General features: G+C 70.9%; 56 protein-coding genes (2 of these 56 running past the window's edge). 34 read left to right on the forward strand and 22 right to left on the reverse strand.

The window, feature by feature from the left end; genetic code table 11:
• A protein-coding gene (locus tag VF584_03960) for a DUF3320 domain-containing protein (GenBank protein ID HEX8209321.1) crosses the window boundary here: on the reverse strand, nucleotides 1-1306 show its start. 3479 nt of this gene lie to the left of the window's left edge; only the first 1306 of its 4785 coding nucleotides appear in the window; it begins with the start codon at nucleotides 1304-1306; the stop codon falls past the left edge of the window.
• Between the two features lie 544 nt (nucleotides 1307-1850).
• Here VF584_03960 and VF584_03965 point away from each other — a divergent pair.
• The 4 genes from VF584_03965 to VF584_03980 are packed head-to-tail and all read left to right on the forward strand — an operon-like array spanning nucleotide 1851 to nucleotide 5357.
• A complete protein-coding gene (locus VF584_03965; protein HEX8209322.1) occupies nucleotides 1851-3377 on the forward strand; it encodes an Ig-like domain-containing protein in 1527 nt (508 codons plus the stop codon).
• Between the two features lie 35 nt (nucleotides 3378-3412).
• A complete protein-coding gene (locus VF584_03970) occupies nucleotides 3413-3826 on the forward strand; it encodes a plastocyanin/azurin family copper-binding protein (GenBank protein HEX8209323.1) in 414 nt (137 codons plus the stop codon).
• A 59-nt stretch (nucleotides 3827-3885) separates the two neighbouring features.
• On the forward strand, nucleotides 3886-4965 hold the full coding sequence (locus tag VF584_03975; GenBank protein ID HEX8209324.1) for a cupredoxin family copper-binding protein: 1080 nt from the start codon (nucleotides 3886-3888) through the stop codon (nucleotides 4963-4965).
• Nucleotides 4962-5357 carry a cupredoxin family copper-binding protein gene (locus tag VF584_03980; protein HEX8209325.1) on the forward strand — a complete coding sequence of 132 codons (396 nt, stop codon included), beginning with the start codon at nucleotides 4962-4964 and terminating at the stop codon, nucleotides 5355-5357. The genes VF584_03975 and VF584_03980 overlap by 4 nt, the downstream gene beginning before the upstream one ends.
• 252 nt (nucleotides 5358-5609) lie before the next feature.
• Here the strand turns inward: VF584_03980 and VF584_03985 are convergent, their stop codons facing one another.
• Nucleotides 5610-6980: a sigma-54 dependent transcriptional regulator gene (locus VF584_03985; protein HEX8209326.1), complete on the reverse strand. Its 1371-nt coding sequence runs from the start codon at nucleotides 6978-6980 to the stop codon at nucleotides 5610-5612.
• A 44-nt stretch (nucleotides 6981-7024) separates the two neighbouring features.
• Nucleotides 7025-8881, reverse strand: coding sequence for an ATP-binding protein (locus tag VF584_03990; protein HEX8209327.1), 1857 nt, complete (start codon nucleotides 8879-8881; stop codon nucleotides 7025-7027).
• A gap of 196 nt (nucleotides 8882-9077) precedes the next feature.
• Here VF584_03990 and VF584_03995 point away from each other — a divergent pair, with 196 nt between their 5' ends.
• The 4 genes from VF584_03995 (at nucleotide 9078) to VF584_04010 (ending at nucleotide 10454) form a co-directional block, all read left to right on the forward strand.
• Complete coding sequence (locus VF584_03995; GenBank protein HEX8209328.1) at nucleotides 9078-9374, forward strand: hypothetical protein; 297 nt, start codon at nucleotides 9078-9080, stop codon at nucleotides 9372-9374.
• Between the two features lie 69 nt (nucleotides 9375-9443).
• Entirely contained in the window at nucleotides 9444-9725 is a 282-nt protein-coding gene (locus VF584_04000) for a hypothetical protein (protein ID HEX8209329.1), read from the forward strand.
• A 74-nt stretch (nucleotides 9726-9799) separates the two neighbouring features.
• Nucleotides 9800-10093 (forward strand): hypothetical protein, encoded by a 294-nt coding sequence (locus tag VF584_04005; GenBank protein HEX8209330.1) that lies wholly within the window; start codon nucleotides 9800-9802, stop codon nucleotides 10091-10093.
• 79 nt (nucleotides 10094-10172) lie between these two features.
• On the forward strand, nucleotides 10173-10454 hold the full coding sequence (locus VF584_04010) for a hypothetical protein (protein HEX8209331.1): 282 nt from the start codon (nucleotides 10173-10175) through the stop codon (nucleotides 10452-10454).
• A 169-nt stretch (nucleotides 10455-10623) separates the two neighbouring features.
• On the opposite strand, the gene VF584_04015 is transcribed toward VF584_04010, so the two are convergent.
• From VF584_04015 to VF584_04060, 10 genes are all read right to left on the reverse strand, one after another.
• A complete protein-coding gene (locus VF584_04015) occupies nucleotides 10624-12258 on the reverse strand; it encodes a S8 family peptidase (protein HEX8209332.1) in 1635 nt (544 codons plus the stop codon).
• 84 nt (nucleotides 12259-12342) lie between these two features.
• Nucleotides 12343-12768 carry a hypothetical protein gene (locus VF584_04020; GenBank protein HEX8209333.1) on the reverse strand — a complete coding sequence of 142 codons (426 nt, stop codon included), beginning with the start codon at nucleotides 12766-12768 and terminating at the stop codon, nucleotides 12343-12345.
• A 155-nt stretch (nucleotides 12769-12923) separates the two neighbouring features.
• Nucleotides 12924-13550 (reverse strand): hypothetical protein, encoded by a 627-nt coding sequence (locus tag VF584_04025; protein ID HEX8209334.1) that lies wholly within the window; start codon nucleotides 13548-13550, stop codon nucleotides 12924-12926.
• 4 nt (nucleotides 13551-13554) lie between these two features.
• Nucleotides 13555-15201 (reverse strand): M1 family metallopeptidase, encoded by a 1647-nt coding sequence (locus VF584_04030; protein ID HEX8209335.1) that lies wholly within the window; start codon nucleotides 15199-15201, stop codon nucleotides 13555-13557.
• Between the two features lie 210 nt (nucleotides 15202-15411).
• Nucleotides 15412-16098, reverse strand: coding sequence for a restriction endonuclease (locus VF584_04035; protein HEX8209336.1), 687 nt, complete (start codon nucleotides 16096-16098; stop codon nucleotides 15412-15414).
• A gap of 317 nt (nucleotides 16099-16415) precedes the next feature.
• On the reverse strand, nucleotides 16416-16811 hold the full coding sequence (locus tag VF584_04040; protein ID HEX8209337.1) for a type II toxin-antitoxin system VapC family toxin: 396 nt from the start codon (nucleotides 16809-16811) through the stop codon (nucleotides 16416-16418).
• Complete coding sequence (locus tag VF584_04045; GenBank protein HEX8209338.1) at nucleotides 16808-16996, reverse strand: hypothetical protein; 189 nt, start codon at nucleotides 16994-16996, stop codon at nucleotides 16808-16810. The genes VF584_04040 and VF584_04045 overlap by 4 nt, the downstream gene beginning before the upstream one ends.
• Nucleotides 16997-17128: 132 nt before the next feature.
• Entirely contained in the window at nucleotides 17129-18265 is a 1137-nt protein-coding gene (locus VF584_04050; protein HEX8209339.1) for a pyridoxal phosphate-dependent aminotransferase, read from the reverse strand.
• Entirely contained in the window at nucleotides 18262-19368 is a 1107-nt protein-coding gene (dapE, locus tag VF584_04055) for a succinyl-diaminopimelate desuccinylase (protein HEX8209340.1), read from the reverse strand. Before dapE ends, VF584_04050 begins: the two co-directional genes overlap by 4 nt.
• Nucleotides 19369-19513: 145 nt before the next feature.
• Nucleotides 19514-20335 (reverse strand): 2,3,4,5-tetrahydropyridine-2,6-dicarboxylate N-succinyltransferase, encoded by an 822-nt coding sequence (locus VF584_04060; protein ID HEX8209341.1) that lies wholly within the window; start codon nucleotides 20333-20335, stop codon nucleotides 19514-19516.
• Nucleotides 20336-20509: 174 nt separating this feature from the next.
• Between VF584_04060 and VF584_04065 the strand changes: the two genes are divergently transcribed.
• Together VF584_04065 and VF584_04070 are read left to right on the forward strand one after the other, a co-directional pair.
• On the forward strand, nucleotides 20510-21154 hold the full coding sequence (locus VF584_04065; protein HEX8209342.1) for an SCO family protein: 645 nt from the start codon (nucleotides 20510-20512) through the stop codon (nucleotides 21152-21154).
• Nucleotides 21151-21870: a hypothetical protein gene (locus tag VF584_04070; protein ID HEX8209343.1), complete on the forward strand. Its 720-nt coding sequence runs from the start codon at nucleotides 21151-21153 to the stop codon at nucleotides 21868-21870. Before VF584_04065 ends, VF584_04070 begins: the two co-directional genes overlap by 4 nt.
• A gap of 103 nt (nucleotides 21871-21973) precedes the next feature.
• Here the strand turns inward: VF584_04070 and VF584_04075 are convergent, their stop codons facing one another.
• On the reverse strand, nucleotides 21974-22318 hold the full coding sequence (locus VF584_04075; protein HEX8209344.1) for a hypothetical protein: 345 nt from the start codon (nucleotides 22316-22318) through the stop codon (nucleotides 21974-21976).
• Between the two features lie 143 nt (nucleotides 22319-22461).
• On the opposite strand from VF584_04075, the gene VF584_04080 reads away from it, so the two are divergent.
• The 8 genes from VF584_04080 (at nucleotide 22462) to VF584_04115 (ending at nucleotide 29596) form a co-directional block, all read left to right on the forward strand.
• On the forward strand, nucleotides 22462-22737 hold the full coding sequence (locus tag VF584_04080) for a hypothetical protein (GenBank protein ID HEX8209345.1): 276 nt from the start codon (nucleotides 22462-22464) through the stop codon (nucleotides 22735-22737).
• A 187-nt stretch (nucleotides 22738-22924) separates the two neighbouring features.
• A complete protein-coding gene (locus VF584_04085; protein HEX8209346.1) occupies nucleotides 22925-24283 on the forward strand; it encodes an outer membrane protein transport protein in 1359 nt (452 codons plus the stop codon).
• A 67-nt stretch (nucleotides 24284-24350) separates the two neighbouring features.
• On the forward strand, nucleotides 24351-25670 hold the full coding sequence (locus VF584_04090; protein HEX8209347.1) for an SGNH/GDSL hydrolase family protein: 1320 nt from the start codon (nucleotides 24351-24353) through the stop codon (nucleotides 25668-25670).
• A 315-nt stretch (nucleotides 25671-25985) separates the two neighbouring features.
• A complete protein-coding gene (locus VF584_04095) occupies nucleotides 25986-26441 on the forward strand; it encodes a SufE family protein (protein HEX8209348.1) in 456 nt (151 codons plus the stop codon).
• Between the two features lie 92 nt (nucleotides 26442-26533).
• The gene (locus VF584_04100; GenBank protein HEX8209349.1) at nucleotides 26534-27067 is read left to right on the forward strand and encodes a cytochrome c; all 534 of its coding nucleotides are present in this window, start codon (nucleotides 26534-26536) and stop codon (nucleotides 27065-27067) included.
• Nucleotides 27064-27432: a hypothetical protein gene (locus tag VF584_04105; protein ID HEX8209350.1), complete on the forward strand. Its 369-nt coding sequence runs from the start codon at nucleotides 27064-27066 to the stop codon at nucleotides 27430-27432. The genes VF584_04100 and VF584_04105 overlap by 4 nt, the downstream gene beginning before the upstream one ends.
• A 210-nt stretch (nucleotides 27433-27642) precedes the next feature.
• Nucleotides 27643-27903 carry a hypothetical protein gene (locus tag VF584_04110; protein HEX8209351.1) on the forward strand — a complete coding sequence of 87 codons (261 nt, stop codon included), beginning with the start codon at nucleotides 27643-27645 and terminating at the stop codon, nucleotides 27901-27903.
• Nucleotides 27904-28000: 97 nt separating this feature from the next.
• A complete protein-coding gene (locus VF584_04115; GenBank protein ID HEX8209352.1) occupies nucleotides 28001-29596 on the forward strand; it encodes an HD domain-containing phosphohydrolase in 1596 nt (531 codons plus the stop codon).
• Between the two features lie 44 nt (nucleotides 29597-29640).
• On the opposite strand, the gene VF584_04120 is transcribed toward VF584_04115, so the two are convergent.
• Nucleotides 29641-30894 (reverse strand): 4-hydroxy-3-methylbut-2-enyl diphosphate reductase, encoded by a 1254-nt coding sequence (locus VF584_04120; GenBank protein HEX8209353.1) that lies wholly within the window; start codon nucleotides 30892-30894, stop codon nucleotides 29641-29643.
• Between the two features lie 271 nt (nucleotides 30895-31165).
• On the opposite strand from VF584_04120, the gene VF584_04125 reads away from it, so the two are divergent.
• Nucleotides 31166-32047 (forward strand): transglycosylase domain-containing protein, encoded by an 882-nt coding sequence (locus tag VF584_04125; GenBank protein ID HEX8209354.1) that lies wholly within the window; start codon nucleotides 31166-31168, stop codon nucleotides 32045-32047.
• On the opposite strand, the gene VF584_04130 is transcribed toward VF584_04125, so the two are convergent.
• Nucleotides 31977-32546 carry a nuclear transport factor 2 family protein gene (locus VF584_04130; GenBank protein ID HEX8209355.1) on the reverse strand — a complete coding sequence of 190 codons (570 nt, stop codon included), beginning with the start codon at nucleotides 32544-32546 and terminating at the stop codon, nucleotides 31977-31979. The genes VF584_04125 and VF584_04130 overlap by 71 nt on opposite strands.
• A gap of 184 nt (nucleotides 32547-32730) precedes the next feature.
• Between VF584_04130 and VF584_04135 the strand changes: the two genes are divergently transcribed.
• Nucleotides 32731-33438: a hypothetical protein gene (locus tag VF584_04135; GenBank protein ID HEX8209356.1), complete on the forward strand. Its 708-nt coding sequence runs from the start codon at nucleotides 32731-32733 to the stop codon at nucleotides 33436-33438.
• 393 nt (nucleotides 33439-33831) lie between these two features.
• Here VF584_04135 and VF584_04140 read toward each other — a convergent pair whose 3' ends face one another.
• From VF584_04140 to gyrA, 3 genes are all read right to left on the reverse strand, one after another.
• Nucleotides 33832-34080 (reverse strand): hypothetical protein, encoded by a 249-nt coding sequence (locus tag VF584_04140; GenBank protein HEX8209357.1) that lies wholly within the window; start codon nucleotides 34078-34080, stop codon nucleotides 33832-33834.
• A 193-nt stretch (nucleotides 34081-34273) separates the two neighbouring features.
• Nucleotides 34274-35719 (reverse strand): pyridoxal-dependent decarboxylase, encoded by a 1446-nt coding sequence (locus tag VF584_04145; protein HEX8209358.1) that lies wholly within the window; start codon nucleotides 35717-35719, stop codon nucleotides 34274-34276.
• Nucleotides 35720-35939: 220 nt separating this feature from the next.
• The gene (gyrA, locus tag VF584_04150; protein HEX8209359.1) at nucleotides 35940-38558 is read right to left on the reverse strand and encodes a DNA gyrase subunit A; all 2619 of its coding nucleotides are present in this window, start codon (nucleotides 38556-38558) and stop codon (nucleotides 35940-35942) included.
• A gap of 231 nt (nucleotides 38559-38789) precedes the next feature.
• On the opposite strand from gyrA, the gene VF584_04155 reads away from it, so the two are divergent.
• The gene (locus VF584_04155) at nucleotides 38790-39359 is read left to right on the forward strand and encodes a shikimate kinase (GenBank protein ID HEX8209360.1); all 570 of its coding nucleotides are present in this window, start codon (nucleotides 38790-38792) and stop codon (nucleotides 39357-39359) included.
• A 50-nt stretch (nucleotides 39360-39409) separates the two neighbouring features.
• Nucleotides 39410-39775: a four helix bundle protein gene (locus tag VF584_04160; protein HEX8209361.1), complete on the forward strand. Its 366-nt coding sequence runs from the start codon at nucleotides 39410-39412 to the stop codon at nucleotides 39773-39775.
• Between the two features lie 54 nt (nucleotides 39776-39829).
• Here the strand turns inward: VF584_04160 and VF584_04165 are convergent, their stop codons facing one another.
• Together VF584_04165 and VF584_04170 are read right to left on the reverse strand one after the other, a co-directional pair.
• The gene (locus VF584_04165; protein HEX8209362.1) at nucleotides 39830-40150 is read right to left on the reverse strand and encodes a tetratricopeptide repeat protein; all 321 of its coding nucleotides are present in this window, start codon (nucleotides 40148-40150) and stop codon (nucleotides 39830-39832) included.
• Entirely contained in the window at nucleotides 40150-40623 is a 474-nt protein-coding gene (locus tag VF584_04170; protein HEX8209363.1) for a hypothetical protein, read from the reverse strand. Before VF584_04170 ends, VF584_04165 begins: the two co-directional genes overlap by 1 nt.
• Before the next feature lie 193 nt (nucleotides 40624-40816).
• Between VF584_04170 and VF584_04175 the strand changes: the two genes are divergently transcribed.
• From VF584_04175 to VF584_04195, 5 genes are all read left to right on the forward strand, one after another.
• Nucleotides 40817-42046 (forward strand): MFS transporter, encoded by a 1230-nt coding sequence (locus VF584_04175; protein ID HEX8209364.1) that lies wholly within the window; start codon nucleotides 40817-40819, stop codon nucleotides 42044-42046.
• Nucleotides 42043-42966 carry an LD-carboxypeptidase gene (locus VF584_04180; GenBank protein HEX8209365.1) on the forward strand — a complete coding sequence of 308 codons (924 nt, stop codon included), beginning with the start codon at nucleotides 42043-42045 and terminating at the stop codon, nucleotides 42964-42966. The genes VF584_04175 and VF584_04180 overlap by 4 nt, the downstream gene beginning before the upstream one ends.
• 238 nt (nucleotides 42967-43204) lie before the next feature.
• The gene (locus VF584_04185) at nucleotides 43205-43900 is read left to right on the forward strand and encodes a type II toxin-antitoxin system HicB family antitoxin (GenBank protein ID HEX8209366.1); all 696 of its coding nucleotides are present in this window, start codon (nucleotides 43205-43207) and stop codon (nucleotides 43898-43900) included.
• Nucleotides 43897-44466 carry a cob(I)yrinic acid a,c-diamide adenosyltransferase gene (locus VF584_04190; GenBank protein ID HEX8209367.1) on the forward strand — a complete coding sequence of 190 codons (570 nt, stop codon included), beginning with the start codon at nucleotides 43897-43899 and terminating at the stop codon, nucleotides 44464-44466. The genes VF584_04185 and VF584_04190 overlap by 4 nt, the downstream gene beginning before the upstream one ends.
• Before the next feature lie 128 nt (nucleotides 44467-44594).
• The gene (locus tag VF584_04195) at nucleotides 44595-45011 is read left to right on the forward strand and encodes a BrxA/BrxB family bacilliredoxin (protein HEX8209368.1); all 417 of its coding nucleotides are present in this window, start codon (nucleotides 44595-44597) and stop codon (nucleotides 45009-45011) included.
• A 112-nt stretch (nucleotides 45012-45123) separates the two neighbouring features.
• Here the strand turns inward: VF584_04195 and VF584_04200 are convergent, their stop codons facing one another.
• Nucleotides 45124-45531 (reverse strand): DUF3568 family protein, encoded by a 408-nt coding sequence (locus tag VF584_04200; protein HEX8209369.1) that lies wholly within the window; start codon nucleotides 45529-45531, stop codon nucleotides 45124-45126.
• A gap of 173 nt (nucleotides 45532-45704) precedes the next feature.
• On the opposite strand from VF584_04200, the gene polA reads away from it, so the two are divergent.
• The 7 genes from polA to VF584_04235 all read left to right on the forward strand — a co-directional run.
• Nucleotides 45705-48476, forward strand: a complete 2772-nt coding sequence (gene polA, locus VF584_04205; protein ID HEX8209370.1) for a DNA polymerase I — start codon at nucleotides 45705-45707, stop codon at nucleotides 48474-48476.
• A gap of 219 nt (nucleotides 48477-48695) precedes the next feature.
• Nucleotides 48696-49616 carry a hypothetical protein gene (locus VF584_04210; protein HEX8209371.1) on the forward strand — a complete coding sequence of 307 codons (921 nt, stop codon included), beginning with the start codon at nucleotides 48696-48698 and terminating at the stop codon, nucleotides 49614-49616.
• Between the two features lie 226 nt (nucleotides 49617-49842).
• Nucleotides 49843-50409, forward strand: a complete 567-nt coding sequence (locus VF584_04215) for a zinc ribbon domain-containing protein (protein ID HEX8209372.1) — start codon at nucleotides 49843-49845, stop codon at nucleotides 50407-50409.
• A 26-nt stretch (nucleotides 50410-50435) separates the two neighbouring features.
• Nucleotides 50436-50831 (forward strand): hypothetical protein, encoded by a 396-nt coding sequence (locus tag VF584_04220; protein ID HEX8209373.1) that lies wholly within the window; start codon nucleotides 50436-50438, stop codon nucleotides 50829-50831.
• A 633-nt stretch (nucleotides 50832-51464) separates the two neighbouring features.
• A complete protein-coding gene (locus tag VF584_04225; GenBank protein ID HEX8209374.1) occupies nucleotides 51465-51950 on the forward strand; it encodes a hypothetical protein in 486 nt (161 codons plus the stop codon).
• Nucleotides 51951-52040: 90 nt separating this feature from the next.
• Nucleotides 52041-52862 carry a hypothetical protein gene (locus VF584_04230; GenBank protein HEX8209375.1) on the forward strand — a complete coding sequence of 274 codons (822 nt, stop codon included), beginning with the start codon at nucleotides 52041-52043 and terminating at the stop codon, nucleotides 52860-52862.
• Nucleotides 52863-52866: 4 nt separating this feature from the next.
• Nucleotides 52867-55492, forward strand: the 5' portion of a protein-coding gene (locus VF584_04235) for a hypothetical protein (GenBank protein HEX8209376.1). 467 nt of this gene lie beyond the right edge of the window; only the first 2626 of its 3093 coding nucleotides appear in the window; it begins with the start codon at nucleotides 52867-52869; the stop codon falls past the right edge of the window.

Consider the following 55492-nt stretch of genomic DNA (forward strand, 5'->3'; position numbering starts at 1 on the left):
GCGCCGCCGCACCTTCGGGCGGGCGCGGGCGCTGGAGCGATGCGTCGACGGCGCGCGCGATCTCCTTCACCACGGCGCGCTTGTTGGTCTTGCCGGAGTGCAGCTCCAGGCAGAGCTCGCCCAGCCCCGCGCGCACCATCCGCTCGTGCACCACGGAGAGGGCGGCCATCTTCTCGGCCACGAACAGCACCGACCGCCCATCCGCCAGCGCCTGCGCGATCAGGTTGGTGATGGTCTGCGACTTCCCCGTCCCCGGCGGCCCCTCCAGCACCAGGTCGTGCCCGCGCGCCACGGCGGCGATCGCGCGAAGCTGGCTCCCGTCCGCGTCCACCACCTGCGCGGTGCGCTCGGGCGGAAAGTCGGCGTCGAGCTGCATCGTGCGCACGTCCTCAGGCAGCTGCGACAGGTCGCCGCCCTTGCGCGTGACGAGCTGCCGCACGAGCCGGTGCGTGCCGAACGCGAGGCCGTTCGCCTCCAGGTCCTTGTACATCACGAACTTCTGGAAGGCAAAGAGGCCCAGGTACACCTCCGTCGTCACCTGCCACCCCACCTGCCCCTTCACTGCCTCCGTGACCGCCTGAAAGAACGCCTGCAGGTCGTAGTCGTCCGCGATGGTGGCGGGGTCCGGAAGCTCGGGGAGCACCACGCCGAAGCCGCGGCGCAGGTGCTCGGCGAGGGCGGGGTTGACGATGGGATCGTCATCCGTGGCCGTCACCGTGTACCCGGCGGCCGCTGAGGCGCGCTTCAAAGCGACCGGCAGCAGGACGAGCGGCGCGCGCAGCGTCTGGTCCGAATCGGCGGACTCGCGGTAGTGCAGCATCCCGAGCGCCATGAAGAGCGTGTTGACCCCCTGCTCTTCCTGGGTCTCGATGGCCTGCGCGTCGATGCGGCGGAGGGAGTGGTCCAGCTTGTCCGCGGGCGAGCTGGTCTGGAGGGTGTCGTCGCGGTGCTTCTCGTGGAGCGCCGCGGCCTCGTACGGCGCGTACCCCGCCGCCTGCGGCATCGCCTCGTCATCCGTCTCCACCCCAGCCTCCGTCACGGCAGGCTCGGCTGGGATTGCCGGCTCGGACGCGGCGGCTGCGGTCTCCGGCTCCGGCACGGCGGCGCGGAAGCGCATGGGCTTCTCGGCCAGGTAGAGGCGGTGGAAGACCTCGGCCGGCCGCTCGTCCACCACGGCGATGGTGGAGACGCGCGTCATCCTGAAGTTGAGCGCGCGGTTGCGCTTGCTCAGGTCCAGCAGCTTGCGCTTCCAGTGATCGATCGAAGCGGCGACGCGGGCGTCGTCGGCGGCGGTGTCGGGGAGCATGGCGGAGCGGCTTGGGGGAGAGGACCGGCGGGCCCGCGGGGCTGGTGATGATGCTGATGTGTAGCGCGGCGGGGGGCGCGGGACAAGAGGCCCTCACCCCCGCTCGTTCCTCGCTGCCGGCTGTGGTAGGGGCGCGATTCATCGCGCCCACCCTCCGCCCCGCCTCGACCACCGCTGGCAACACCAATATCCGTAGGGGCAGACCTGCGTGTCTGCCCTCCCCCACCCCCGTCTCGACCCACCGTCACGACGTAGGGCCGCCCCAACGTGGTTGCCCGTGCCCGCCCCCGCGCCACACCGCGCGCGCCTCACCAACGCGGGCCTGTCCCCCCGCACGACACGGTGTATCGCTGCGATACACACCGAACCCGCCGCACTGCATCCCTCCGCCCGCGCACCGCACACCCAACCCCCAGCATTCACAACGGCTTGCAGCGCTCCCCGCATGCGTCGCGGGACCGGTCCCCGTGTTGCCTTTGCAGAGGACACGAAACAAACGACTCCCGGGACAACGGGAGACCCTCGCAGCGGAAGGGACCCCCCGATGTACAAGCCCTTGATCACCGCGCTGGTCCTCGCCGCGCTGGCCGCATGCGGCGGCGGCGGGGCGGCCACGACGCCGACGGAGAACGGGACCGGCAATGGAGGCGAGATCACCGCCCCCGCCGGACTCACGCTGAGCCACACCACCGCCAGCGTCGCCGCCGGCGGCACCCTGCAGCTATCCGCCACACCCGTGAACGCCTCGGGGACCGCCATGAGCGGGCTCCCGGCGCCCACGTGGACCACCAGCGACGCCGCCGTGGCCACGGTCAGCGGCAGCGGCGTCGTCACCGGCGTGGGAGCCGGAACGGCCACCATCACCGCCAGCCTCACCGCCGCCGGGGCCACGCGCACCGCCGGCGTGCAGGTGACAGTGACGCGGCCCGCGGGCGCCACCTTCGCCTCGCTTGCCCTGTCGCCCGCATCGGGCGCGGTGGCGGCGGGGTCGACGCTGCCCCTCGCCGCCACCCCGCGCGACGGGAGCGGCCAGGCGATGTCGGGTCTGCCGGCCGCCGCCTTCACCACCAGCAACGCGTCGGTGGCCACCGTGAGCCCCGCGGGCCTGGTCACCGGCGTGGCTGCGGGAACGGCGACGATCACGGCATCGCTCACCTCGGGCGGCGTCACGCACACGGCGACGGCCACGATCACCGTCACCGCGAGCGCGCCACCCCCGGGCGGCGGCGGAAGCAGCAGCGCGACGGTTCAGGGGCTGGAGCACGCGTTCTCGCCCGCCAGCGTCACCATCACCCCGGGCGGCACGGTGACGTGGACGATGGTGGACGACGAGCACGACGTCACCTGGACGGGCGCGGCGCCTCCGGGGGGCAACATCCCCAAGATGGACGAGGGCAGGTCCGTCTCGCGCACCTTCCCCACGGCGGGCACCTACACGTACCGCTGCGCGCGACACGAGAACCACAACGAGACGGGCACCGTCATCGTACAGGGCGGGACCTCATCGGCGGTGTTCACCTCGGTGTCGGTGGTGCCGGGCGCGCCAGGCGTCGCCGTGGGATCCACCGCGCAGCTCCTGGCGACGCCGCTCGACCAGAACGGCCAGCCGATGTCCGGTCTGCCCGCCGCCACCTGGACCACCAGCGACGCAACCCGCGCCACCGTCAGCGGCACGGGCGTCGTCACGGGCGTGGCGGCGGGGAGCGCGACGATCACCGCCTCCATCACCTCCGGTGGCGTCACGCGCACGGGATCGGCGACGGTCAGCGTGACCGCGGGCGGGGGCACGACTCCGCCTCCTCCGCCGCCGCCGGGCAACTCGTCCGCAACGGTCACCACGCCGGGCGAAACGTTCGCGCCGCAGGCGGTCACCATCGCGGCGGGCGGCACGGTGACGTGGCAGATCAGCGGGGCCACGCACAACGTCACCTTCAACGGCGCGGCGCCCGCGGGCGGCAACATCCCGGACACCCGCAGCGGCAACATCGCGCGCCAGTTCACCACCGCGGGAAGCTACGACTACCAGTGCACGCGGCACTCGGGCATGACGGGGCGCGTCGTCGTCCAGTGACGCGCCCGACCATCCATCACCAACGGAGCCATACCATGCGCAAAACGACCATCCTCGCGGCACTCGCCCTGGCCATCGCCCCCTTCGCCGTCCGTGCGTCGGCGGACACGCCTCCCACCACGCACGAGGTGAAGATGGTGATGGTGGGGAGCGCCGCCCGCTTCGAGCCGGCGAGCCTCACCATCAAGGCGGGCGACCGCGTGCGCTTCGTCAACGCCAGCGGCGGCCCGCACAACGTCTCCTTCGATCCGGCGAAGGTGCCGGACGACGCCGAGCGCGCCCTTTCGGCCGGGATGCCGGCGCAGATCCAGGCGCTCTGGGGCCCGCTGGTGACCCAGGCGAACGGCGTCTACACCATCAGCTTCGCCGGGGTGAAGCCGGGCCGCTACGAGTTCTTTTGCATGCCGCACATGGCGATGGGGATGAAGGGAGTCCTCACCGTCCAGTAGACGCGAACGGGCGGCGTGCATCCGCGCGCCGCCCGCCGCCCACCGCACCGGAGCCGACCGTGCCGAAGCCCATCCCAGCCGCCGCCCTCATCCTCCTCGCGCTGAGCGCCCCCGCGGCGCACGCCCAGTCGCTGCTGGACCGTTCGCCCAACGTGACGGGCGGGTGGGTGGGGAACAGCGGGCAGCTGTACTTCAACTTCATGCACCGCTTCACCGCCAGCTCGGCGCCGGAGCGCAAGGTGATCAACGTCCCCACCTTTACGGTGGCGGCGGGGCTCCCGAAGCGCACGCTGGTGGGCGCCCACTACGCCACCAACTCGCAGCTCGCGCCGCGCTACCCCAACGAATGGGAGCTATGGGCCCGCCACGCCTTCTTTGCGCAGGATGGCGGCGCGCCCGCCGACGTGGCCGCGCAGGTCGCCTACAACCTCGCCGCCGCCGGCGTGGACGGCGAGGTGACGCTGGCCCGGCGCCAGGGCCCGGTGCGCCTGATGGCCGCCGCGCGCGTCCTCTCCGATCCGCTGGTGGCCGGCCAGACGCGCTTCGCTGTGGCGGGCGGGGGCACGCTGCGCATCTCGCGCTACCTGGCGCTCGCCGGCGACGTGGCGACGCTCATGGACCGCACGCCGGAGGAGCGGATGGCGTGGAGCGCGGGGCTGCACGTAGCCCTTCCCCACACGCCGCACTCGCTCTCGCTGCAGGCGGCCAACACCAACGCGTACACGCTGCAGGGCTCGTCGCGCGGTGAGAAGGAGATCCGCTACGGCTTCGAGTTCACCATCCCTGTGACGCTGGCCCGCTGGTTCGGCGGCGGCGGCGCGCAGCCGGCCGCCCCAGCGCACACCGCCCCCGCCGCCGCTCCGTCCACCCCGTCTGCGCCAGCGACGGGCCCGGTGGTGAAAGCCGGGATACGCAACCTGGCCTTCATCCCCGCGCGCATCGAGATCGCGGCGGGGACGACGGTGGAATGGACGAACACGGACGCGCTGGCGCACACGGTGACGGCGGTGGACCGCTCCTTCGACTCGGGGCTGATCGAGCCGGGGCGGGTGTGGCGGCACACCTTCACCGCGCCTGGCACCTACGACTTCCAGTGCACCCCGCACCCCTTCATGAAGGGAGTGGTGATCGTCAAATGACCATCAAATCGATTTACAGCTTCGGCTGCGCGGCCTTTGCCACGACGGTCGTGGCGGCATCGCTGGGCGGGTGCTTCTCCGAGCGTGTGGCGGGGAGCACAGGCGGGAGCGCGGCCGAGCTCTGCGGCGGCACGCAGCCCAACGTGGTGCGCATCCGCGACTTCGCCTTCGGCCCCGGCGAGCTGCGCGTGCGCCCTGGCACGCGCGTCATCTTCGCCAACTGCGACGCCGTCCAGCACTCCTCCACCTCCGACGCCGAGGGTGCCGGGAGCTGGGACTCGGGCCTGATCTCCCCCAACACCACCTTTGAGCACACCTTCACCCAGGCCGGCCGCTTCCCCTACCACTGCGAGCCGCACCCGTCGATGAAGGGGACGATCGTGGTGGAGTAGGCCAGACCCTGCCCTGGCGAGTAAACTCGCGGCAACAAAAGCACAAAGTCCGCCTCCGCGGACTCCGGGTCCAATGCCGCGTTTCTCGAGCCGGCTTCAGCCGCCTTCCCGTGGTTCCAGCCGGGGGCTTCAGCCCCCGGTTCGCCGCCGGACCGATGCTGGGGCCCCGCACCAACCCTGCCCCCAAACCTGCGAAGGCAGGTTTCCCGCGGTTGTTGCAGCGGTTTCGACCGCCGGTGTTATGGGAATTCCCTACAGCCCGTACTCCTTGAGCTTCTGCCAGAGCGTCGTGCGCCCCATCCCCAGCGCGGCGGCGGCCTTGGTGCGGTTGCCGTTCGCTTCCTCGAGGGCGGAGCGGATCGCCTCGCGCTCGGCGTCGGAGTCGGGGGCCTGGTAGCGGCGGCCGCTCTCGGGGCGTGAATCCACGGCGCCCGGTTTGCGGCCGTCGCCAGTGGCGAACGTCCCGGCGCCCTCGCGGATCTCCTCGGGCAGGTGGCAGGGGAGGATGCGGCCGCCCTCGCACACGATGCACGAGTACTCCGCCGCCGCCATCAGCTCGCGCACGTTGCCCGGCCAGTCGTAGGCCGTCAGGAGCTCCATCGCCTCGTCGGAGATGCCGGCCACGCGGCGGGAGGCTTCGCTGCGCTCGTTCCAGCGGGCGAGCGCGGCGGCCACCAGCGCGGGGATGTCGTCCGGGTGGTCGCGCAGCGGCGGCACGCGGATCTGGAAGACCTTGAGGCGGAAGTAGAGGTCCTTTCGGAAGCGCCCCTCCTCCACCATCGCCTCCAGGTCCTGGTGCGTGGCCGCCACCACTCGCACGTCCACCGAGACGGGGCGCGAGGTCCCCACCCGCACCACCTCGCGCTCCTGCAGCACGCGCAGGAGCTTGGCCTGCATGGCCGGCGAAACGTCGCCGATCTCGTCGAGGAAGAGCGTCCCGGCGTTGGCCTCCTCGAAGAGGCCCTTGCGGTCGGTGACGGCGCCGGTGAAGGCGCCGCGCGCGTGGCCGAACAGCTCGCTTTCCAGCAGCCCCTCCGCCAGCGACGAGCAGTTGACCGCCACGAAAGCCCGCGCCCGCCGCGGGCTTTCCTCGTGCAGGGCCCGGGCTATGACCTCCTTTCCCGAACCCGTCTCGCCGCGCAGCAGCACGGTGCTCTCCGTGGGGGCGACGCGGGAGATGGCGCGGAGCACCTCGCGCATCTTGGTGGTGGTCGCCACCAGCCGGCGAGCTCCGGCGCCCAGCACCGGCTCGCGCCGGGCGAGCACGGTGCGGATCTTCTGGCGAAGCACCTGGTTGTCGCAGGGCTTGGTCAGGTAGTCGTCCGCGCCCAGCTTGAGCGCCTGCACCGCACTGTCCACCGTGGCGTAGCCGGTCAGCATAAGCACGGGCACGTCGTTGCCGGAGACGCGCAGCTCCTGGAGCACGGAAAGCCCGGTGCGGCCCTCCATCTTCAGGTCCAGCAGCACCATGTCGTAGTGGTCGCTGCGCAGCCTCTCCAGCCCCTCGTCGCCGCCGGGCGCCGCATCCACGGCGTACCCTTCGTCGGCCAGGAGCGCGCCGGTCCCCACGCGGAACGCGCGGTCGTCGTCGATGATGAGGATGCGTGGTGTATCGGTCGTCAACGGTAATCCTGGGAAAGGCAGTGCGTTAGTGCGTGAGTGCGTGTTCAGACCGCGGCGCCGGCCGTGGCGGCCTCGGCGGGGGCTTCGGCGAGCGTCTCGTCCAGCGTTTCGCGGGGGAGGCGGACGGTGAAGCGGCTGCCGCGGCCCACAGTGCTCTCCACCGAAAGACGGCCGCGGTGGCCGCGCACGATACCCTCGGAGACGAAGAGGCCGAGGCCGATCCCCGCGATACCCGGTTTGGTGGTGTAGAACGCCTCGAAGATGTGCGGCAGGTCGTGCTCGGCGATGCCGGTCCCGGTGTCCTCCACGATCACCTCCACGGCGTCGTCGGCCACGCGCGTCACCACGCGCAGGGTGCCGCCGCCGGACATGGCGTCGCCCGCGTTGTAGACGAGGTTCGCGAGCACCTGCTGGATCGCCTCCGGGTGCACCGTCACGCGCGGAAGGGTCGGGTCCAGCGCCGTCTCCACCTCCACGCCGCGCGTCTCCATCTCCGCACCCGCCAGCGTCAGGACGCGCCGCACCACCGCGTTCAGGTCCGTGGGCGCCACCGCGTCGGAGAGGGGGCGGCTCTGGTCCAGGAGGCGGCGCGTGAGGCCGGCCATGCGCAGCAGCTCCTCCTGCGCCAGCGTGAGGAACTCGCGGTTGGGATCGAGGGGGTCGCCGCGGCGCTCCAGCGCCTCCAGGCAGTTCTGGATGTTGTAGATGGGGTTGTTGATCTCGTGCGAGAGCTGCGCTACGAGGCGCCCCATCGCCGCCAGCTTCTCGCGGTGGATCATCTCCGCCTGCGCGGACCTCAGCCGCTGCTCGCGCGCGAAGATCGCCTCGCGCATGTCGCCGAACGCCCGCGCCAGCTGCCCGATCTCGTCGTCCGACGGGCGCGGGAGGGGGGCCGCGTAGTCGCCGCGCGCCAGCCGCACGGAGGCCTCGGCAAGCACCTGCGTGGGACGCGCCACGATGCGCGACACCACCGCGGCCAGAAGGAGCGCCAGGAGAAGCGCCGCCAGCCCGATCGCCCACAACGACTGCGTGATGGCGCGCGCGATCCCCAGCTCGTCCGTCACCGGGCGAAAGAGGATCACCGTGGCCGCCAGCCCCCGCGTGGGGAGGCTGGACACCGTCGTGAGGTACGGCTGTCCACCCAGGAGCACCCGCTTCGGACCGGAGCGGAGCTCGCCGAGGTTCAGGGCGCGCACCTCCGGCACCAGTGTGGTGTCTGGCAGCGTCACCCCCAGCAGCGAGTCGCCCACGATCAGCGCCACGTCGGTACCGGTGGACTGCAGGTCCTTGCTCAGCCCCGTGGCGGTGAGCTGCGACCCCACGGCCACCGTACCCAGCCGCACCGTGTCCGCCTCCATCAGCGAATCGGACCAGGTGACCCGCTCCATCGGCGACGACGCCAGACGCAGAGGCACCCCGCCGCGCGGCCCCGGCGCCAGCACGATCCGCGTCCCCCGCCGCGCCGTGTCCGCCGCCAGAACCCGGAGCGTCTCCTCGTCCAGGCTGTGCCCGGCCAGCCTGCGCCCGGCGCTGTCCACCGCGATCACCTCCAGCTTCTGGACGTTCTCGCGGATGCGCTGCCGGAGCGCCGCCGGGTTGCTCCAGACGTCGGCCACGCGGGGGTCCACCGTGATCGTGGCCACGCTCTGGGCCAGATTGTCGTCGCGGTCGATCCAATCCTCCCGCAGCTCCTCAAGCGCGTCGCTCAGCTGGCCCGTGGCCCGCGCGTACACCTCGCGCTCCACCGCGTCGGCGATCAGCAGGAGCGCCGGCACCAGCATCAGCAGCGCGGCGCCCGCGAAAAGGACGAAAACCTTGGCGCGCAGCGACAGGCGCCGCACCGTCGCGGCGGGGCGGGCATGGAACCGCGTTCGTTCACTGAACGGCCGGACAGTGTTCACTGAACACCTCCGGCGGGTGCAAACAGGGGCACCGGACACGCTCCTGGAAGAGACTCACGGGGGGAAAGTTAAGCAGCGGCGCGGGTTTTGGCTACACGACGGCAGCCGGGGCGCATGGGGCACACCCGTTGCCTATAACGTGCCCAACTGGAGCGCGATCGCCGCCGGACCCCGGAACGAGCAGGAGCACCGCCCGATGAAGCTTCGCACCCTCCCCGCCTTCGCACTGGTCCTTGCGGCCGCGTGCGCCAACGAGGCGGCCAAGGGGGACAGGAACACCGGCACCGCGCTGGAAGGCGGCACGCCCGCGGGGGTCACCTCCGCGCCGGCGCCGGCGGTCACCATCGACACGGCGGCGGTCACGGGCCCGGCATCGACGACTACCGACTCGGCGATCGCGCGCACCACCGCGGCGCCGGAAGCGGTGGACAGCGCGGCGAGAGAGCAAGGCCAGACGCAGCAAGACAGCGCGGCGCCCGCGGCACATCCGTAGCGGCGCCACACCCCGGGCACGGCCGATCCCAGGACCGGCCCGAACACCCCCAGATCCGAGGAAACGACCATGAAGGCACGCATCTTCTCCGCGTTCGCGATGGCTGCCCTGGTTGCCACCGCCGCGTGCGGCGGCGGCGAGGGCGAGGAAGGCGGGACCTCCGAGAACGCCACCACCACGGCGGACACCACGGTCGTTTCGGGGCAGGACACCGTGAGCCAGCCGGCGGTCGTTCCGACGCAGGACACGGCGGTGACCACCACCACCACCACGACCTCGACGGACACCACGCAGGGCCAGGGACAGGCGGGTGGCGCCACCACGACCGACACCGCCGCGAAGCAGCACTGAGCAGGTGGCACACCGGGCCCGCGCAACTCTGCGCGGGCCTGGCTTTTTCGTAACTTAGGACCGAGGGTATACCAATGAAGGCACGTTTCCTTGCAGTGGCGGCTGTGGCCGTGATCACTTCCGCGGCGTGCGGCGGCGAGGGCGGCGAGGGCGGCGAGGGCGCGGCGACGGACAGCACCGCGACCACCACCACGACCACCACCGACACCGCTGGCATGGGCGCGGCGACCACCGCCCCGATGCCGATGGACTCGGCCGCGATGGGCGGCACCACGGGCATGCCGGCCGACACGACGGCCGCCGGCGCCGCGGGCACCACCACCACGACGGGCACCACCACCACCGACTCGGCCGCTCCGAAGCAGTAATCGGACGCTCGGCGGTACCCTGGCCCGCGCTTCCCTCCGGGGAGCGCGGGCTTTTCTTCGCAACAGGAAGGAGGAACGCATGAAGGCACGTACCCTTACCCTGGCGGCGCTCTGCGCCCTGGCCGCGGCCTGCGGCGGCGGCGAGCAGGAGCCCAAGGCCGGCGACAGCCTGGACCCGGGCCCCACCGGCACCATCGAGAGCACTGGCCCGCAGACCGGCACCGGCACGCCCGCCGACACGGCGACGGCCACCGACGCGAGCACCGCGGGCGGCGCCACGGCGACCCCGAGCACCGCGACCAACGCCCCACCGGCCATGACCTCCGGCGCCACCGAGGGCGACACCACCAAGAGCCACTGAACAGCCTCACACAGAGACGCAGAGGGAACCACAAGCAAGGAAGAGGGCTCGGTATGTTCCTCCGTGCCCTTTCCGTTTCCTCCGTGTCTCTGTGTGAAACGGCAGTTCGTGGATCTGAAAACGGGTCCGGAGCCTGGCTCCGGACCCGTTCTTTCGTCCGACGCCGTGCTCAGCGCCGCGCGCCGCTCATACGCTCGGCCATCTGGAATGCGGCGTACACGTTCACGATCCCGCCCGTGGTGGACAGGTCGGCGAAGCGCACGCGCTCGTTCTCGGTACCGGGGCGCACCACCATCTGGGTCGGGTACTTGGTGGAGGAGTCCAGGATGATCTGCTTGACCTGCACCGCCGTGAGGTTCGGGAAGTACGACATCAGCAGCGCCGCCACGCCGCTCACCACCGGCGCGGCCATGCTCGTCCCCGAGTTGCGCTCGTAGCCGCCGCCGGGGATCGTGGAGAGGATCTGCGCCCCCGGCGCGAAGACGTCCACCTGCCCCTTCCCCCAGTTGGAAAAGGGCGCCGCGAGACGATCCGGCCCCTCCCACGACGACGCGCCCACCTCGATCCAGCTCCGCGCCTCGCCGCCGCCCTCGAAGCGGGGGGTGGGGAAGTTCTTCTTCTCGTTCAGGTTCTCGCCGTCGTTGCCGGCGGCGTGCACCAGGAGCACGCCCCTGGACTCGGCGTAGCGCACCGCGTCGTCCACCGCGCGCTTCTGCGGCGAGTACCCCTTTCCGAAGCTCATGTTGATGACGTTCGCGCCGTTGTCCGCCGCGTAGCGGATGGCGTTCGCCACGTCCTTGTCGCGCTCGTCGCCGTTGGGGACGGTGCGCAGGATCATCAGGCGCGTCCCCGCGGGCGCCACGCCGTCGATACCCACGCCGTTCCCCCGCTCCGCCGCCACGATCCCGGCCACGTGCGTCCCGTGGTCGCCAAAGGGGCCCTTGACGTCGCGGTTCCCGTACACCCGCTCGGAGACGTTGGCGTAGTTGTCGCCCACGATGGTGGTGCGCGGGTCGAAGTCGGGGTTCAGCGCGTACAGCACCCGCTCCTCCAGGTCCTTGCGCTGCTCGATCACCTGCCGGGGCGAGTACCCCTGCTGCGCGAGCCCCAGGTAGAGCTGCTTCGCCGCCCCCACGTCCTGCCGGATCGACTGGATGCGCGAGACGTTCTCCACCGTCAGCGAGTCGGCGCCTACCTGCGTGCGCAGGATGGCCAGGGCGCGGTTCAGCGCCTTTTCGTACTCGCGGATCTGGGCGAGCGACTGCTGCGCGCCCGTCCGCTGCCGCTCCACCTGCGGCTTGACCTCGCGGAAGAGGTCGTACTCGCGCCGGGCCTCGCCGCGCAGCGTGTCCGGGTTTGCGCCCTCGTAGCGGCGGAGCTGGCCGTAGATGCGGATCACCTCGTAGGTGTCCACGCTCACGTTCCGCCCGTCGCGCCCGCCGATGAAGTTCCAGCCGTGGACGTCGTCCGCGTAGCCGTTGCCGTCGTCGTCGCGACCGTTCCCCGCCACCTCGCGCGGGTTGGTCCACAGGCTCCCGTCCAGGTCGGGGTGCCCCACGTCGGTGCCGGAGTCGATGATGGCGACCACGACGGAGCGCGCGGGCCGGCGGTTCGCCAGCACCTCGCGGTACAGCCGCTCCGCGCCGATCCCCGGGTAGCGCCCTTCCTGGTGCCACCAGTTGGCTGGCGAGGTATCCTGCTGCGCCAGCGCGGAGGCGTGGGCCACCGACGCGCCCTGGGCCTGCGCCGGAATGCAGACGCCGAGCGAAAGCGCCACGGCGCCGAGCAGACGAACGAAATTCATAGCGTTCCTCGAACTGGGTGAATCCGCGCAAAGCACGGCTGAGGCGCCGTTAGACCCCGCCGCCGCCCTGGCGTTCCGCCGCGCCTACTCGGCGGCGGACGGAAACGCGGCGATGCGGCGGGTGAGCTCCTCGTGCGCGCCCCACACGATCCCCTCGCGGCGCCGCAGCTCGTCCAGCCGGTCCGCGGCGGGCGGTGCGGGTGCCAGCAGCGCGACCACCTGCCGCACGTACGCGCGGGCGTTCTCCTCCGGGATCGGCTCGCGTGTGGCGAACGCCTCGTCCATCTGCACGATCAGCTCGGAGTAGGGCCGCAGCCACGCGAACGCCTCGTGCTGAATCAGCATCTGGAGGAAGTGCCCGCTGGACATGGGCCCGCTGCGCCGCTCGATCTCCCCGCGCTCGGCGTCGATCAGCGCCTTGTGGAGCCGCAGCAGCCCGAGCCTCACGTCCTTGAGGCGGTCGCGGATCGGGTCGGGCGGAAGCTCGGGACGGGGGATGCGGGACGCCATCGGTTTGCCTCGCGTTTCGGGTTCATTTGCGAGGCCCAGACGAAAGAAGCGCGCCGCCAGACAAAAGGAAAAAGCCTCACACAGAGACCACAGAGGGAACTGCAAGCCACAGAGAACCCCGTTCTGCTTTTTCTCTGTGTCTCTGTGTGAGCCAATTACGATCGCTGCTCCGCCGCCGCATCCCGCAGCGCACGCCCCAGCGCCTCCACCTCCGCGTACGACCATCCACGGGACAGGTGGCGGACGGCCATCACGCGCATGCTCCCCCACGGCGCCGGCACGGGATCGAAGCGCTCGGAGGGAAGCTGACCGGCCCCCAGCAAGCGTCGCAGGTGGTCCGCCGCTTCCTTGCCGTGGGCGAGCAGGGCCGCGGGGCGCACCGCGTCCAGCACGAAGTCGAACACGTCCGTGCGGCGCAGGTCGGCGGCGAGGTCGCGCTCGGCGGGCGTGGGAGTGGAGAAGACGTTGGTGTCCAGGCAGCGGACCGGCGCGGCTTCCTTCATGATCCGCCCCAGCATCCGCCGCGTGGGCGTGATCTCCGCCTTCCCCGCCGCCCGCCGCTGCGCGCGCGACGCCTCCGCCCAGATCGTGCGGTGGAAGCCGTACCCGCGCTCCCAGAAGCTCCAGTAGTCCAGCTCCAGCGCCGTCGCCGGGTTGGAGCCGACGATGAACGCGCGGCACTCCAGCGGCGATCCCTCGCACACGAAAGGGCGCACGAACGCGGGAGAGCCGATGCGCGCCCGCAGCCCGCGCTCGAACTCGTCCAGCGCCGTCACGTCCACCGCCCTACCGGGCCGCCTGGCGCGACTCCACGTAGAAATTCTCGTCCACCCGCAGCCGCAAGTCGCCGCGCGAGGGGAGAGCGAGCGTCTGCCAGCGCTCCGTGGGGCGCAGCGTCCGCATCGCCCCTCCCTGCACCGACACGCGCACCGGCATCGCGAAGCCGGGCACGACGTTGGCCCAGCGGTAGCCGAGCTGTCCGTTGCGCACCCGGTACTCCAGCACGGGAATCTTGGTGGTGGTCAGGTACTGCTGGAAGACGCGCGACAGGTCGATGCCGGCCTGCTGGCTCATGTAGCGCTGCACCTGCGCGCCGGTGACGGTCTGGTGGCGAAAGGTGGAGTTCAGGCCGCGAAGGATGCCGCGCCACTTGTCGTCATTCCCGATCACCTGACGGATGGTGTGGAGCATGTTGTGGCCCTTGTAGTACATGTCGCCCGACCCTTCCTCGTTGATGCCGTAGCGGCCGACGATGGGACGGTCGTTCTCGACGTTCTTGCGCAGCCCCACGGTGTAGCGGGCGCCCGCCTCCTTGCCGCGCAGGCACTCCACGTAGAGCGATTCCGAATAGCTCGTGAACCCCTCGTGCACCCACATGTCCGCGATGTCGCGGGTGGTGATGTTGTTGCCGAACCACTCGTGCCCGCTCTCGTGCACGATGATGAAGTCCCAGTCCAGCCCCTCCCCCGTCTGCGACAGGTCGCGGCCGCGGTAGCCGTTCTGGTAGTGGTTGCCGTACGCGATCGCGCTCTGGTGCTCCATCCCCAGGTGCGGCGTCTCCACCAGCTTGAAGCCGTCCTCATACCAGGGGAACGGGCCGAACCATCGCTCGAAGCAGGCGAGCATCGGCTTCACCTGCGCGAACTGGCGACGCGCGGCGGCCTCGTGGTACGCCAGCGGCCAGAAGTCCAGCGTCAGCGGTCCCCGCTCCCCCTGGTACGTGTCGCTGAAGTGCGTGTAGTTCCCCGCGTTGACCGCCACGTCGTAATTGTTGATCGGCTTCGATACGAACCACTCGTACGTCGTGGTTCCGTCGCCGTTCTTGCGGGTGCCGCGCAGGCGGCCGTTGGAGACGTTCACCATCGGATCGGGCACGGTGATGGCGACGCGCTGGCTGTCCGGCTCGTCGGCCTGCGTGTCCTTGTTGGGCCACCACGCGCTGGCGCCCAGCCCCTGCACCGCCGTCGCCACCCAGGGCGCGCCCGTGCTGTCCTGCCCCCACACGAATCCGCCGTCCCACGGCGCGTTGCGGGCGGCGCGCGGCTTCCCGCGGTAGTGCACGGCGATCGTCTTCCGCTCCCCCACCCGCTGCGCCGACTGGAGCGTCACGAAGAAGGCGTTCCCCTCGCGGCGGTACGACAGCCTGCGCCCGTCCTGCAGAATGCTGTCCACCTCCAGCGGCATCTGCAGGTCGATCTGCATCTCCCTGGCGGGCTGCAGCACGCGGTACGTGGTCGCCGTGCGCCCACTTATGCTCTGCGCCGCCGGGTCTATGCGCACGTCCAGGTCGTAGAACGAGACGTCCCACCACGCCCGCTGCGGGGTAATGGAGCCGCGCAGGGTGTCGGCGCGGGTGGGGCGCGCGGTCTCCTGCGCCTGCACGGCGCCGGGGAGCGCGAGAAAACCAACCAGCAGTGCGGCTGCGATGCGCATTGGCGGAGCGGGGTCGAAGACGGTTCACGGCACGGAAAAGCCCGGCCTCCCAAGCTCGGGGGCGCCGGGCTCACTGCGCAAGGGGCTGCCGTTCGATCGTGTTCCTGCTGCCCCCTTCGGAGCGGCAGCACAACCCTGCGGTACAGTGGGTCGCACGCAGAGACTCAGAGATACCGCGATGAGGTTCCTCCGTGCTTTTGTGTGTCTCTCCTACGTTAAACGGGGCGAATGGAACCTGCGATCGAATGGCCTCGGAATCGGCACGACAACTCCGGGGCAGAGTTCTATGCTCGTTGGGATCTCGCGCCACTCCTCTGCGTCCGTGAAGTGGGATGCCACCCATCGCCGCAGATCATAGCCGTTGCGCAACCTGAGGAGAGGCGCCTTGTTTCTCGCGAACCACTCCGCATCCGGCGTAAACGTGGTATTCGTGACTAGAACTCCAACGTCGAAGGGATTGGCACCCAGTACAGCCGAGAACTCCCGGATCGGCCTCGGCCCCAGATACTTCAGGGGCGAGCGATGGTGCTTGATCTGAGCAGCACCGACAAATGGAAAAAGAGTCTGAGCCTTAGGAAGGAAAATGAGATCGATGCCACCATCTTTCTTGTTATATGCACCAACCCTTTCGACGTGAAATCCCATAGCATCGAAACGTTCAGCGATGAATTCTTCAAATTGCTCGGGGGTTAGCTTATAAACTTCGGCGAAGTCATTGGTAAGGCGCTGCAGTAGCGGGCGTGTTGCGGAAACCAACCGGACTTGAGTAGTCCGTACGAGAGCTTCGTGGATCCCTCCGTCAAACTGCAGATTGATTTGCGCCCCGTCGGTGGACGGCAGCGGATGACGCCGCCACAATCTGGCAGAACTGGAGCCATTCTCCTCGATGATTCCCACACAAGTTTGGCATAGGTGGCGCACAGACTGACGGCTACGCGCCGCAGGATGCGGTTCGTCACGATAGTATGTATCACCTCGAGGGATGTGTGCCGTACAGATAAAGCACGTATACACGCTACGCGCGCGTGATTCACGAAGATAGAGCCTCATGCGATTTTCAGCTGTTCAGAAGAAGCAAGGAGGCGAAGATTGGGCGAAGGAGGAGCTGTTTGACATCCCAGGTTCGTCATCGGTCGTCCCGACGCTCTGCTCGCGCGGCAAGTTGTCTGGACGGGACAGGTGCTCGGCCCAACATCGTATGCGGCGGCGTGGTCTCAGGTGGGCAGTCTTTTGACGTGGGGATAGCGCAAGATCTGCGCGTCGGACGTTACCAGGGGACAGTCTAGGACCCGCGCGGTCGCGACGATGATCTGGTCCGCAGGGTCGCGATGAAACTCGCCTGGGAGCAGGGTGGACTCCACCGCGATGCGAGGCGTCAATTCCACTACTCGGAGTCCGGGGTAGCCGAGGGCCAGATCCATCCACTCCGGAATGGGGCGTGGAAACCGAACTCTCCCAGCCTGTGCCAGCTTCGCCGCTTCCCAGCACGAGATCGCGCTTACCCCGATGCCGGTGCTCTCGTGATCAGAGAGCACCTTACGCTGCGCGCTGGTCAGCTGCGGATCACCGTTCACCCACCACAGCCAAATGTGGGTGTCTATCAGGATCACTGGAGTGCTTCCCAATCATCCTGCGCTACCGGCTCAAAGGGATCGGCGTAGGGTAGCGGTGTGCCACGAAGAGGGTAACGCGCCGCATCTCGCGAGTTGCGCGCCTCCGCCAGCACGATCACCTCCACCTCTTCACCTGCCTGGAACGGCAGATCAGGTAGTGTTACGGAGCCGTCTTGGTTCACATGTACTCGCGTTCGATACGCTTCCATGAGTTCCTCCGGGTTGCAGTACACTACACCCTCCAGGGCGAGCGTGTTTCCCGTGAGCGGCAAGTTCCGTGACCGAAAACCCGTTTTCGGGCCATCCGGCGCGAATTACGCGCTGGCGAAGAACGCCGCCATGCGCGCCATCCCCTCGGCGAGCGTGGCCTCCTCGGGAACCCAGGAGATGCGCAGCCATCCCTCTGCGCTGGGGCCGAAGGCGGTGCCGGGGACGGCTACCACGCGGTGCTCGTCCAGGAGGCGCTCCGCCGCGGCCATCGAGTTGGCGGCGAGGTGCGGGGGGAGGCGGATGAAGGCGTAGAACGCGCCCTCCGGCGGCACCAGCTCGATCCCGTGCCGCTCCGCCAGGGCCAGCAGCGCGCGGCGGCGGGCGGCGTAGAGCGGGCGGTGCGCGGCCAGGGAGCCCGGCTGCGCGAACGCCTCCATCGCAACCCACTGGCTGAAGGTGCTGGAGGCGGTGTTCACCAGCCCGTGCACCTTGATGGCGTTGGCGATGACGGGAGCGTCCGCGATCAGCCACCCTGAGCGCATCCCGGTCAGCGCGTTGCTCTTGGAGAGCGACCCGACGGTGAGCGCGTGCGGATACAGCGTCGCCAGGGAGGCGGGCGGCTCCGGCCCGTAGTAGAGCTCGCGATACACTTCGTCCACCAGCACGTACACCGGCGGGCCGGGGCGCGCGGAGAGCCCCTCGGCAAGCGCGCGAAGCTCCGCCTCCGGCCACACGCGCGCCGTCGGGTTGCACGGCGAGTTGAGGATGACCATGCGCGTGTCCGGCCCCAGCGCCTCCAGCACCGGCGCAGCTCGCGGCGCAAAGCCGTCGTCAGGCGAGAGCGCGACGGTGCGGTAGCGGATCCCCTCCAGGATGCACAGCTTCGGGTAGGCGAGGTAGCACGGCTCCACGATCAGCACCTCGTCGCGCGCCGGGTTCAGCGTCGTCTTGATCGCGAGGAAGAGGGCTTCCTCCGATCCCACGGTGGTGCAGACGTTGGCCGCGGCGGTGCGCTCCGGAAAGCCATGGTGGAGCGCAATCGCCTCGCGCAGCTCGGTGAAGCCGCCGTTGGGCGAGTACGGAGTTCCGTGGACGCGGACGCGCTCCATGGCGCCCTCGAAGAGCCGCATGTCGGGGCGCAGCACGGGCTCGCCCAGACCCAGGTCGATGTCGCCGGGGCGCTTGCGGGCGTGGAGGGCGCGGATCAGCGAGGGCGTGATCCGCTCCATGGTGGGGTTCACGGGCGAAAGTACCGGTACAGGGCGGCGAAACAGTGCTCCAGCGAATCGATGGAGCACCATTCGTTCGCCTGGTGCGCCTGCGATGTCTCGCCGGGGCCGAAGTTGACGGCGGGGATGCCGTGCGCGGTGAAGCGGGCCACGTCGGTCCACGCCTGCTTCGGCTGGATGTCGAGCGCCAGCCGCTCCCGCCAATCGCGGATCAGTGGATGGTCCGCGTGCACCTCGCCGGAGGGCGCCGAGTCGATGAGTTCCACCGTCGCCGCGTCGCCCACGATCTCGCGCAGCTCGCGCTCGGCGTTCTCGGCGGTGTTGCCGGGGGCGAAGCGGAAGTTGACGTTGAGGACCAGCGCGTCAGGCACCACGTTCTTGGAGTTTGAAGTAGTCGCCTGCGTCACCACGATCACCTCGTAGAAGTCCAGCGCGCCGAAGGTGATGCAGCGCCGCTCGAGCTGTGCGAACTTCTCCAGGAGCGGGATGGCGCGGTAGATGGCGTTCTCGCCCTGCCAGGGGCGCGCGCTGTGGGCCCGCACGCCCGGCACGGTCACGCTGGCGTGGAGGACGCCCATGCAGCCGGGCTGAAGCGCGCGGTCGGTGGGCTCCAGGATGAAGGCGAAGTCGATGGCGGGGAGCTCCGGCCAGGTGAGCACGGCCTCCAGCCCGTTCCCCTCGCTCGGCCCCTCCTCGCCGTCGTAGAAGATCCAGACGGGGCGCGAGCCCTCCAGCTCCTTCCACCGCTCCAGCAGCGCCAGCATCACCGCGACGCCGGCCTTCATGTCGGTGGCGCCGCAACCGTACACGCGGCCGTCGCGGATCTCGTACGCCTGGTCCTCGGCGCACTTCACGGTATCCAGGTGCCCCACCAGCGCCACCACCGGCAGCCCCGGCGCCCCCTCCGCGCCCAGCGGATCGCAGACCAGCGAGTTGCCGATCCTCTTCACCGACTCCGGTCCCGCGAAGGCGGAGCACTGCCCCTCCACCCATTCGGCGATCAGCGCCTCCTGCCCCGTCTCGCTCGGGATCTTGCACAGCGCCAGCGTCCGCTCGGAGAGCTCGTGGCGGAGGGCTTCGGGATCGGTGTTCGCGTGGGTCTGTGGTTGGGTCACGATTTCGGTTCGGCTTCAGGTTACGGGTAACTGCGGGCCTCACACAGAGCCACAGAGAGAAACGGAAAGAGGAGAACGGGAACCCCCTTTTCTGTTCTTGCTGTCATCCTCTGTGTCTCTGTGTGAGGCCCTTCAAAAGGACAGCTTACACCTGGACGTCGAACGTCCTCAGCACGTCGTTCAGCGACGTCTTCTTGTCCGTCGATGCCTTGCGCTCGCCGATGCGGAGGGCGCAAGGGACGTGAAAGGTGCCGGCCGGGAACTCCTTGGGGAGCGTGCCGGGGATCAGGACGGAGCGGGCGGGAACGCGGCCCTTTGTGATGACCGGCTCGCTCCCCGTCACGTCCACGATGGGGGTGGAGGCGGTCAGCACCACGCTGGCGCCCAGCACCGCCTCCTCCTCCACCACCACCCCCTCCACCACGATCGATCGCGAGCCGATGAAGGCGCCGTCCTCGATGATGACCGGCGACGCGCCCGGCGGCTCCAGCACCCCGCCGATCCCCACGCCGCCGGAGAGGTGCACCCCCGCGCCGATCTGCGCGCACGAGCCCACCGTGGCCCAGGTGTCCACCATCGTCCCGGCGCCCACGTACGCGCCGATGTTGACGTACCCGGGCATGACGACGCACCCCGGCTCCAGGAACGATCCGTAGCGGGCCACCCCCGGCGGCACCACGCGGATCCCCTGCGCCTGCAGGTCCGTCTTGGTGCGGATCTTGTCGAAGAAGCGCAGGTCGCCGGCCTCCATAGGCTCCAGCGGGCGCAGGGCGAAGTAGAGGAGGATCGCCTCCTTGACCCACGCGTTGACGCGCCACACCCCGTCCACCTTCTCGGCCACCCGCACCCGCCCCGTGTCCAGCAGGGCGATGGTCTCCTCGACGGCCTCGCGCGTGGCGGGCTCCTTCAGGCGCTCGCGCTCCGCGAACGCGGCAGACACGGTCCGTTCCAGCTCCCCAAGCTCCATCCTCCCCTCCTTGATCGCCCCGGACGCACCCGCGCAAACGGGGGCGCAACGTAGCCCGCGCCCAACCGGCGCGCCACCCCCGCGCGAATGGCACAAGCGCATGCCGCGGTGTAGATTACCGGCGCGGCGGCGGCAAGGGCCGGGCCGCCGCGAACCACACCAAGGAGCACCTGGATGGCGAACGGAACGCGCCGCCCCGCCATGTGGGCGGCGATCGCGCTGGCATGCGCCGCGGCTCTCGGGGCGGCGGCGGTGGGGGGAGCGGGCGGCTGGCCGGGCGCCTCCTCCTTCCACGGCACCACCTACGACGACACCGGCCCCGCGCCCGCCTTCGCCCTGGTGGACCACGACGGGCGCCCGGCGACGCTGGACAGCTATCGAGGGCGCCCCGTGCTCCTCTTCTTCGGCTACACGCACTGCCCGGACGTCTGCCCGCTCACGCTGGCGCGCTTGCAGCGCTCCGTGCGCGCCGCGGGGCGACGGGGCCAGGACGTCCGCATCCTCCTGGTGACGAACGACCCCGCGCGCGACACGCCGCCGGTGCTCAAGAGCTACGTGTCGAAGTTCGGCCCGCAGGTCGTCGGCCTCACCGGCGACTCCGCGTCGATGGCGCGCGCCATGGCCGGCTACGGCGCCTACACCATGCCCGCCGCGCCCGCGGCCGCGCACGGCGGCGCCAATCCGGCGAAGCCCGCCATGATCTCCCACTCGGCCGTCGTGTACGGGATCGACCGCGAGGGGCGGCTCCGCGTCGTCATCACGGAGGGCGCGAAGCAGGAGTGGATGGACGACGACGTGAGGACGCTGTCACGGCTTTGAGCACCGTCGCCGTCCTGACCGTCGTGCGCTACCGTCCCACGCGGGCTGTGCTGGGGGCCTGGCACATGGCCGCCCAACGCCCCCTGCTGGCGCGCGTGCCCGGGCTCCGCTTCGCGCGGCTGCTGGGGACGGGGCGCGGAATCGGCTTCAGCGCGGTGCCCGACTTCGCCACCTGGGCACTCTTCACCGCGTGGGAGGATGCAGCGGCCTGGGAGCGCTTCGACGCGGAATCGCGCGTGATGCGCCAGTACCGCGCGCGCGGCGAAGAGGTCTACTCCATCGTCATGACCCCGCTCTCCGCGCACGGACGGTGGGGCGGCATGGAGCCGTTGCTCGTCCGCGATCCGCCGGAGCGCCCCGATCCCGCCGCGCCCGTCGTCGTCCTCACCCGCGCCACCATCCGGCCCAGCCGCGCTCTCCGCTTCTGGAGCCGCGTCGCCCCGGTGGACGCCACCCTGCGCGGCCACCCCGACCTCCTCCTCAGCTTCGGCGTCGGCGAGGCGCCGTACTTCAAGCAGGCCACGCTGAGCGTGTGGCGCAGCGCGACGGCAATGACCTCTTGGGCCTACGGCAGCGCCGCCCACGCCGAGACCGTCCGCCGCACCCGCGCCGAGAACTGGTACTCGGAAGAGCTCTTCGCCCGCCTCCGACTGCTGGGGACGCGCGGGAGCTGGCACGGCGTGGACCCGCTGGCGCAACTGCTGAGCTCCACCTGAGGAACAACAGCCTCCCACAGAGACACAGAGGACAGTACAAGGACCTCAGAAGGGGTTCTCCGTGCCTTTCAGCTCCCCTCCGTGCCCTCTGTGTGATGCCGTTTCACTCCGTCCCCGGCACCCTCACCCGCCCGTCCCGCGTGGGCGCCGCGAAGACGACGTCGGGGAACATCTCCTCGTTGAACGGATTGTACGCCTCGCGCGGGGTGAAGCGCTGGTCCACCACCTGGGCGCTCTCGAAGAGTGACACCTCCGGGTTCTTCCACCCGCGCAGCACCCCGCCGGAGCTGTAGCCGCCGATCTGGTAGAGGTGGAAGAGGCGCTTCCCCGTGGTGGAGACGAAGACCATGTACGGCTCCACGATCCGGTAGCGCCCGGACGGCTCCGTGAGCCACACCAGGCTGAGCGACTTCCCCGCCGCGATGAAGGTCCGCTCCACGTCGTTCATACGCTCCCCCCAACGCTCCAGGATGCCGGCGAATCCGGCGGCAATCGGGGGGCAATCGCAAAACGACTGCCTGCGCATGGCGCGGCCCGGGCCGTGCATTACCGGATCGGCCCGAGAGACAAGTGAACAGAGGGAGCGAGTGGATGGCACCGAAGCGGCGCGCGGCGGACAAGCGATGGGTACAGGTGATGGGGTGGATCGGGTGCCTGACACTGGCGGGCTCCCTCACCTACACCTTCATCAAGGCGCTCACGGAGGGCGCGCAGGATATCGACCCCCTCTTCTTTGGCCTGCAGACGGTGGCAAGCTTCTTCTTCCTGCTCTACTCTCTGCGCCTCAAGAACCGGATCTTCGTGGCCGCCAACTGCGTCGCCCTCCTCAACGCGGTGGGGACGATGGTCGTGGCGCTGCGCGAATGAGCGCGGCTCAGTGGCCGGGCGCCGTTAAATACAAGGCGGCGCGCGCCGAATCGCCTTGACCGGGGCCGTGGCGGGGTGTATCGTGAGGCCACCTAGCCCGGGCACACCCATCCCGTCCAGCACCCCCGCCGCGCCTCGACGCGCGCGCACGGGGACCATCCAAGAGCGACACCCACAGGAGACCCGTATGAAACGAAGTCTGGCCATGGCCAGTGCCGCGGCCGTCGCGTGCATCGCGGCCGGCACTCCCGCCCTGCACGCCCAGGGCTCCGGCGTAGACCAGCAGAGCGCATGCATGACCGGTCGCGTGGGCACCGGCGTGGCCATGCCGTGCGAAGACGGGTCCGCGGTGTACTTCAGCCCGGCCGGGCTGGCGATGCAGGGGAGCGCGCTCAGCGTGGGCGTGACGCTGGTCAACACCAGCAACACCTTCCGCTACGACCCCGGGTACAACCTGGCCGACCCCACCATCCGCCGCGAGGCGGAGACCGTTCCCGTGCCGCAGGCGTTCGTGAACTACCGCGCGTCGGACCGGCTGGCGGTGGGTCTGGGCGTGTTCGCGCCGTACGGCCTGGGGCTGAAGTGGGACGTGTGCAGCATCGCGGAGACCAACACCGCGGCCTGCACCGCGGAGAACAACTTCGAGGGGCGCTTCACCGGCTACGACAACGCCTTCCGCGGCATCTACATCCAGCCCACCGTGGCGTACCAGCTCGTCCCCGGCCGCATCGCGCTGGGCGCGGGGCTGGACTACGTGCGCGGCAACATCGAGGTGCACCAGCGCGCCGACGTGCCCGGCTCCGGGCTGCGCGGGCTGGACGTGGCGGACGCCACCCTCAAGGGCGAGGGCACCGGCTTCACCTACCACCTGAGCGGCATCGCGCGGCTGAGCGAGCGCGCCTCGCTGGGCGTGCGCTACCTGCACTCGGCCGAAGTGGAGATGGAGGGCGACGCCACCTTCCTGCCGGTGCCCACCGGCAACGCCGGCATCGACGCGCTGATCGCGGCGCAGATCGCCAGCGGCGCGCTGGGTGACCAGGGGATCGGCACCACCATCGAGTTCCCGTCGCAGCTGGTGGTCGGCGTCAACTTCGCCGCCACCCCTCGGCTGAACGTGATGGCGGATTACCAGCTCACCGGGTGGGAGAGCTTCGACCAGTTCGACATCGACTTCGAGAACGAGAACGCGACCGACCGGGTGCTGAACCTGGGGTACCAGAACACCAACACCTTCCGCTTCGCCGCCGACTTCGCGGCGACGGAGGCGCTGGCGCTGCGCGCCGGCTTCCGGTACAACAACGAGGCTTCGCCCCGCGCTACGCCGCTCCTTCCGGAGTTCGAGCGCAACTACTTCACGGCCGGGCTGGGCTACCGCTTCACCCGCAGCCTGGGGCTGGACCTGGCGTACCAGCACATCGTCCAGCCGGACCGCCGCGGCTCCGTGCGCCCCGGCGAGCCGAACGTGGGCGTGTACACCGCGGACGCAAAGGTCTTCGGGGTGACGCTGTCGTACCTGTTCGGCCGGCACCATGCCGCCGCGCGGTGACCGGCGCGCCCTCGTGCTCGTCTCAATGCGCCGGAACCTGCAAACGATCCCCTTCGGAGAACTTCGGATGAAATCTGGAACGAGCCGGCTCCGGCTCCTCGCCATGGCCGCCGCGGCGCTGTCGCTGGGCGCCTGCGTGGACGACGGCCAGGAGCTGATCACCCCCCGCAACCCCGCCAACGGCGCCATCTTCGCGCGCTACGTGGCGCTGGGGAACTCGATCACCGCCGGCTACCAGGCAGGCGGCATCGTGGACACGCTGCAGCAGCGCTCGTACGCGGTGCTGCTGGCCGAGCGGGCGGGCGTCACCAACTTCGGCATTCCGCTCATCGCCCAGCCCGGGTGCGGCCCGCTGGTGCCGTTCACCGCACCGCTGACCCCGTCGGCGCCCGCGGCTACCTGTGCGCGCTCGGCAGCGGGCGCGCTGGTCAACCGGGTGCAGAACGTGGCGGTGCCCGGCGCCCGCCTGCTGGACCTCCTGCGCTTTCCCAGCGGCTCGCTGGGGCAGGTGAACACCGTGCTGGTGGGTCCGCGCACGCAGGTGCGGGCGATGAAGGAAGCCCAGCCGACCTTCGTGTCCGTGTGGGTGGGGAACAACGACGCGCTGGAGGCGACGGTGGGCGGGCTCCTGGGGCCGACGCCGACGCGGGCCGACTCGTCGCTCACGCCGCTCGCCACCTTCCAGACCCAGCTCAATCAGCTGGTGGACTCGATCAAGACGGCGGCGCCGCAGGGCGTGATGCTGGTGGGCGTGGTCAACGCCATGAGCGGAGCGCCGATCATCCAGCCGGGTGCCTACTTCTTCCTGTCGCGCGACGCGGCGGGGCGGTTCCAGGGCAAGCCGGTGAACAACAACTGCTCGCCGGTCAACGCCCTGGGGCAGCTGAACCCGCTCTCGCGGAACTTCGTCTCCTTCCAGATCCTGAACTCGGCGGTTCCGGAGATCGACTGCAGCGGCACGCTGGCGGGAGGTGTGTTCGTGCTGGACGCGGCGGAGCAGACCGTCGTGGCGGCGCGGGTAACGGCCTTCAACAACGCGATTCAGGCGGCGGCGACCGCCAACAACTGGCTGTACGTCAACCCGAACACGATCCTCGAGTCGTTCCTGCCGGTGCGTGACGCGCAGGGGCGCGCGCAACGCATCCGCAAGTGCCAGGGGCTGGCCACCGCCACCACCGCGGCCCAGTTCCAGACGGCGCTGCTCACCACCTGCCCCGTGCCGCCGACGGGCTCGACGGCTGCCTTTGCCGCGCCGAACTTCTTCGGGTCGCTGATGTCGTTCGACGGTGTGCACCCCTCCACGGAGGCGCACCGGATCCTGGCGGGCCGCTTCGCCGCCGCCATCAACGCGAAGTACGGCACCACGCTCACCACCGTCGAGACCTGATCTCGGCGCGAGGCTGGCGGAAGCGGGGCGGTCCGGAGCGATCCGGGCCGCCCCGCGGTCGTTGTACGGAGCGGCTGGCCTCACGCGGAGGCGGAGAGAACCGCAACCGCAGGCTCACACAGAGACACAGAGAGGCACAGAGAGAACGGCCAAAAAGAAGTTCTCTGTGGCTCGTGGTTCCCTCTGTGTCCTCTCTGTGTGATGCTTTTGCTGTTCTTCTCCGCGTCTCCTCGTGATTTTCACGTTGCGGAAGATGCGGACGGGTGGGGCGGGAGTTACGTTCGGGAGCATGTTTCCTGCAACCCGCGCACGGCCATGAGCGACGCAACGCAGTCCGCCGGGATCCCCCCGGGCATCGAAAAGATTCTCCGGCGCTTCGCCACGCTCACGCCAGACCTCACCCGGCAGGCGCTGGTGCAGTACGCCAACAAGCTGCCGCCCCTGCCCGAGCGCTTCCGCGGGCTGGACGCGGAGCAGTACCGCGTCACCGAGTGCCAGACGCCGGTGGCCATCTTCCCCGAAGTGGTGGACGGGAAGATGCACTTTCACGCCGACGTGCCGCAGGGCGCCCCCACCATACGCGCGCTGCTGGCGCTGCTCTTCGACGCGCTCAACGGGCAGCCCCCGGAGACCACGCTGGCCATCCCCCAGGACTTCGTGCCGCGGGTGATGGGGAAGATCGGGCTGGCCACGCGCGAGGTGGGGCTGACCGCCATGGTGGAGCGGCTGAAGCGGGCCGCGCGCCAGGCGCGGGAGGAGGCGGGGGAGTGAGCGCGGAGCCTTGCGCACGCCGCCCCCGTTCGTTCTTTTGTCCATCCCTGCGGGGCCGCTGTGCGCCCCCGGGCGAACCCGGAAACGAGACCATGCGCGAGACCACTGCGAGCCGGAAGCTCCCGGCCCGTGCCCTGTGGCTGGCCCTGCCGGTGATGGCGGCGCTGGCCGGCGCCTGCAAGCCGGAGCTGCCGCCCGGCGGGTACCCCCCCGTGTCGCACCGCTCCGCCCCGGTGATGCCGGGTTGGAGCCACCCCGATCCGCCCCCGGTTACGCCGGGCTCGGCGGTCGGCGGCGGCGGCGCCAAGATCGTGGCGAAGAACCTCCCCGCCGGCGTCACGCAGGAGATGGTGGACCAGGGGCAGGAGCTGTTCGGGCAGACGTGCACCGCCTGCCACGGCGCGGGCGGCACGGGGAGCTCGGCCGCGCCGCCGCTCAACGACAAGCAGTGGCTGCACGTCACGGGCGCCTACCCGGAGCTGGTGAGCATCATCAACACCGGCGTGCCCAACCCCAAGGAGTTCCCCGGCGCCATGCCGCCGCGGGGCGGGGGGAACTTCACCCCGGAGCAGGTGGGGCAGATCGCCGCCTACGTCTACGCACTCAGCCAGCAGGGGGAGTCATGAGCCGCCGCCACGGTCCGGACGGGGAGAGCACCTACGGGACGGTAAAGGACCGCTTCGACAGCTGGAGCGCCGCCAACCCGCGCCCCAAGTCGCGCAGCGCGCTCGGCATTCCGGACATCGACATCCCGGAGGGCGTGGTGCGCACCTTTGCGCTCGCCGTGGGCGTGGGCACGGGCGCCCTCCTGCTGGGGCTGGCCGCCATCGCCTATTACGCCTCCGGCACCTGGGGAGACATCGACCGGAGCGGCTCGGCGCTGGCGTACCTGCTGGTGGGAATCTTTCTCACCATCGCGGGGCTGGGCGCGTCGCTGGGGACGCTCAACCACCTCTTCCGCGTCGTGCGCTCGCCCGGGGGGCACCACTGAACGGCCCGCGCCGGCCGGCGGCGCGGGAAAACACCGGTGATTTGCGCAATCGTGCGACTCGCCGGTGCCCCGCGATGGCCTCTCTTACGCGATGTCTCAAAAACAGCTGACAAAAATATTGACACTCCGCACATCCCGCAGTAGCTTCGAAGCGTTCCCCCACCCAAAACGTGTCTCATTCTAAACACCCCTAGCCCGGGAATCCCACCCATGCGCGTACGCACCATCGGCCTCTCCATCCTTGCCCTCGGCATCCTGATCGGCGCAGGCGGCTGCTCGTCGGACTCGCCCACCTCCTCGCTCGCTCCCAGCACCGTCTCCGCCAGCAAGGGCGGATACATGGGCGGCGTCAATCGCGACACGACCCGTTCCACCGTCAGCGGCGGCTACATGGGCGGCGTGATGGGCGGCGGCACCGACAGCGGCACCGACGCTACGGTCAGCGGCGGCTACATGGGCGGCGTCAACTAAGCCACGCCGCCTGCTCCATGTTGTCAGGCGCGCCTGGAAAGCTCCGCGAAGGGCTTTCCAGGCGCGTTTGCTCCACCCCTTTTGACGGTCCGGCCGGGTGAACCACGATCAGCAGCAGCGTCTCGACGCCGCTTCCGCCCTGGAACGCGCCGGGTTGTGGGAAGAAGCCGCCCGCAACTTCGACGCGGTATATCGCTCCGCCATCGAACAGCAAGATAATCCTACTTTGATGGAGGCGCTGGCGCGGCTGGCGTACTGCCACTCGCGCGCGGGCGACTTCGCCGCCGCGCAGGACGAGTTCACGCTCGTGCTGGAGCTGGCGGAGATCCAGAATGCCCCTTCCATGCGCGGGCGCGCGCTGAACGGCATGGGCGACATGGCCCGGCTCAGCGGCAACGTGGTGGAAGCCGAGCGCCTCTTTCGCCGGGCCTACCGGTGCGGCGAGGAATCGGGCGACCCGGTGCTGCTGGGGAACGCGGCGCAGAACCTGGGGATCCTGGCCAACATCCGGGGCGACCTGGAGGGGGCGCGGAACTACTACCTCAAGGGGCTGGAGCACATAAGGGCGGGAGGCACCGAGAGCGGGCGCGTGACGGTGCTCAACAACCTGGGGATGCTCCACGTGGACCTGGGGGAGCTGGAGCAGGCGGCGCGCCTCTTCGACGAGGCGCTGGAGATCTGCCAGCGCCTGGGCGACGTGATCCGTGCCGGCATCATCCACGTCAACCGCGCCGAGCTCTACCTGGCGTCGGGCGACCTGCTGCGGGCGCGCGAGAGCTGCGACGAGGGGTTCGAGATCTTCAGCCAGACGGGCGACACCCTCAACCAGGCGGAGGCGCTGCGGTTCTACGGCGTGATCTACCGGAAGAGCGGGAAGCCGCACCTTGCCGCCATCCACCTGCAGCGCGCCGCCGACATCGCCGCCCAGCGCGACCCGCTGCTGGAGGCCGAGGCGCAGCGGGAGCTGGCGCTGGTGCTGCGCGAGCTGGGGAGGAACCGCGACGCGCTCGCCGCCCTGAACCGCTCGCACACGCTCTTCACCGGCCTACAGGCGCAGGCCGATACCGCCGACATCCAGGGGCGGATCGACCGTCTGGAGACGGACTTCCTGGTGCTGGTGCAGCAGTGGGGCGAGTCGATCGAGGCCAAGGACCGCTACACGGTGGGGCACTGCCTGCGCGTGGCCGACTACGCCTGCCGGCTGGCGGAAAAGGTGGGGATCGCCCCGCACGAGATGGTGTGGTTCCGCATGGGGGCCTTTCTCCACGACCTGGGGAAGATCGAGGTGCCGGAGGAGGTGCTGAACAAGCCGGGCCGGCTTACCGACGAGGAGCGCGCCGTGATGGAGCGCCACCCCGTGATCGGCGAGGCGATGCTGGGTAGCGTGGACTTTCCCTGGGACATCCGCCCCATGGTACGGTCGCACCACGAGCGCTGGGACGGCGGCGGCTACCCGGACCGGCTGGTGGGGGAGGCGATCCCCTTCTCCGCGCGCATCCTGCGCGTGGCCGACGTCTTCGACGCGCTGACCACCGCGCGCAGCTACCGCCGCCCCCTCAGCCCCGCCGAGGCGATGGCGATCATGGTGGAGGACCAGGGCTCGTTCGACGCACAGATCTTCGCCGCCTTCGAGGAGCTCTTCCCGGAGCTCAGCGTTACCGCGGAGCAGGCCTCCTCGATTTATCCGGCTTAGCGTAGCGATCATTCCGCGTCACCGGTCGTACAATCCGTCCATTTTTAGACAATGGCGGGCTCGCCGAGCTCCAGCTCCACGCCGCGGGTGCGCAGGAGCCGCTCGAGCGCCTCGCCGATCTTGTTGTTGGGGGTGGAGGCCCCGGCGGTGATCCCCACCACGAGCGGTCCGGCGGGGATCCAGTCCTCCGCCTCCGCCTCGGGCGCGTCGAGGGGCGTGCCGGCTGGCTTGAAGCGGATCGTCCCCCGCTCGGGGTCGATGCACTCCGCGTCGGCGATGTGGTAGGTGACCGTGTGGCGGGCGCAGAGGATCGCCAGGTGGTTGGTGTTGGACGAGTTGTATCCCCCCACCACGAGCATCACGTCGGGCGGCCCCTGCGGCCCTTCCACCAGCTTCACCACCGCGTCCTGCCGCTCCTGCGTGGCGGAGCAGATGGTGTCGAAGGAGCGGAAGTGCGCCGCCAAGTCGTCCACCCCGAAGCGCCGCGCCATCGACTTCCCCACCTCCGCCGCGATCGCCAGAGAGTCGCCCGAGAGCATCGTCGTCTGGTTCGCCACCCCGATGCGGTCCAGGTGGAGGTCGGGGTCGAATCCGGCCGACGTCTTGCGCGCGAAGTGCTCCTTGAACGCGGCGCGGGTGAGGGCACCCGGAGCGCGCTCCACGTAGTCCATCACCAGCCGCGCCTCGTCCATGTCGAAGACGATGACGTAGTGCCCGCCGGCGTGCTTGAGCGCCTGGCTGGCGGTGGCGCGCGTCTCCTCGTGGCGGTACTTGCCGTGGATGAGCGAGGTGTAGCCGTCGCGGGCGTACTGCTCCACGCGCTTCCACACGTTCAGCACGCTGCCGCAGGTGGTGTCCACCAGCACGCAGCCGACCCCCTGGAGCCGCCGGAAGTCCTCGGTGGTGGCGCCGAAGGCGGGGAGGATCACCACGTCGTCCGCCGTCAATCCGCCGAAGTCGAACTCGCCGTCCGCGGCTGGGCGCAGGAAGACGATCCCCATGCCGGTGAGGCGCTGGTTGATGTGGGGGTTGTGGATGATCTCGCCGAGGAGGAAGACGCGGCGGTCCGGGAAGTGGAGGCGCGTCTCGTACGCGTAGTCCACGGCCCGGTCGACGCCGTAGCAGAAGCCGAACTCCTCCGCGAGCCGCACGGTCACCTGGAGCTCGCCCTCGCCGAAGCGGTCCTCGTACCCGCGCGCGCGGATGCGCTCCACCAGGCCGCTGTGGTACTCGGACCGGATGAGCGGCTCGATCTCCTTCTTCCGGCCGAAGCCTCGGCGAAAGTACGTCTGTTCCATCGGGGTAGCGGTATGTGAGTGCGGTTCGGTGTGCTCAGTACACGAGCGGGCCTGCGGAGTGCCGGGAAGGCGTCACACAGAGACACAGAGGGGTACGGCGAGAACAGGGGAAAGGTTTTCTCCGTGGCCTTGCGGTTCCCTCCGTGTTCTCTGTGTGATGCTTTTCCCAACCCTAACCCCGCACCACCGCCTGTCGCAACGGCGGTGGGGGGAATACTTTTTGCCCCCCGCACGCGCATCTGCACGGGCGACACAGACTCCGGGGGACGGGATGGCAGGGAGGCAGTCGAAGGGGAAGATGCTGGAGGGGGCGCCGCCCAAGCCGCGAGCCACACGCCGCGCCGCCGACTCCGGCAAGGGGAGCGGCACGCGCAACGCCGCCCTCATCCTGCTGGCCGTCATCACCGTGGGCACGGTGGGGGCGATCGGCGGCTTCGCGTGGGCGATGTGGGGGCGGCTGGACGACGGCCTCCTGGCCCAGCGCGAGGCCGCCCGCCACCGCCCGGACTGGGTGCGGCTCGACGAGCTGCCGCGCCACGTACCCGATGCCTTCACGGCCGTGGTGGACACCGCTTCGTTCCGGCGCGTCCCGCCCGAGGAGCGCGACCGCAACCCCATGCTCTCGCGCGACCTGGTGCGCCAGGTGCACCGCCTGGCGAACGGCGGCGTGGGCGGCGACGCGCGCGAGCTGGTGATGTCGCCGCTGCTGGAGAACGCCCTCTCCAAGCGCGGGCTCTTTGAGCTGTACCTCAACCGCATTTCGATGGGGCGCACCGGCGACTGGCCGGTGTACGGCATCTTCCACGCGTCGCGCGAGTACTTCGGCAAGGACCCGCGCAGGCTGACGCTGGCGGAGGCGGCCACGCTGGCGGGGATCCTCCTTCCCCCCGCCCTTCCCGCGCCCGAGCAGAGCCCGGGGCCCGTGGGGGCGCGCCGCAACGAGGTGCTGCGGCGCATGCTGGAGGCGGAGCGCATCACCCCCGCCGCGTACCGCCAGGCCGCCCGCGAGCCGCTCGCCTTCCAGCCCGGCGCGGACTACGCACCCATGGCGCGCCCGGTGGACTGGAAGCGCGAGCCGGAGGTCATCCGCCTGCCGCCGGAGCTGCGGCCGAGTCTGCAGCCGGACTCGGCGCAGGCGCCGGCTCCGGAGTAGCGCTCTCGGGGCGGGAGAGGTGCGCCTCCACCAGGCGCCACTCCCCGCGCTCACGTACGAAGACGCCGCTCATCCGCAGCAGCACCGGGTCGGTCGCCGCCGAGGTGGAGAGGAGCTGCAGGTGGGTGGAGAACCACCCCATCCCCTGCGACGCGCTCACCCGCAGGTCGGGCGTGCGCACCACCGTGGGCGCCGCGATCGCCAGCTCCGCCACCGCCGCGCTCACCCCCGCGGCGCCGAAGCGCACCATCCCGTCGTTCCCCTCCACCCCCACCACCGCGGCCATGGAGTCCGGCGCCAGCGCCTGCACGGCGTCTCCGGTGTCCATCCGCCCCAGCGCCTCGGCGAAGACGCGCACTCGCGTGCGGATCTCGTCCGCGGCCTCCTGGCGGTCGACGACGGCCGGGTCCGGGTGGTTGTAGAACTCGGGCGGGGTGCGTTCCACGTCGCACCCGGCGAGGGCGGCGAGCGCGGCGGCGGCGGCTAGGGACCGGTACACGGTTCTCCGGGAGCACGTTACGTAAGGGCGCTGGGCTGCCCACAAGATGCGGTCACCCCCTTCCCTGTCAAGCCGCACGCCACCGCGACGGCGGTGTATCACGCCCCGCAAGTCCTTGACGCCCGGCCAGGGTGACGCCATCGTCCATCCGTTCCCCCTTGAGACCACGCATGTTTTTCGGCAGATGATCTGGTTCGGCAAGCTTTCCAAGATCTTCGAGGCACCGGCCGGCTTCACGCTCGCGCCCGGCGGCGACGATGCCACGCGGATGGAGCAGGCGCTCCGCTGGGTGGCCGCGCGCGCGCCGCAGTTGGAGGGCGCCGCGCTCCTGGACGCCCTGGCCGGCACCGGCTGGGTGGACCGCGCGACCGCCGCGCGCCTCCTCCCCGCCTTTCGCGGCTTCGACGCGGACCGGGTGTTCGCCGAGTCTCTCCGCTCCCTCTCGCTCCGCGGCGACACCGCGGCCGACGAGTTCCGCGCGCGGGTGGGCCGCGTGGTGGAGGACCTGACGGGCGACGCGCGGCTGGACGCGCTCGGCCCCGAGCAGGCGATCCGCTTCAGCCACGGCGAGCGCCAGGGTGTGGTGCTCGCCTACCCGCAGGTGTCGTTCACGCTCGGCGGCTCCGCCATGAAGGCCGTCACCGCCGCCGTCGAGGAGCTCCCCGACACGCTGGTGATCGTCGCGCGCAACTTCGCCGAGGGGGCGGAGGCGCAGCTGCGCTCGGTGCTGGACCGCAGCGAGCTTCCCGGCACGCTGGTGACGGTGAACCTGCTGCTGGGGATGCGGGCGATCGCGCTCAAGTACCAGCCCTCGCCGGACCGGGTGATCGATCTGCTAGGGGCGGGCGGGGCGCTGCGGTCGCGCGACATCGCGGCGCTGGGGGACCGGTAGGAGAGGGGAATGGGGAATGGGGAATAGGAGGACGGCCCGCTGCGACAGTGTCGTGGCGGGCCGGATGCGTTGGTGCGCTGCGGGCTCCCCCTCTCCCCGGCCCTCTCCCCCGCAAGCGGGGGAAAGGGTGCACTCCGCCCCTCGCCCTCACCTTCCGCGCCGCGACCTCTGCCTCCCGGACCCCGCACTTGGTAGGGGCAGCCCCACGTGGCGGCCCGTGCTTTCCCCCACTCCGGCGCCTGGTGCTCGGATACGGGCGAAGACGCGAGAGAGCGGATGTTTGCGTCTGTGTGTGGGCGCTGACGGCACAGGGGCGCGCACGGGCACGAGGAGGGGCTGCCCCTAGGAGACCGCTTGTTTCGAGAGATGCGTGGGCCGCGGCGTCGCTGCGGGCTATGGGAGAGGCGTGTATAAAGTGATGCGGTGATCCTGGTCGATCACAGCAAGCGCCTTGCAGTTCGGACACTCTGCTACGACCAGGGCCGCGTTGACTAGATCGCTTACGTGGGCCTGGGCCTGCTCGTTGGAGACGAGGTCCGGGATGTCAGTGAGCTCTTCGGGAACGAGCAGGCGAAGGCCGTGACCCTCGTACAGGTTCGTGCGAATGGTCTCTCCGCACCGGCAGAGGAATTTGCTGGCCATGATCTCCGGGATACGAGAAGGGCGGGCAGACACGCAGGTCTGGCCCTACAAGGTATTTGGCGTGACAACCGGCGGAGCAGGTTTTAGCACGGGCGCGATGAATTGCGCCCGCACGACGATGCTGGAGACCGGGCGGAGTGCACCCTTTCCCCCGCTTGCGGGGGAGAGGGCCGGGGAGAGGGGGAGCCCGCCCCTACACGATCCCCCGCCCCACCTCGCGGAGCCCGTCCAGCAGCCGGTCCAGGTGCTCGCCGGCGGTGTGCGGGTTTATCAGCGTCACGCGCAGGACGCGGCGGCCGTCGAGGACGGTGGTGGTGATCCAGCCGGCGCCGCTCTCGTTGTAGCGGCGGCGGAGCTCGGACTGGAAGTCGTCGCCGCGCTCGGGTAGGTGGCGGAAGCAGAGGATGTTGGACTCGGGCGCGTGCTCCGCCTCGAAGTCCGGAGCGGCGGCCAGCCTCGCGTGCAGCGAGTGCGTAGTGCGAACCGTCGTCTCCAGCAGGCCCGCGAAGTGGTCCGCGCCGTAGTGCTGGAGGGATACCCACAGCTTCAGCGCGTCGAAGCGGCGCGAGCACTGCAGCGTCATCCGCCCCGCGTCCCAGGAGCGGTCCTCGCCGGGGCGGACGTGGAAGAGGTACGGCGCCTTCTGGCGGAAGGCGGCGTCCAGGTGGCGCCCGTCGCGCACCAGCACTGCGCCGGTGGACATGGGCATCCACATCATCTTGTGCGGGTCCCACGCGATGGAGTCCGCGCGCTCGATGCCGCGTACCAGGTGCCGCAGCGCGCCCGAGAGCAGGAACGACGCGCCGTGGGCGCCGTCCACGTGCATCCACACGCCCTCGCTCGCGCACACGTCCGCGATTTCGTCCAGCGGGTCGAAGAGGCCCGTGGCGGTGGAGCCGGCGGTGGCGCTCACGGCGAAGGGGATGCGCCCGTCGCGCTTCAGCGTGCGGAGCGCATCGTGGAGCGCCGCGGGGTCCATCTTCCCGCCGCGGTCCGCGACGGAGACGACGGCCTCGCTCCCCAGCCCCATCAGCCCCGCGGTACGCTCCACGGAGTAGTGCGAGTGGCCGGATACGAGGAGGATGGCGCGCTCCGCATCGGCGGTGCGCGCCACTCCGTCCGTCCAGCTCCCCGGGAAGCGCGCCTCGCGGGCGGCGAGAAGCCCCGTCAGGTTCGCCACGCTCCCGCCCGAGACGAGCGTGCCCTCCGCCGTGGCGGGGAAGCCGGCGGCGGACACCAGCCAGCGCATCACCTGCGCTTCCACCAGCGTGCCCGTTGGCGACATCTCCCACACGGCGAGCGACTGGTTGAGGAGCGACGCGAGCGCATCCGCCAGCACCGCGTGGGGTAGCGGCGGCGCCACCTGGTGGCCCATGTACATCGGGTTGGCGAAGTGAATCGCGTCGCCCACCACGTTCTCCCAGACGGCGTCCCACACCTCGCCGGCGGGTCGGCCGTCGCGCGGGAGAGGCTCGGCGAAGCGGCGCGCCAGCTCGCCCGGCGCGTGCGGTGTGGAGACGGGGCGCTCGTCCACCGTGGCCAGGTAGTCTGCCATCTGATCGATCAGGCGGTGGCCGTGCTCGCGAAGCGCTTCGGCGGCGGTGAGGGCGCCGCTGTTGGTATCTATGTGAGTCGACATCGTAACGTTTGTGGTGGTTGGATGCGCGAATCTAACCTGTGCTTGCGCGTCCTGGCACCGGCTGCGTGAAGGGCACGGGCGGCCCCGGACACGGGCGTGATGAATCACGCCCCTACGGGACGTCTGCGCCACGCGTGGATCTACGCGTACGCCCCTCCCCCAGGTAGTTATTGGGGGAGGGGCCGCGAGGTGACGAGCGGGGGTGGGGGCCCGCGCTCCGCTACCCGAAGAGGTCCAGCACCTTCGCCGCGGCGCCCGTCACCTGGTCCACCACACGGTTGACGATGCCGGGGGATTCCTCCGGCTCCGCGGGCGCGGCTTCGTCGGGGAGGGGGCCGGTGAGCGAGGTCTCCTCGCCGTCGACGACGAGCGGCGGGGCGCCATCGGGACCGGCGCCGTCATCGTCGCCGGCTTTGGGTTCGCGCTCGGCGAGGAGGGTGATCTCGACGACGCGGTCGTGGGCGGAGACGGCGATCGTGCGCTCCGGCTCGGACATGCGCGTGCCGAGGGGGGCGGCGTCGGTCTTGATACGCAGCGTGCGGCCGACGGCGGTGACCGCCATCAGGTCCTCGCCCGCGTGCACGTCGCGCAGGCCTGCCAGCGTCCCCATCTCCTTGCCCGGGGTGTGGATGGCGTTGCCCTGGCCGTCGCGCTTCTGCAGCGGGAGCTCGGCGAGCGGGACGCGCTTGGCGAAACCGCGCTCGGTGACGGCCACCACCTCGGCCTCGTGGCGCAACGCCGCCATCCCCACGACCCGGTCCTGCCCGCGCAGCTTGATCCCGCGCACCCCCTGCGAGACGCGCCCCTGCAGCGGGATCTCGCCTTCGTCGAAGCGGATGGCGCGCCCGCCGGCGCCCGCCAGCACCACTTCGTGCTCGCCGTCGGTGATGCGCGCGTCCACCACGCGGTCGCCGGCCTTGAGCGTGATCGCCTCGATGCCGCCGCGGGCGCGGGAGTACTGGTCCAGCGAGGTGCGCTTGACCGTCCCCTCCGCCGTGGCGAAGAGGACGAAGCGGTCGGCACGGAACTCCGGCACCCTGTGCACCGCGGCCATGCGGGCGTTGCGCGCGCCCTCGAAGAGCTGCTTCACCGCCTTGCCGCGCCCGCTGCTCTCCGGCACGTCGCGCACGGCCAGGCCGAAGGCGCGCCCATCCGTGCTCAGGAAGAGGAGCGTGTCTTCCGTGCTGGCCACGAACAAGCGCTGGATGTAGTCGTTTTCATACTGCTCCATCGACAGGCCCTTCCCTCGCTTGGCGGCACGCTGGTAGACCGCCATCGGGATCTGCCGCACGTACCCCTCGCGCGAGACCGTGACCACTACCTCCTCGGCCGCGCTCAGGTCCTGGATCTTGACCTCACTCTCATTCTCAAAGAGCTGCGTGCGGCGCGGGTCGCCGTACTCCTCGGTGAGCTTCAGCAGCTCGCCGCGGACCTCGGCGGCCTGAAGCGCCGGGGAGGCCAGGAGCTCCTCCAGCTGCGCCATGCGGGCGTCCAGCTCGGCCATCCGCTCGCGCAGCTCCTTGCCTTCGAGCTGCGTGAGGCGCGAGAGGCGCATGTTGAGGATGGCCTCCGCCTGGCGCTCGTCCAGCTTCAGCTCCTTCTCCAGCTTGCGCGCCGCCGTCTCGCGGTTGCGGGACCCGCGGATGATGGAGACCACGTCGTCGATGCGCTTGAGCGCGATCAGCAGGCCGCGGAGGACGTGCGCCTCGTCGCGCGCCTTGTCCAGCTCCCACCTGGAGCGGCGGATAACGACGTCGATTCTATGGTCGCGAAAGCGCTCCAGGATTTCCTTGAGCGAGAACTCGCGCGGCACGCCGTTGTCCAGCGCCAGCGCGATAATGCCGAACGTGGTCTGCAGGGCCGTCGCTTTGAAGAGCTGCCCCATCACCTTTTCCGCACTGGCGCCGCGCTTCAGCTCGATCACGACGCGGATCCCCTCGCGGTCGCTCTCGTCGCGCAGGTCCGAGATGTCGGCGACCTTGCCCACCCGCGTGAGCTCCGCGATCTGCTCGATGATGCGCGACTTGTTGGTGCCGTACGGAATTTCGGTGATGACGATCTGTTCTTTGCCGCTGCGCTTTTGCTCCCGGTAGTAGGCGGCACGCATGACCGCGCGCCCGCGCCCTTTCTCGTACGCGTCGCGGATCCCCTGCTTCCCCACGATCAGGCCGCCGGTGGGGAAGTCGGGGCCGGGGACGTGCTCCATCAGATTCGCGACGGTGCACTCGGGATGGTCGAGGAGGTGGATGGCGGCTCGCACCACCTCGCCGATGTTGTGCGGCGGCATGTTGGTGCTCATCCCCACCGCGATGCCGCTGGAACCGTTGACCAGCAGGTTGGGGAGGCGCGCGGGGAGGACGCGCGGCTCCTTGAGGCGATCGTCGAAGTTGGGGGCGAAGTCGACGGTGTCGCGGTCGATGTCCGCGAGCATCTCGGTGGCGATCTGCGACAGCCGCGCCTCGGTGTATCGGTAGGCGGCGGCCGCATCGCCGTCGATGGAGCCGAAGTTCCCCTGCCCGTCCACCAGCGGGTAGCGGAGGGAGAAGTCCTGCACCATGCGCACGAGCGAGTCGTACACCGCGGTGTCGCCGTGCGGGTGGTACTTGCCCAGCACGTCGCCCACGACGGTCGCGCTCTTCTTGTAAGGCCGCGTGGGGCTGAGCCCCGCCTCGTGCATGGCGAAGAGGATGCGGCGGTGCACCGGCTTCAGCCCGTCGCGCACGTCGGGTAGGGCGCGCTGCACGATGACGCTCATCGAATAGTCGATGAACGATTCGCGCATCTCGTCTTCGATCAGCCGCGGGAGGATGCGGTCGCGCTGCGTGGTGGTGGCGATCATCGGGGCCTGTGTATATCCGGTCCGGCGGCGTTCGAGCGGGTAGTCCCAAGTGCTTGGTCCTAAGTGCTGAGTCCTAAGTGCTGAAACAGCAGTTCAGGACTTAGCACTTAGCACTTAGGACTCCAGTTCCTTACACCGGCGCGCACTTTAGGTTCGGCAAATCTTCGGCAAATTCCCGCGACGGGTCTGCATCGTGCGTGGGGCGAGCCGCGGACCCTGAACGGAGGCAGCATGGGAAGACGCGAGTCCGACATCCCCCCTTTTCCGGGCGTGCACCGGGTGGTGCTGCTGGGCTACATGACGTCGGGGAAGAGCACGGTGGGCGCCGCGCTGGCGCGCCGGCTGGAATGGAGCTTCCTGGATTTCGACGTGGAGATAGAACAGCGCGAGGGGCGTACCGTCAAGGAGCTGATCGCCGAGGTGGGCGAGGAAGGCTTCCGCGAGAGGGAAGCGGCGCTGACGCACGAGGCGGCTTCGGCGGGGCGCCTGGTGATGTCGCCCGGCGGCGGCTGGATCACCCGCCCCGAGCTCCTGGGCCTCCTGGGCGCCGAGACGCTGCGGGTGTGGCTGCGCGTGTCGGTGGACGAGACGATTCGCCGCCTGCGCGAGGACACCATCGCCCGCCCCTTTCGCGACCTGGACGACCCCGCTCCCATCATCGCGCAGATGATGGAAGAGCGCGAGCCCCTCTACCGCCTCGCCGACGTCTCCATCCCCGCCGACACCCGCTCGGTGGAGTCGATCGCCTTCGAGATCGAGCAACTGGTGAGGACGCGGGCGGGGTGCGCGGCAGGGGTGTGAACAGCAAGGAAAGGGGAATGGGGAATGGGGAAATGGGGAATGGAGGAGAGATGAACCGCGTGTCGTCGCACCGGGATCTGGATGTCTGGCGGTTGGCGATGGATCTCGTCGTGGATATATACCGCGCATCCGCGAAATTTCCTTCCGACGAGCGGTTCGGCCTCACGTCGCAGATCCGGCGAGCCGCCGTGTCCGTGCCGGCGAACATTGCAGAGGGTAACTCCCGGTCTACTCGAAAAGACTACGCCGCCTTCCTCTCGATCGCAAAGGGGTCACTCGCCGAAATCGAGACCTTCCTCCTGATCGCCATCCGGCTCGGCTATGTCACCGAGGAACGGGTCGCCGCAGAGCTAGCCCTGCTGACGCGCGTCAGCAAGATGCTCCGCTCTCTCCGCGCACGCCTCCTCGCGCCCTAGCCCCATTCCCCATTCCCCATTCCCCATTCCCCATTCCCCATTCCCCATTCCCCCCTACCCCATCTCATCCAGCACCTCCTCGAACTCCATCGCCATCGTCGGGTGGCCGTGGCGCTCGGCGGCGGCGATGCCCTGGCGATAGGCTTCGCGGGCCTCTTCGTCGCGGCCGAGCTGGAGCAGGGCGTGGCCCAGCCGGCCGAAGGCGTTCCCCTCGTCGTCCGCCAGGCCCAGGTAGGCGCGCAGCTCGGCGGCGGCGGACTCCCAGTCGCCGGCGCGCTCGAACTCCAGGGCCAGGCCGAAGCGGGGGCGGGGGTCCTCGGGGTGCGCGGTGGCCATCTTCCGCAGCGCATCCGTGCGCGACACGTCCGCCGGCATCACCAGCGCGACGGGTTGAGGAGCTCCAGGGCGAGCACGCCCGCGGCCACGCCCAGCGCCGCCGCGCCACCCACCATCGCGGCGCGCTCGCGGGGGACGGCGGCCAGCTCGCGGCGCCAGCGGGAGAGGTTCCACCCGCGGAAGCTGGGGCGCACGCTCGGCGGCGGGGGCGGCGCGGGGAGCACGTCCTCTACGACCACCGACTGGACGGCTGGCCGGGGCACGCGCTCGGCGGCGCCGCAGCCGGCGCAGCGGGCGCGCGACGTCTGCCGGGCGGTGCGGTTGGCGAACTCCAGCACGCCTCCGCACGCGGCGCAGGCGCGGCCCGCGGGCTCCGGGCGGATCGACTGGTAGAAGGCGTGGCGGCTCATCCCCAGCCGCGCGGCGAGGGCGTCCACGGAGTCGCGGCTGCGCCAGTACAGGCGGTTGGCGCTCGCGTGGAGGGCGTCCGCGGTCTCGATCACGTCGTTCATCAAAGCGCTCCCGGTGTGGCTGGATCGTTCGATGGATGAACGTAGCCGCGCAGCACGCACCGTGCCACCCATGGCTCCGCAAGTCGTTGTCTCGCCACGCCCGCGGCGGTATCTTCCCGGCCGCTTTCCCCCTCCCGCCGGGAGGCCAAGGACCCCGCGGCCCCGCCGCACGCAGCGAGATGGAACCCTGGTCGTGACCCGATCCGTACTGCCCGCGCCCGCCCGCCGCCTGAGCGCGCCCTCCGCCGCGCCCCCGGCGATGGGTGGCCGGCGCTCGCCCCTGGCCATCGTCTTCGTCACCGTACTGCTGGACCTGGTGGGGTTCGGCATCGTCATCCCCCTCCTCCCGCTGTACGCGCAGGGGTTCGGCGCCGGGGCGGTGGCGGTGGCGTCGCTGCTGGCCGTGTACTCGGCGATGCAGTTCCTCTTCGCGCCGGCCTGGGGGCGCCTTTCCGACCGCTTCGGGCGACGTCCCGTGCTGCTGGTGGGCCTGTTCGGATCGGCCTTTTCGTACCTGCTCTGCGGCTTGGCGGGGAGCGTGGCGACGCTGCTGGCGGCGCGGGCGCTGGGCGGGCTGATGGGCGCCAACGTGGGCGTGGCGCAGGCGTACGTGGCCGACGTCTCCGCCCCCGAGCGGCGCGCGAAGGCGATGGGGATGATCGGCGCCGCGTTTGGCCTGGGCTTCATCCTGGGGCCGGCGATCGGCGGGGCGCTGGCGGGGTTCGGTACGGCGGTGCCCTTTTTCGTCGCCGCGGCGCTGACGCTGGTCAACGCGCTGCTGGCGCTCTGGTGGCTTCCCGAATCGCTCCCGCCCGAGGCGCGCGACACCGCCCCGCGCACACCCGGCCTCGCCGCCCGCCTGCGCGGGTGGACGGACCGCCGCCTGCGCGCGCCCTACTCCGCCGCGCTCCTGCTGACGCTCGCCTTCGCGGGCGCGGAGGCGACGCTCTCGCTCTGGGCGTACCAGCGCTGGGGGATGGGGCCGCGCGAGGTCGCCTTCCTCTTCGCCTACCTGGGGCTCATCTCCGTGCTGGCGCAGGGATGGGGCGTGGGGCGGCTGACGCGGCGGCTGGGGGAGCGCCGCACCGCGATCCTCGGCCTGGCGGTGCTGGCCGCGGGGATGGGGGCGCTCGCCGTGGCGCCCTCGCTCGCCGCGCTGGGGATGGCGCTCGCCGCGCTCGCCTTCGGTCAGGGGACGGCGTCGCCTGCGCTGTCGTCGTGGGTGTCGCGCGCCGCCGGGCCCGCAGAGCAGGGGAAGGTGCTGGGCGTCTACCAGTCGATCGGCGCGCTGGGCCGCGTGGCGGGGCCGATGGGGGGCGGGTTCGCCTTCGCCCACCTGGGGATCTCGGCGCCGTACCTGGCCGGGGCCGCCCTGGCCGCGGGGGCGCTCGGCGTGCTCGCCTTCGCGGAGGGCGCGCGATGATCCTCGCGCCCCGCCTGCGGGCCGGTTCGCGCGTGGCGCTCGTAGCCCCCGCCGGCCCTCTCGCCCCCGGCGCCGTGGAGCGCGCCGCCGCCCGCGTCTCGGACTGGGGATGGGAGCCCGTCGTCGGGGAGAACGCCCGCGGCCGCGTCGGCTACCTGTCGGGCGACGACGACGCGCGCGCCGCCGACTTCAACGCCGCGCTGCGCGATCCATCCAACGACGCGATCTGGGCCCTGCGCGGCGGCTACGGCGTCATGCGCATCGTGGACCGGCTGGACTGGGACGCGCTCGCCGCCCGGCCGCGCCCGGTGATCGGGTACAGCGACAACACCGCGATCCACCTCGCGATCCAGCGCCTGGGGCTCGTCTCCTTTCACGGCCCGCACCCCGCGACCGTGGTCTTCAACGACTTCTCGCGCGACGCCCTCTTCCGCGTCCTTGCGGTCGACGCCCCGGCCGGCCCCCTCCCCTTCCCCGAGGACGGCCCCGGCCGCGCGGAGACAATCGCGCCCGGCGTCGCCGAGGGGCCGCTGCTGGGAGGGAACCTGTCGCTGCTCGCGTCGATGGTGGGCACGCCGTACGCCATCCGCGCGGAGGGCGCGATCCTCTTTCTGGAGGAGGTCGGCGAGGCGGCGTACAAGCTGGACCGGCTTCTGTCGCAGCTGCGCCTGGCGGGGGTGCTGGACCGGGTGGCCGGCATCGCCATCGGCGCCATCAGCGAGATGCCGGACGCGGGCCGGCCCGACACCCCCACCGCCGCGGACGTGATCCACGACCTGCTCGGTGGGCTGGGCGTTCCGGTGGCGATGGGGTTCCCCTTCGGCCACGTCGAGGACAACTGGACGCTGCCCATGGGCATCCGCGCGCGCCTGGATGCGGACGCCGGGACGCTGGAGCTGGTGGAGGGGGCGGTGGTGTAAGGGGCCCTCACCCCCAGCGTCGCTCCGCGACGCATCCCCCTCCCCCAAAAACAGCCTGCGCGAGGGGGAGCGGAGTCGGCGCGGTGGGCGGGGGTCGAGGCGGGGCGAAGGGCGGGCGCGATAAATCGCGCCCCTACGGGTTTGGCGCGGCGAGCGGAGTTCTCCCCCTCGCCCGCCCTGCGCCCCCGCAGGCGGGGGAGGGGGCCGGGGGGAGGGGGCATTGGACCTGGGAGATCACATGGAAGGACGCTTCGCCGTGGGGGTGGAGGAGGGCGCGGATGGGGGATTCCTGGCGCACGGGCTGAACCTGCCGGGGTGCGCGGCGCCGGGGAGCTCGGCGGAGGCGGCGGTGCAGAACTTCGCGGCGGCGCTCCAGCAGTGGCTCCAGTTCATGGCCTTCATCGGGGAGCCGGTGCCCGAGGACGATGCCGAGCTGGAGGTGGCCGTGGACGAGTGGCTGGAGACGGAGGCGCGTGTGGGCGAGGGCGAGACCGTCGCCTGCTTCGCGGCGGACCTGCCGGCGCTGGGGGAGGCGGAGCTGCAGTCCGGCGTGCACCGGCTGGGCGAGCTGCGGGGGCTGCTGCTGGCGCGCATCCGCCGGCGACCGGACGCGGAGCTGGACGTGCCCGCGGAGGGCGGATGGACGGTGCGTCAGATCCTGGACGAGCTGGCCCGCGCGCAGTGGTGGCTCCTCAGCCGCCTCGGCGCCACGCCGATGGCGGAGACGCCCGAGCTGACCGTCGCGCGGCTGGACACGGCGATGGCCCTCGTCGTCCAGCACCTGGGGCACCTGCCGGCGGAGCGGCGCGGCACCCGGCTGGTGCTGGAGGGCGAGGAGTGGACCCCGCGCAAGGTGCTGCGACGCCTGCTGTGGCTTGAATGGAGCCTGGGGCGCGCCGCGCTCTGGGCCCTCGAACCGGCTCGATCCCGATGACGCTCAAGATCTACACGAGGACCGGCGACCGCGGCGAGACGGGGCTCTTCGGCGGGATGCGCGTCGCCAAGGACGACGCCCGCGTGGAGGCCTACGGCGACGTGGACGAGCTCAACTCCGTGCTGGGGATGGCCCTGGCCGCATCGGACGACACGGACATCGTGGCGGGGCTGCGGCTGGTGCAGGCCGACCTCTTCACCCTCGGGGCGCGGCTGGCCACGCCGGCCGCGGAGGATGGCGGGCGCGAGAACCCGTGGATCCCCCAGCTCGATCCCGCGCGTGTGGCGGAGATGGAGGCGTGGATCGACCGCGCGGAGGAGGAGCTGGAGCCGCTCAAGAGCTTCGTCCTTCCCGGCGGGTCGCCCGCGGCTGCCGCGCTGCACCTGGCGCGCACCGTCTGCCGCCGGGCGGAGCGGCGCGTCGTCTCGCTCTCGCGCACGGCGACCATCGAAGAGGGTGTCATCGTCTACCTCAACCGCCTCTCCGACCTCCTCTTCACCCTCGCCCGCCTCGCCAACCGCCGCGCCGGTGTCGAAGACGTGCCGTGGGTGCCGAACGCGCGGTGAGCGCGGCGTCAGGGTGACTGAACGCGCTCGAATCTGATGCGACGCCCCGTATGACCCCTGGCGCATTATGCCCGGCTGTCCCATATTCGTACAGCAGTGAACCATCTGTCCAACGAGGAGTCAAAACGATGCCATATCCCGAGATGCTGGTGGCGCCGATGCGCGCGGAGCTGACACGGCTGGGGGTGCAGGAGCTGAAGACGAAGCAGGACGTGGAGCAGACGCTGGGCGACACGCAGGAGGCCACGCTGCTGGTGGTGAACTCGGTGTGCGGATGCGCGGCGCGCAACGCCCGTCCCGCCGTCGCCATGGCGCTGCAGGGCGACAAGAAGCCCGCCAAGCTCGCCACCGTCTTCGCCGGGCAGGACACCGAGGCGACGCAGGTGGCCCGCGGCTACCTCCACGGCTACGCGCCGTCCTCTCCTTCCATCGCCCTGCTCAAGGACGGTGACGTGGCGTTCATGCTGGAGCGCCACCAGATCGAGGGGCGCAGCGCCGACCAGATCGCGGCGGACCTCAAGAACGCGTTCGAGCAGTACTGCTGAAAGAGCCTCACACAGAGGCACAGAGGGCACGGAAAGAGAACGGAGAGAACTGCGTTATGCGGTTCTCTCCGTTCTCTTATGTTCCCCTCCGTGGCTCTGTGTGAGGCGCAGTTTAACGGGTGTTCTGGATGATGCGGAGGATCTGCTGCGCTTCGTCCTTGCTGTAGTCCAGGGCGCCGCGGCGGTACGAGACGGCCACGCGCGTGCTGTTGGTTCCGTTCGCCACGAGCTTGATGTGGGCCACGTTGTCGCCCTGGGTGGCTTCGTACTCGCGCTCGGTGGCGTTGTCTTCGTACGCGGCTTCGGTCATCGTCATGCCGCGGATCTGGAGCGCGGCGCGGGCGCGGCTGTCCACCGTGGCGATGGGGGCGTTGATGGTGGCTTCGGCGTTCTGGTTGACCTGCGTGGCGGCGGCCGCACCCGCGGCGGCCCCGGCGCCCACCGTGGCGGCGGTGCGGCAGCCGTACGCGGCCGGCGCGATCGCCAGCACGAGGGCGAGCCCCAGCATCTGCTTCTTCATGGTACCTTCCTCCTGTGCTGCGTGGATGTTGCCCGTAGCCCGCCTCGCGAGGCGGCGCGCCCCTCCGGTGGCAGGAAGCAAGCCAGCGCTTTTCCCCGCCCGGCCCCCGGCGTACATTGCCGCCGAGCACCGCGCCCCCGCGCGCGAACCGCACATCCCGACCCCGGCCCGCCGTGGACAAGCCCGAAAAAACCCGCCCCCGCCTGTACCTGATCGACGGCTACGCGCTGATCTACCGCGCATTCTTCGCCCTGATCTCGCGCCCGCTGATCTCGTCGAAGGGGGAGAACACCTCGGCGGCGTGGGGGGTCACCAAGTTCCTCATCAAGGTGATCGAGCAGCACGAGCCCGACTACCTGGGGATGGTGTTCGACGCCGGCACCTCGGACCGCCACGTCATCTATCCCGACTACAAGGCCACGCGCGAAAAGATGCCGACGGAGCTGGAGAGCTCGCTGGCGCGCATCCGGCAGATCGTGGAGGCGTTCCGCATCCCCATCCTGGAGCTCCCCGGCTACGAGGCGGACGACGTGATCGGCACGCTGGCGGAGCAGGCGTGCGCGGCGGAGCTGGAGACGGTCATCGTATCGGGCGACAAGGACTTCTACCAGCTGATCCGCCCCGGCGTGTGTCTGCTGAACCCGGGGCGAGGCGGGCCGCAGGCGGTGGACGAGGAGTGGGTGGACACCCGCAACGCGCACGAGCGGCTGGGCGTCTCTCCCGAGCACGTAACGGACTACCTGGGGCTGATCGGCGATGCGTCGGACAACGTGCCGGGGGTGCAGGGGATCGGGCCGAAGACGGCGGTGCAGCTGATCGAGCAATTCGGCGGGATGGACCGCATCCTGGAGCACGTGGACGAGATCAAGGCGAAGCGCGCCCGCGAGGCCCTCATCGCCTCGCGCGACGCGGCGCTCCTCTCCAAGCAGCTCGTCACCATCCGCCGCGACCTGCCGGTGGAGCTGGACGTGGAGGCGCTGCGCCGCAAGGAGCCGGACCGCCCGGCGCTCAAGGAGCTGATGCTGGCGCTGGAGTTCCACACGCTGGTGCGCGACTGGGCCGGCCCCGCCCCCGAGCAGGCGGAGGAGCCGCGCCCCGTGGCCGACTACCAGCTCGTTCAGGAGGTCTCCGAGCTGCACGCCCTGGTGGAGGCCGCCCGCGCCGCGGGCCGCTTCTCGGTGGACACGGAGACGAGCAGCACCGACCCCATGCGCGCCGACCTGGCGGGGATCTCGATCTCCATCGTCCCCGGCGAGGGGTTCTACCTCCCCTTTGGGCACCGCACGCGGTCGCAGGGGGAGCTGGAGGTGGGCGACGTGCCGCCCGAGACCGTCCGCAACCTCCCGCCGCTGCACTCGGACGAGGTGGAGCCGCTTGTCCGGCTGCTGGAGGACCCGACGATCCGCAAGGTGGGGCAGAACCTGAAGTACGACTTCCTCGTCTTCCGCCGCGCCGGGATCGACCTCAGGGGAGTGGACTTTGACACGATGATCGCGAGCTACCTGCTGGAGCCGGGGCGCCGCGAGCACGGGCTGGACTCGCTCGCCCTCCAGCACCTGGACTACAAGACCACCACCTACGACGAGGTCACGGGCAAGGGGAAGGCGCAGATCCCCTTTGCCGAGGTGGAGCTGGAGGCCGCGCGCGACTACGCCTGCGAGGACACGGACATCGCGCTGCAGCTGGCGGAGCGCTTCGGGCCGGAGCTGGAGCGGCTGCACCTGGAGCCTCTGTTCCGCGACATCGAGATGCCGCTGATCGAGGTGCTGGCGGACATGGAGTGGGCCGGCATCCGCATCGACGAGCCCTTCTTCGCGCGGATGAACGAGGAGCTGGTCGGCAAGCTGCGCGAGGTGGAGAGGGAGATCTACGCCGAGGCGGGGACGGAGTTCAACATCGGCAGCAACCTGCAGCTCCGCGAGATCCTCTTCGTGCGGCTGGGGCTCCCCATCATCAAGCGCACCAAGACGGGCGCCTCCACCGACGTGGACGTGCTGCAGGCGCTGGCGGCGCAGGGGCACACCCTTCCCACGCTCCTCATGAAGTACCGCCAGCTCGAAAAGCTGCGCGGCACGTACGTGGAGGCGCTGCCGGTGATGGTGAACCCGGAGACGGGGCGCATCCACACCTCGTTCAACCAGACGGTGGCGGCCACGGGCCGCCTCTCCTCCACCGATCCCAACCTGCAGAACATCCCCATCCGCACGGAGATGGGGGCGGAGATCCGCCGCGGCTTCATCCCCGCCGAGGGGAACGTCTTCGTGTCGGCGGACTACTCGCAGATCGAGCTGCGCATCCTGGCGCACTACTCCGGCGATCCGGCGTTCGTGGAGGCCTTCCGCTCCGGCGCGGACATCCACCGCCAGACCGCCGCCCTCATCTTTGGCGTGCCGCCGGAGGAGGTGACGAAGGAGATGCGCGACCGGGCGAAGACCACCAACTTCGCCATCATCTACGGCATCGGCCCCTTCTCGCTCGCCGGCCGCCTGGGCATCACGCAGGCGGAGGCGAAGACGTTCATCGAGCAGTACTTCGAGCGCTTCCCCGGCGTGCGCCGCTACCTGGACGAGCAGATCGAGTTCGGGCGCTCGCACGGCTACGTGGAGACGATCACGGGCCGCCGCCGCTACATCCCGGAGATCACCTCCCGCAACTTCAACGTGCGGGCCTTCGGCGAGCGCGCGGCGACCAACGCCCCCATCCAGGGCTCGTCCGCGGACCTGATCAAGATCGCCATGATCCGCATCCACGAAGAGCTGAAGCGCGACTCCGGCGGCGCCCGCATGCTCCTGCAGGTGCACGACGAGCTCCTCTTCGAGGTCCCGCAATCCGGCGCCGAAGCGCTCCTTGCCCGCGTGCGCGACCACATGGAGAACGCGATGCAGCTGGACGTGCCGCTGCGGGTGGAGTGGGGGACGGGAACGAATTGGCTGGAAACCAAGTAGGGGAATGGGGAATGGGGGAATGGGGAATGGTGGGATCCGCGCCGCGAGAGATGCCGGGGAATTCCCACGGGTTGGAGCGGCGCCGGATTTTCCCCCATTCCCGATTCCCCATTCCCCATTCCCCCTCCCGTCGCTATCCTGTAAGCCCATCCCCACACCCAAGCACGAGGTCCATGCCATGGCCGGCATTCGCGCACTGAGCGCCCCGGGCGCCCGTCCATGACGGACGGCACACCGACGGACACCGCGCCGCGCCCCTTCATCGTGGGGATCAGCGGCGACTCCGGGAGCGGCAAGAACACGGTGGCGCAGGGGGTCCGCGAGCTGCTGGGGCCAGAGCGCGTCGCTACCCTGGAGCTGGACGACTACCACCGCTTCACCCGCGCCGAGCGCGAGGAGATGGGGCTCACCGCGCTCCACCCCTCCGTGCACAACCTGGGGCTGGTGAGGGAGCACCTGGCGCTCTTCCGCCGCGGCCGCCCCATCCGCAACCGCGCGTACGACCACCGTGACGGCACCTTTGGCCCCCAGCGCGTGGTGGAGCCCAACGAGGTGGTGATCGTCCGCGGGCTGCTGGGCTTCCCCACGGACGACCTGCGGGAGATGTACGACCTGGCCGTCTTCCTCTACCCCGAGCCGGAGCTCCTCTTCCGCTGGAAGCTGCGGCGAGACGTGAAGACGCGCGGCTACACCGAGGCGCAGGTCCTGAAGCACATCGCGCAGCACCTGCTGGACAGCAAGGAGTACGTCCTGCCCCAGGCCGAGCGCGCGGACGTGGTGGTGCGCTACGAGGTGCCGGAGTGGGACGCGCCCGACAGCGAGGTGCGCGCCTCCGTCCTCCTGCGCCGCCACGCCGCCGACGTCATCCGCGGCCAGGGGAAGCTGGAGCGCTTCGGCGGGTACGTGCGGGTGGAGGAGGAAGCGGAGGGCGTGGTGCTGCACGTGGAGAGCGGCCTGGCCGGCGAGGCGCTGGACGCGTGGGCCGGTGAGCGCTTCCCGGACACCTACCGCCCCGAGCTGGTGGGCCGCCACATGGGCGCCGAGGGCGAGATGACGCGCCTCCGGCCGCTGGCCTTTTCGCAGGTGCTGGTCGCCGCCCTCGCCCAGCACCTGCGCCAGCCCGCGGTGGAGGCGGCGTGAGGGCGTGCCCCCTCCCCCCGGCCCCCTCCCCCGCCTGCGGGGGCGCAGGGCGGGTGAGGGGGAGAACTCCGCGTGTTTCGCCAACGTCCCGGTAGGGGCGCGATTTATCGCGCCCACCCTCCGCCCCGCCTCGACCATCGCCCAGCACACCCGGTTCCGTAGGGGCAGACCTGCGTGTCTGCCCGCCCTCTCCCCCGCCTCGACGCCCGCTCCCCGCGCCTCCCGCATGCCCGATCCGCGCCTTCCGACGCCCTCCGAAGATTTCTCTACCGCGCAGGGATTCCAGTTCGCGTTCCGGTGCGCGCGGTGCGGCACGGAATGGAGATCGGAGTTCGAGCGGCACGGGGCGCTGGCGCTGGACAGGGCGCTCGGGGCCGCGGACGAGCTGCTGGGCGGGATGTTCGGGGCGGCGCGCACGGCGATTCACGAGACGCGCGGCCCCGCGTGGGATCGCGGGCACGACGAGGCGCTCGCCCGCGCGGCCGGGGAGGCGCGCCGTCACCTGCACCGGTGCACGCGCTGCGCGGAGGACGTGTGCGCCGCCTGCTGGAGCGAGGACGCGCGGATGTGCACCCCGTGCGCGGTCTCGCCGGAGGCCAGGGTCGCCGCGCCCGCGCCGGAGGTGCCCGCGATGGAGGTGCCGGAGTGCGGTGCGTGCGGAACGCCGGTCAGCGGGGGGCGCTTCTGCCCGGTGTGCAGCGCGCCGCTGAACCTGCCGTGCAACTGCAAGCGATGCGGCGCCGTACTGGCCGCGTCGGCGCGGTTCTGTTCCCACTGCGGCGCGGCTGCGTAGCGCCCCTTTCATTCCAGGAGGTCGAGATGAGCGACGATGTCACCGGGAGCGGCCGGGGTGCGGGCGGCACCGAGGGCGGTGTGGGCGCCTTCCTGCTGGGTGTGGCGATGGCCTCGGCCGGGGCCTACCTCGTCACCAGCCGCGTGGTGGTGACGACGGGGGGATGGCGCCTGTGGGGGGTCAGCGGGTTCGGGATGTCGCTGATTCCGTTCATGGCGGGGGTCGCGCTTCTCTTCTTCAACGGGCGCAACCCGCTGGGGTGGCTCCTGTCGGTGGCGGGGGTCGCCATCATCTTCGCCGGCATCCTGATGAACCTGGACGTCTACTTTCAGCCCACCTCCCTCTTCAGCACCCTGATGATGCTTGGGCTGCTGATGGGCGGCATCGGCCTAATCGCGCGCTCGCTGCGGCCCTGGACGTAGGGCCCTCTCCCCGCTCGTTCCTCGCTGCCCCTCTCCCAAACTGCTGGGAGAGGGGCGGTTTGCGTGTTCGGTGCGCGCGGCGGACGACGCCGCGGCGGCAGGCACGGGCAGCCACGTGGGGCACCCCTACGGGATTGGTGTTTGGGGCATGGGTCGCGTTGGGGGAAGGTTGGGCAGACACGCAGGTCTGCCCCTATCGGTGACGGTGCGAGGGGCGGGCGGCGACGCAGGCCCTGGCACGGGCGCGATAAATCGCGCCCCTACGGGGCATCGGCCACACGCACGGAGTTCTCCCCCTCGCCCGCCCTGCGCCCCCGCAGGCGGGGGAGGGGGCCGGGGGGAGGGGGCCCTCCGCCACCACCGCCCAGTTTCGCGACACAGGTCCAGAAACGCTGTGTCTGCGTGAAAATGGCGCGCCCGGTGCGCCCCTCGTACGGAATGTGGACGACTTGAGCAGCATCCGCAGAGGACGCCCAAACGACACAAGTCGAATACGCACAACGACTTCGCGCAAAACGGCCAAAATGGTACGCTACTCGCCTTAGAGGGCGTCGTAACCCACCGACGTGGATCGCCCCGCCACTCACACGGCGCCCGACCACGCATCACGCTCCATCAATGAGGACGCATCCCATGAACACGAAGACCCTCTCCATCGCCGCGCTCGCCCTTGCCCTCACCGCGGCGGCCGGGGAAGCATCCGCCCAGCAGCAGACCGTGACGTTCTCCATCGACCCGATCAACCAGATGAGCGTATCCGGCAACCCGGGCGCGCTGACCATCAACGCCGCCACCGCCGGGTCGGCCCCGACTTCCGTGAGCGACGCGAGCACCACCTGGGGGATCACCACCAACCAGACCGGCACCAAGGTGACGGCCGCCATCGACCAGGCGATGCCCGCCAACGTGACGCTGCGCGTGAACCTGGCCGCCCCCACCGGCGCCACCAGCGCCGGCGCCGTCGCGCTGGGCACCAGCGGCGCGGACGTGGTGACCGGCATCACCAAGCTGAGCGAGAGCGGAAAGGTGATCACCTACACCCTCTCGGCCACCGCCGCCGCCGACGTGGTGGCGAACGCCAGCCGCACCGTCACCTACACGGTGGTCGCGGGAAGCTGATCCATCCAGACACCGGGCGCGGCGCGGGGAAGATCCCGCGCCGCCCCGTTCCCACCCTCCCCGCTGAACCCTTCCACCGAAGCATTCCAGATGATCAAGCGAAGCCTCGTACTCCTCGGCCTGGGCATCACCGTCTCCGGAGGCCGCCACGCCAGCGCGCAGATCGCCGTCCTGAGCAGCACCGTCGAAGAGCGGAGCGCCGCCGCGGGGGAGAGCTACGAGGGCACCATCCGCGTGCGGAACACCACCGGCATCGCGCAGGAGATCAAGGTCTACCAGACGGACTACGGGTTCCACTCCGACGGGCGCACCGAGTACGGCGACCCGGGAAGCACGCCGCGCTCCAACGCCCGCTGGCTCTCGGTGAGCCCCGCGCGCTTCACGCTCGCCCCTGGCGGCGAGGGGACGGTGAGCTTCCGCGTGGCCGTGCCCGCGGCGCCCGCCCCCGGCCCGCGCGGCTCGTTCTGGAGCCTGGTGATGATGGAGCCGATCGCCGCCGGCTCCGCCGAGTCCGCCCAGCGCCCCGCCGGCCGCAAGCGCGAGGTGTCGATCCAGACGGTCACCCGCTTCGGCGTGCAGGTGGTGACGCACCTGGCGGACGAGGGGGAGCGCACCCTCGCCTTCGCGCCGCCGCGAGCGACGGTGGCGGCGGGGGGCGCGAAGATGCTGGAGGTGGACGTCTCCAACACCGGCGACCGCGCGTACCGCCCCACCCTGCGCCTGGAGCTGTTCACCGCCGACGGCGCCCCGGCCGGGCGGGTGGAGAGCGAGCGCGGGCTGGTGTACCCGGGCACGTCGCTGCGCCAGCGCTTTGACCTGGGACGCATCCCCGCCGGGAGCTACGATGCGCTGGTGGTGGCCGATGCCGGTGAGGACGCCGTCTTCGGCGCGCGCTACAAGGTCACCTTCTAGCACCGTGCCCCTCGCCCGCCCCTTCGCCGCGGCCGCGCTCCTGGCGGCCGCGGCGCTCGCATCCGGCCACGCGCACGCCCAGGTGGCGGTGGAGCGGCGCGATGGGGCGGCGCTCCGCGTGAGCCCCGGCCAGTCCGCGACGGCGGTGTTCCGCGTGAGCAACGCGGGGGTGAAGGGCGTGGTGGTGCAGCCCCGCGCGGCGCTTCCCCGCGGGTGGGCGCCCGTCGCGCCGGAGGGGGATGTGGAGCTGGCGCCGGGTGCGCGCGCCGTCCGCCTGGTGGGCTTCGCCGTGCCGCGCGACGCGCGGGCGGGAAGCTACTTCGTGAAGCTCAGCGTCCGCTCCCCCGCTGATCGCCCCCCGGGGAGCGATTCCGTGCGCGTGGTGGTGGCGGAGCGGCACGCGCTGGCGGTGCGGGTGGCGGAGGCGCCGCGCTTCGCCGTGGCCGGCGAGCCGTACGTCGCCCGCTTCGCCATCGAGAACCGCGGCAACGCGCCCGAGGCCGTCGCGCTGCGCCTGGCGAGCAGCCACGGCGTGGAGGCGCGCATCGACTCCGCCCGCGTCACGCTCGCGCCGGGCGAGGCACGGACGGTCTCGGTGCGGGTGTCGACGCCGCGCGCATCCTCCGCATCCCTTCCCCACCGCCTGGAGGTGCGCGCGCGCTCCACCGGGGACAGCGCGGCCACTGCGTCGGCGGCTTCGGTGGTGGACATCGTGGGGCGCGGCGGGAGCGGGGCGGCGCGCGCGCGCTTTCCGGTGGAGGTGAGGATCCGCAGCGGCGCGGGCGGCTCGCCGGTCCCCGCCGTCTCCGGGTCCGGCACGCTGGTGCGCGGCGGTACGTCGCGCGTGGACTTCCTCTTTCGCCCCGCCGATGCGCAGGGCTCGCTGCTGGGCGATCCGGCCGAGTACCGCCTCCGCTTCACCGCCCGCGGCGTGGACGTGCGGCTCGGCGACGGGGTGTACGCGCTGTCGCCACTCACGCAGCCGGGGCGCTTCGGCGCCGGCGCGGGGGGCACGGTGGCGAAGGGGAGGGTGGAGGCCGGTGGCTTCGTCGTGCGCGATCGGAGCGTCCCCGGGGAGGAGCGGGGCGGGCACGCGCGGCTGGGGATGGGGGGCATCGGATCGCTGGGCGCGCACTACCTCTCGCGCACCGGCCGCGATGCCGGCACGCTCGCCTCCGCGCGCCTGCAGCTCGCCCCGCTGCGCCAGCTCGCGCTCGATGCGGAGCTCGGGAGCGGGAGCGGTCCGGCGGGCTCCGGCGCGGCGCATTCGGTCCTGCTGACGGGAAGCGCCGCCCGCGCCACGCTGTTCATCCGCCACATGATGGCCGGTGTCGCCTACCCCGCCCCCTTTGCCGGCGAGCGGATGGACGAGGCCGGGCTCACCCTGCGCCCCGCCGGCGCGCTGCACCTGACCGGCACGGCGGTGCGCTTCCGCGACGATACCCCGCTCTCCGCCTTCGCCGGCGCCTCGTCGCGCGACCTGCTGGCGGGGAGCATCGGGTATGGCAGCCTGCTCGCCGCCGAGTACCGCCAGGAGCGCCGCGGCGATGACGAGCTCACAGAGACCGTCGCGCTGCGGGGGACGTACCGCGCCGGCCCGCTCTGGTTCTCGCCGCGCGCAGAGGTGGGGACGGTGGAAGGACCCCTCGCGACGGCCCCCTTTCGGCGGCTGGCCGCGCACGGCGGGGTGAACTTCCGGCGCCAGTCGCTCTCCGGCTGGGTGGAGCACTCCACGCGCGACGCGCTCTTCCCCGACCGCGCCGCGCTGCTGGCGAGCCTCTTCGCGACGCTGCGCCCCACTACCGCCACCCGCATCCAGGCGACGCTGCAGGCGAGCCGCGGCGGCGGCCCATGGCGCACCGGGAACGCGGAGCTGGGCGTGTGGCAGGATCTTCCGCGCGGGCACCGGGTGGTGGCGCGCGCCCGCTGGGCTGGCGCAGGCGCGGACGGCGGGCCCCGCCTCCTGCTGGACTACGTGATCCCCGTCGGCGTCCCGGTCGCGCGCGGCGGCGAGACCGGGCGAGTGGCGGGGCGAATCTTCGATGCGGAGAGCGGGCGCGGCGTGACCGGCGTCCCCGTGCGCCTGGGCCGTCAGGTGGTGCTCACCGACCAGCGCGGCGCGTGGAGCTTCGACGGGATCGCCCCCGGCACCCATCCGCTGGAGATCGACCGGCTTGCGGCGGGACTGGAGCGGGTCCCTCTGCGCCCCGTCCCCGCGGAGGTGCAGGTGCGCGGGGGCCGCACGGCGCGCGTCGACGTGTCGCTCGTCCACGCCACGCGCCTGCGCGGCACCATCCGCGTCTTCGACTTCGTGGAGGGCGCCGCCCCTGGATCCGGCCCGCCGCCCACGGTGGAGAGCGGCGGCCTGCGCGACGCCGTCGTCGTCCTCGCCTCCGCGGACGAGACGCACCGCCGCGTGACCGACGCCGCCGGCCGCTTCGAAGTCGCCGACCTGCGCCCCGGCCGCTGGACGCTCGCGGTGGAGCGCGCCGAGCTCCCCGCGCACCACCGCCTGGAGCGCGACTCGCTGGTGCTGGACGTAGCCGGCGGCGCCGCGCCCGAGGTCACGCTGCGCGTCCTCCCCCGCTTCCGCCCCGTCCGCATCATCGCCGGCGGCGAGGTGCGCGCCG

The sequence above is a fragment of the Longimicrobium sp. genome, assembly GCA_036389135.1.
Classification (GTDB): domain Bacteria; phylum Gemmatimonadota; class Gemmatimonadetes; order Longimicrobiales; family Longimicrobiaceae; genus Longimicrobium.

Excerpts from the sequence above, each read along its gene's own strand:
- VF584_03965 (HEX8209322.1), top strand. The coding sequence starts at position 1,851 with ATGTACAAGCCCTTGATCACCGCGCTGGTCCTCGCCGCGCTGGCCGCA.
- VF584_03970 (HEX8209323.1), top strand. The coding sequence starts at position 3,413 with ATGCGCAAAACGACCATCCTCGCGGCACTCGCCCTGGCCATCGCCCCC.
- VF584_03980 (HEX8209325.1), top strand. The coding sequence starts at position 4,962 with ATGACCATCAAATCGATTTACAGCTTCGGCTGCGCGGCCTTTGCCACG.
- VF584_03995 (HEX8209328.1), top strand. The coding sequence starts at position 9,078 with ATGAAGCTTCGCACCCTCCCCGCCTTCGCACTGGTCCTTGCGGCCGCG.
- VF584_04000 (HEX8209329.1), top strand. The coding sequence starts at position 9,444 with ATGAAGGCACGCATCTTCTCCGCGTTCGCGATGGCTGCCCTGGTTGCC.
- VF584_04005 (HEX8209330.1), top strand. The coding sequence starts at position 9,800 with ATGAAGGCACGTTTCCTTGCAGTGGCGGCTGTGGCCGTGATCACTTCC.
- VF584_04010 (HEX8209331.1), top strand. The coding sequence starts at position 10,173 with ATGAAGGCACGTACCCTTACCCTGGCGGCGCTCTGCGCCCTGGCCGCG.
- VF584_04015 (HEX8209332.1), bottom strand. The coding sequence starts at position 12,258 with ATGAATTTCGTTCGTCTGCTCGGCGCCGTGGCGCTTTCGCTCGGCGTC.
- VF584_04020 (HEX8209333.1), bottom strand. The coding sequence starts at position 12,768 with ATGGCGTCCCGCATCCCCCGTCCCGAGCTTCCGCCCGACCCGATCCGC.
- VF584_04030 (HEX8209335.1), bottom strand. The coding sequence starts at position 15,201 with ATGCGCATCGCAGCCGCACTGCTGGTTGGTTTTCTCGCGCTCCCCGGC.
- VF584_04060 (HEX8209341.1), bottom strand. The coding sequence starts at position 20,335 with ATGGAGCTTGGGGAGCTGGAACGGACCGTGTCTGCCGCGTTCGCGGAG.
- VF584_04065 (HEX8209342.1), top strand. The coding sequence starts at position 20,510 with ATGGCGAACGGAACGCGCCGCCCCGCCATGTGGGCGGCGATCGCGCTG.
- VF584_04075 (HEX8209344.1), bottom strand. The coding sequence starts at position 22,318 with ATGAACGACGTGGAGCGGACCTTCATCGCGGCGGGGAAGTCGCTCAGC.
- VF584_04080 (HEX8209345.1), top strand. The coding sequence starts at position 22,462 with ATGGCACCGAAGCGGCGCGCGGCGGACAAGCGATGGGTACAGGTGATG.
- VF584_04085 (HEX8209346.1), top strand. The coding sequence starts at position 22,925 with ATGAAACGAAGTCTGGCCATGGCCAGTGCCGCGGCCGTCGCGTGCATC.
- VF584_04090 (HEX8209347.1), top strand. The coding sequence starts at position 24,351 with ATGAAATCTGGAACGAGCCGGCTCCGGCTCCTCGCCATGGCCGCCGCG.
- VF584_04095 (HEX8209348.1), top strand. The coding sequence starts at position 25,986 with ATGAGCGACGCAACGCAGTCCGCCGGGATCCCCCCGGGCATCGAAAAG.
- VF584_04100 (HEX8209349.1), top strand. The coding sequence starts at position 26,534 with ATGCGCGAGACCACTGCGAGCCGGAAGCTCCCGGCCCGTGCCCTGTGG.
- VF584_04105 (HEX8209350.1), top strand. The coding sequence starts at position 27,064 with ATGAGCCGCCGCCACGGTCCGGACGGGGAGAGCACCTACGGGACGGTA.
- VF584_04110 (HEX8209351.1), top strand. The coding sequence starts at position 27,643 with ATGCGCGTACGCACCATCGGCCTCTCCATCCTTGCCCTCGGCATCCTG.
- VF584_04120 (HEX8209353.1), bottom strand. The coding sequence starts at position 30,894 with ATGGAACAGACGTACTTTCGCCGAGGCTTCGGCCGGAAGAAGGAGATC.
- VF584_04125 (HEX8209354.1), top strand. The coding sequence starts at position 31,166 with ATGGCAGGGAGGCAGTCGAAGGGGAAGATGCTGGAGGGGGCGCCGCCC.
- VF584_04135 (HEX8209356.1), top strand. The coding sequence starts at position 32,731 with ATGATCTGGTTCGGCAAGCTTTCCAAGATCTTCGAGGCACCGGCCGGC.
- VF584_04140 (HEX8209357.1), bottom strand. The coding sequence starts at position 34,080 with ATGGCCAGCAAATTCCTCTGCCGGTGCGGAGAGACCATTCGCACGAAC.
- VF584_04145 (HEX8209358.1), bottom strand. The coding sequence starts at position 35,719 with ATGTCGACTCACATAGATACCAACAGCGGCGCCCTCACCGCCGCCGAA.
- gyrA (HEX8209359.1), bottom strand. The coding sequence starts at position 38,558 with ATGATCGCCACCACCACGCAGCGCGACCGCATCCTCCCGCGGCTGATC.
- VF584_04155 (HEX8209360.1), top strand. The coding sequence starts at position 38,790 with ATGGGAAGACGCGAGTCCGACATCCCCCCTTTTCCGGGCGTGCACCGG.
- VF584_04160 (HEX8209361.1), top strand. The coding sequence starts at position 39,410 with ATGAACCGCGTGTCGTCGCACCGGGATCTGGATGTCTGGCGGTTGGCG.
- VF584_04165 (HEX8209362.1), bottom strand. The coding sequence starts at position 40,150 with ATGCCGGCGGACGTGTCGCGCACGGATGCGCTGCGGAAGATGGCCACC.
- VF584_04170 (HEX8209363.1), bottom strand. The coding sequence starts at position 40,623 with ATGAACGACGTGATCGAGACCGCGGACGCCCTCCACGCGAGCGCCAAC.
- VF584_04180 (HEX8209365.1), top strand. The coding sequence starts at position 42,043 with ATGATCCTCGCGCCCCGCCTGCGGGCCGGTTCGCGCGTGGCGCTCGTA.
- VF584_04185 (HEX8209366.1), top strand. The coding sequence starts at position 43,205 with ATGGAAGGACGCTTCGCCGTGGGGGTGGAGGAGGGCGCGGATGGGGGA.
- VF584_04190 (HEX8209367.1), top strand. The coding sequence starts at position 43,897 with ATGACGCTCAAGATCTACACGAGGACCGGCGACCGCGGCGAGACGGGG.
- VF584_04195 (HEX8209368.1), top strand. The coding sequence starts at position 44,595 with ATGCCATATCCCGAGATGCTGGTGGCGCCGATGCGCGCGGAGCTGACA.
- VF584_04200 (HEX8209369.1), bottom strand. The coding sequence starts at position 45,531 with ATGAAGAAGCAGATGCTGGGGCTCGCCCTCGTGCTGGCGATCGCGCCG.
- VF584_04210 (HEX8209371.1), top strand. The coding sequence starts at position 48,696 with ATGACGGACGGCACACCGACGGACACCGCGCCGCGCCCCTTCATCGTG.
- VF584_04215 (HEX8209372.1), top strand. The coding sequence starts at position 49,843 with ATGCCCGATCCGCGCCTTCCGACGCCCTCCGAAGATTTCTCTACCGCG.
- VF584_04220 (HEX8209373.1), top strand. The coding sequence starts at position 50,436 with ATGAGCGACGATGTCACCGGGAGCGGCCGGGGTGCGGGCGGCACCGAG.
- VF584_04225 (HEX8209374.1), top strand. The coding sequence starts at position 51,465 with ATGAACACGAAGACCCTCTCCATCGCCGCGCTCGCCCTTGCCCTCACC.
- VF584_04230 (HEX8209375.1), top strand. The coding sequence starts at position 52,041 with ATGATCAAGCGAAGCCTCGTACTCCTCGGCCTGGGCATCACCGTCTCC.